This is a genomic window from Bdellovibrio svalbardensis, assembly GCF_029531655.1.
Taxonomy (GTDB): domain Bacteria; phylum Bdellovibrionota; class Bdellovibrionia; order Bdellovibrionales; family Bdellovibrionaceae; genus Bdellovibrio; species Bdellovibrio svalbardensis.
In genome coordinates this window covers 56803-114473 of the sequence record NZ_JANRMI010000004.1, presented here as the reverse complement: position 1 = coordinate 114473, position 57671 = coordinate 56803, and the positions used below count along the sequence as shown (strand labels likewise).

The window sequence follows — 57671 nt, the reverse complement described above, 5'->3', positions numbered from 1 at the left end:
CGCAGCCGAATTTTGAATTGATTGCGCACAAAGGATCAGGCTCATTGGGGACGATTCATTCGGACTCTCCTGCTGGAAAATTCATTTCTACTTATCCAGACTATTTCCGCCAATTTGACTTGGAATTTAAAGACCCTTATCAAGGTAAGGGTGGCTTTGGTGCCTCCACAGCTCAGTTTCTGGGTGTTTATTCTTTGTGGCTTTATAAAGAAGCTCACCACCAGGACATGCATAAGCTTGTGGACCTCAGGCATTTGCTCGAGGCCTACAATAAAGTTGCATGGAATGGGCAGGGGTTTCCTCCCAGTGGGGCAGATCTGGTTGGGCAAGTGAAGGGCTCTTTGACTTTCTTTGAGAAAAAGAAAGGTTTGGTTTCTGTCGCGAGCTGGCCTTTTGCAGATCTTGAGTTCTATTTGATCCATACAGGCAACAAGCTGGCAACTCATGAGCATTTGCGTGCCCTGGGGGATTTTGATTCTTCAGGTTTGGAGAAAAGCTTTGCAATCGCGAAAAGCTCTTTTGAAACACATCAAAGTGAAATGTTTGTCGAAGCTGTGAATCTTTATGCCATGAATCTTCAAGCCCTGGGCTTTACTTGTGAGCCGACGTTGAAGCTTTTGGCGGATATCCGCAAACATTCTGGGATCAAGGCGATCAAAGGCTGCGGGGCTTTAGGAGTGGATGTTTTGTTTGCTGTTGTGGCCAAAGAGCAATCCCAAGAGTTAAAAAATTACTGTCAGAAAAATGGCCTTTCTATTGTGGCCTCTCACCACCAGATCTCTTCAGGTGAACAAGTGAGTGTGAAGGAGAACCTATGAATTCAGTTTTAGTTTCGGCACCCTCGAATATTGCGTTGATCAAATATATGGGGAAGATCGAAGGTTCGGGGAACAAACCCACCAATGGTTCTTTGTCTTATACTTTGGAAAACCTGAAAACATTCGTGCGTTTGACGGCCATCGAAGGGGCTCAGGATCAGTGGAAGGCCTTGGTGCGTGAGGACCTGGAGCCATTGAATCTGTCTGAAAAAGGTCAGCAAAGATTCTTGAAGCACTTGCAGACCCTTAAAGACAAATGGGGTATTCAGAAATCTTTCCTCGTGGAATCAGCCAACAATTTTCCATCAGACTGCGGTCTGGCGAGTTCCGCTTCGAGTTTCGCGGCATTGACTTTGGCTGCAGCGGAAATGTTTCAGGCCATGAATCCTCAACCTTGGGGAACCGACAAAAAAACTCTTTCAGAACTTTCTCGTCAAGGATCAGGCTCTTCTTGCCGGTCTTTGTTTAGTCCCTGGGTATTGTGGCAGCACGAATACGCGGAACCCATGGGTCTTGAGATGAAAGATATGCATCACATTGTGGTCGTCGTGGAAGATTCTAAAAAAGAAGTTTCCAGTTCAGAAGCCCATAAGCTTGTGACCACCAGTCCAAAATTTGTTGGTCGTCCAGAACGTGCAGAGATCCGCTTGAAGGATCTGGTGCATGCTTTGCGCTTCAATGACTGGCATATGGCTCGTCAAATTGTTTGGGACGAGTTCATTGATATGCATCGTTTGTTTGAAACCAGCACGCCGGCATTTTCTTATATGACCGATGGATCGAAGGCCGTCTTGGAAGATTGCCAAAAGTTCTGGAATCGTTGGCAGGATGGTCCCTTGGTGACCATGGATGCGGGTGCAAATGTGCATATGCTCTTTAGAAACGATCAGAAGAAATCTTTCGCTGAGTACCGCGAACATTTCGCAAAGTCTTTCAAGGTATTGGCTTTTGAAGGTGTGAAAAGCGATGTCCACTGATTTTTCTTGTGATTTTTTTTGTAGGGCCTATGGCAAATGGATTCTGGCGGGGGAACACGCGGTCTTGCGTGGTGTTCCGGCGCTGGTTTTTCCCATTCGCTCTCGCGCTTTGGAATTGCACTATACTAAAGGGACCCAGGCTCTTGAATTGCATCTTGAAGGCGATCATGGGCCCGATTTGCAGTTACTGGTGTGGGGAGTTCTAGAAAAGGCCTGCGAGATGAAAAAGATCTCGCGACAGGACTTGAAGGGGTATATCTCCATTGAATCTTCGATACCGGTGGGGGCTGGTATGGGAGCTTCGGCGGCTCTTTGTGTGGCGCTGACTCGGTGGCTGGGTTATTTAGGCCATGTTCAAGAGATTGAATTTTATGAATTTGCCCGTTCTTTAGAAAACCTTTTCCATGGTGAAAGCAGCGGTGTTGATATTGCGGTGGCTTTGTCAGGGGAAGGTTTGCGTTTCGTCAGAGATGGCGCCCGCACTTCATTGCAAACCACGTGGCAGCCTTGCTGGTATATTTCATATACGGGTAAAAGAGGTGTGACCGTGGATGCCGTCAATAAAGTGAAGGCCTTGATCGCTGCGGATCCTTCTCGGGGTGCCGCCATCGATCAGCAAATGCATAAGGCGGTCGATATAGCACAAGAAGCTCTTTTCGCGAATGCGACTGAAGGTCTTTCACTGCTTAAAGAAGCTATCAATTTGGCAGGTCAATGTTTTGAGCAGTGGAACTTGAATGAAGGGGCTCCTGCAAAACATATCCAATGGTTGCGCGAGAATGGCGCAGTGGCCGTGAAGCCTACCGGCTCTGGCGGTGGTGGCTATGTGTTGTCTCTTTGGGAAAAAGAGCCTAGTGCGGAAGTTCTGCAAGAACTCATTCCTTGTTAATGGTCATTTAAAAAAAAACAGCATATTTTTAAGATAAATCTGCAGCTTCTCAATGTTGCAGAGGGTGTTTTTTGATTTAAAGCACAGGCTCCTCCATTCTCGAAAAAAAAGCGTAAGGTGATGAAATATGCGAGGATTGTATGGCTATATTTCAAGATCGCCACGAAGCCGGGGAAGCACTCGGAAGAAAATTACTTTCTTATAAAGAAGAAAATCCACTGATATTAGCAATACCTCGAGGTGGAGTCCCTATCGCAGCGGCAGTGGCAAAAATTCTTGGTGCTGACATGGATCTTTTGATGGTGAAGAAGATCGGTGCTCCCAATAATCCCGAACTTGCAATTGGAGCGGTCAGTGAAAGTGGTGAGCCTTGGCTGAATAAAAAGTTAATTCGCCGACTTAATGTGAATACCAAAAAAATTGAAGCGACTTTAGCTGAAAAGACCTCTGAAGTGCGCAATCAGATGAAGAAATTTAGAGGGGATTCACCTATAAAGGAAGTCAAGGGCCGCACTCTGATTGTGGTGGATGACGGCATTGCCACGGGGGCGACTCTGCAGGCGGCTGTGGAACTTTTAAAAACCAGAAAACCTAAGAAAATTATTGTAGCGGCTCCCGTGGCGCCAAAGTCCTCTGTGGAGGAAATTCTGCGCGTCGCCGACGAAGTGATATGCTTGGAAACTCCGGAGCCGTTCCATGCCGTTGGCAATTTTTATCACGACTTCACTCAGGTCGAGGATGAAGATGTTTTGGCCTATCTGCACCCGCAACAGGCAAAACCATTTGAAGCAGAGCAATTGGAAATTCAATTTCATGATGGGGAAAAGGTCTTAAAAGCAGACCTGGCCACGGTCAAAGATATGAAATGTTTGATTGTCTTCTCTCACGGCAGTGGCAGTAGTCGCCTTAGTCCGCGCAATCGCTTTGTTGCGAAGGAATTGAACAAAATCGGATTTGGGACTTTGTTGGCTGATCTGCTGACCCAAGAAGAGGACAAGGATAGAAAAAATGTTTTTGACGTGGATCTTTTGGTTTCCAGAACTCTTAAAGCCACCGAAGCAGGACTGCACAAAATCGGAAACATGGATTTGCCGCTGGGATTCTTTGGCGCCAGTACCGGGGCCGCCGCGGCCTTGGGGGCCGCCGCCAAAACCCATCGCAAAGTTTTTGCAGTCGTCAGTCGCGGGGGGCGTCCAGATTTAGCGGCTAGTTATTTTAGGCAAGTCAAAGTGCCAACACTCTTGATTGTGGGTGGAGAAGATCACCAGGTGATTGCTCTCAATGAAAAAGCTGCCCGAGAACTTCTGGCAGTAAAAACAGTCATTGTTCCCGGAGCCACGCATTTGTTTGAAGAGCCCGGTGCCTTGGAAGAAGTTGTCGAGTATGCGGCAGATTGGTTCTTGGAGCTGTATCCGCATCAAGTTGTCGGTAAAGCACCTCAGGAAAATGTTGTTCATGTGATGGAAGACTTGGCTCATCCCATCAAGGCGGATGGGGACTGGGAAGATTTAATTAGAAAAATTGCGAAGTCCCGAATCGTGATGCTCGGCGAGGCCTCCCATGGCAGTGCCGAATTCTACACAGTTCGCCGCATGATCTCAGAAAGACTGATCCGCGATCACGGCTTTGATTTTATCGCCGTGGAGGGAGATTGGCCTGACTGTCAAAAGTTGCATGATTATATTCGAACGGGCGAGGGAAAGAGTGCTAAAGACATCATGCGACGCTTTGAGCGTTGGCCCACCTGGATGTGGGCGAACGATGAAGCTGCGACGATGATTGAGTGGATGCAAAGCTATCAAGCGGGCTTTTACGGCTTGGATGTCTATTCACTGTTTGAATCCATGGATTATGTGATGGCTTACACTAAACAAGTCGACACTGGTTTGGCGAAAGAAATTAAATCCAACTATTCTTGCTTTGAGCCCTTCCGTAAGAATGAAAAAGCCTACGCGAAGTTTCTTATGGAGTTTGAAGAGGGCTGTAAGGGTGAGGTGATGGAGTCACTGCAAAAAATGCTTCGGCTCCGAGTGGAAAAAATCAATACGGCCCATAGAGATCTGTTTAATGCGCAACAGAATGCCCGGATTGTGAAGAATGCTGAAGACTACTATCGAGCGATGTTGTTTGGGGGGGCTGAGTCCTGGAACGTTCGGGATCGTCACATGATGGAAACTCTCGAGATATTACTGAATCGAAAAAAAGACAGTAAGTGCATTGTATGGGCGCACAACAGCCATATCGGTGACTATCACGCCACTGATATGCTGGAAGAAGGCTATGTCAACCTAGGCGGCTTGGCGCGGGAAAAGTTTGGATTGGATCAAGTGTCCTTGGTGGGATTTGGAACTTATCAAGGGGAGGTTCTGGCAAGCCCGGCTTGGGATGGTCCGGAAACAGTCACGAAGTTACCGGCGGCCAAAGAGGGCTCTTTTGAAAACTATTGTCACAAGGTTTCACAGGACTTGCGAGCTCCCAGATTCTACATGAATTTTGATTCAGAGGCGCGTAAGTCTGTTCTGGGGACACGCCGGTATGGGCACAGAGCGGTGGGCGTCGTTTATGATCCTCGCTTTGAAGCTCATGGCAGAAACTATGTTCCGACAGTGATCGCCCAACGTTATGACTCCTTTGTATTTATCGATAAAACATCAGCATTGCGGGCAATTCCAACTTTGAAAAACTGGGGAGATTTCCCAGAAACTTGGCCAGCAGGAATTTGATCCTGAGTTCAGGAGGCAGCACTGTGTTTAAGGACGGAAGATATAATGTTCTATTGATGTTTTTCGCGTTCCTTCTAGTGTTCCTTTTGCAGAACATTTGGATGCAAGCATCCCGGGTCGAGTCCATTCCCTACAGTGAGTTTGAAACCCTCGTGAAGTCCCATGAGGTCGATAATCTTGTTCTGACTGAAAAGTATATTCGCGGTGATTTTAAGTCAGCGCGGCCCAGTAAGAAGAATCAGTTTATCACGGTCCGAGTGGAGCCCGAGTTGGCAAAATCATTGGAGGGCAGCGGTGTCACTTATTCGCGTGAAATAGAAAGTTCATTCTTCCGGGATATCCTTTCCTGGACATTGCCGGCGTTGATATTCATTGGGCTTTGGATCTTTGTCAGTCGGCGAATCATGGAGCGCGGAGGAGGCGTTGGTGGTTTGATGAGTGTTGGTAAAAGCCGGGCAAAACTTTATGTCGAAACAGAAGTGAAAACCACCTTTGATGATGTAGCAGGTGTCGATGAGGCGAAAGCAGAGCTGCGGGAGGTTGTGGAGTTTCTAAAGAATCCCTTCGATTATGAACGTTTGGGTGCGCGCATGCCCAAGGGGATTCTTCTGATTGGACCTCCGGGAACGGGTAAAACCATGTTGGCAAAAGCCGTGGCGGGGGAAGCGAAGGTGCCGTTTTTCTCGATTAGCGGATCGGAATTTGTCGAATTGTTTGTCGGGGTCGGTGCGGCTCGCGTTCGGGATCTTTTCGAACAAGCCCGTAAGCAAGCACCTTGTATCATCTTTATTGATGAGTTGGATGCGCTGGGAAAAGTGCGTGCCCCAGGAATGCTGTCTGGCGGCCATGATGAGAAAGAACAAACTTTGAATCAACTGCTGGCCGAGTTGGATGGGTTTGATACAAAGTCTGGAGTGGTCCTGTTAGGAGCGACAAATCGCCCTGAAGTCCTGGATCCGGCCTTGCTGCGATCGGGACGTTTTGATCGTCAAGTATTAGTGGATCGACCCGATAAAGCGGGACGTGAAGCCATTCTAAAAGTGCACTTAAAGAAAATTAAAATTCACGAGTCAGTCAATTTGGAACATATCGCAAGTCTCACGCCGGGTTTTACCGGTGCGGATCTTGCGAACCTCGTCAATGAAGCGGCTTTGATAGCAACCCGAAGAAAATCGAATGCGGTTGAAGAAGAAGATTTTGTGATGGCGATGGAAAGAATCGTCGCCGGTCTGGAAAAGAAAAATAAACTTCTTAACCCTAAGGAGCGCAGAATTGTCGCCTTTCATGAAATGGGACACACCTTGGTTGCCTGTGCCTTGCCGGATATGGATAAAGTTCAAAAAGTTTCCATCATTCCCCGAGGGATTGGGTCCTTGGGTTATACCATCCAACGACCTTTGGAAGATCGCTATTTGATGACCCAAAAAGAGTTGCAAAACAAGATGGCCGTGTTGATGGGAGGACGAGTCGCCGAAAGTTTGATTTTTGATGAGATCTCGACCGGAGCGGCTGATGACTTGGTGAAAGTGACAAATATCGCAGAAGCTTTGGTTACAAAATACGGGATGAGCCGAAGTGTCGGTAATGTCATCTTTGAACAACAAGGAGCGACTTTTCTGGAAGGTTCATTCCCAAATGTGACTCATCGGGATCGCAGTGAGGAGAGTGCTAAGTTGATTGACTCTGAAATTAAACGAGTGATTGAGGAAGCAACTACAAAGACCCGGAAAATTTTGGAGGCGAATCGGGGGATTTTAGAAAAAGGGGCGCAACTTTTGTTGGAGAAGGAGACCTTGTTAGAGGCAGATATTAAAACACTGATTAAAGATCTGGTTGTAGAAGAAGGAGCGTCAGAGCGAATTAGTCGGACTGATGAGAATCGAGTTTTATAAATGAGGAAACGAACTCAAACAGTTTTAGACAGTCTTAACCTGGATCTGTGTCGGCGAAGCGTTCAAGCGTCAGTGGCCTTCGCCCTGGCCTATATAGTTTTGATTTTTTGGCCGATAGTCACCAGTCCACAACTGATCGGGGTTCATCAGCTTTCAGTGGTGATTGCATTGATTGCAGTCAGTGCCCGCTTTGTTTTTGCTCGCAAGATTGTGAAATTGGGGCGATCTGGTTTGGAGAAGTGGGGGCGACTCCATATGCTGTCAATTATAGTGAGCACGACATTTTTGGGGGTGCTGTTCAGTTTAGGTTTTTATGACTCTCAAAATTCAGATGCAAAGATATTTTTCACATCATTCCTGATCAGCGCGATCATGTCTGCGTCCACGACATCAATAGCTTTGAATCCGCGTATTCAAAGCTATTTTTTAATCATGGTTGGGATTGTCCCCGGAACTGTTTTAGCTTTTTCAGAGCACATTGGGGAGCTTCCCTATAGAATATGGACTTTGTTGATATTTATCTTCGTCGTGTATATCTATGGAAATTCAAAACAGTTTTATCTTAATATGGCTTACCGCTATGAAACGGAAGAGGCCTTGAACGTTGAAAAGGCAAATTTAACCATGGCGGTTAAAAAACTCGAGAGCACACAAGAAGAGCTCCTCAATCAAAAGTCGCGGGCCGAGTACGCCGCGAAGTTGGCCTCTTTGGGAGAAATGGCAGGGGGGATCGCTCATGAGATCAATACGCCGCTCAATGTGATTTTATTGTCGACGGAACAGCAATTGGATATTCTAAATGACACATCTTTGGATGTTAAAGAGCTGCAGGCGTCGGTTAAAAAAGTTCAGGAGACGACCAATCGAATCGCGACCATCGTCAGAGGCTTGCGATCTTTTGCTCGTGACGGTGCCAAAGATCCTATAGAGGAAACAAAAGTCCAAACCATTGTGGAAAACACTTTGGCACTTTGTATTGAGAAATTTAAACTCAATAACGTCGATTTGCGGTTGCCGAATCCCTTCCCAGAGATCTCTTTGCATTGTCGTCCCGTGCAGATTTCGCAGGTGTTGCTGAATCTTCTGAATAATTCTTTTGAGGCCATTCGCGAGCTTCCCGAACGGTGGGTCTCTATGGAGGTCAGAATGATCAGTGGGGAAGTGGAAATCCGTATCACCGACAGTGGTCCTGGGATTCCTGATGAAATTCAGGCCGAAATTTTTCGACCTTTTTTTACCACCAAGGAAGTGGGAAAAGGCACGGGATTAGGTTTAAGTATCTCGCGTGGTCTTATCGAGGCGCATAAGGGACAGATGTATATCGACCCCCATCATCCGCACACATCATTCGTGATCAGGCTGCCAGTTTAGCGGGGAGATCGTTTGCTTTGCTTGAGCTTCCTTTACGATTTCGATGAGCTTTGTTTTGCTAATTGGTTTTGAGATAAACCCCATGCAATGAGGATTTTTCTTGAGTTCGGCCTCATCTCCACCGACGTACCCTGAGATAAATAAAACGGGAACGAATTGATTTTCCAGGCGAGAGACATTGCTCAATAGTTCAAAGCCGTCCCAGTCGGGCATGCGAATGTCACTGATAACAAGATCAGGCCGGCCTTCTTTGATCTTATTGAAAGCGTCTTTGCCATTTTCAGCAGTTTCAACAGTGAAGTTTTCACGCTTCAAGAAATAGCAAATCAGATCTCGTAAGTCTTTCTCGTCATCCACGACCAGGATTTTAAAGGACATGAGTGCTCTCCATCTATTTACAGTTTTGCAAACACTGTCACGTGGAGTCAGTTTACATCTCTGTTAGGAAATGTTTCTCAATGCTGTATGCACATCTTGGCGGTAGAGTCTCCATAAAGGCGGAAGGCTGGCAATGGCGATTGCCACCAAGGCCAGAAGACCTGTGACAAGAATGATCCACCAAGGCCAATTTGTTGCTGTGCTTTGGGGAAGTTGTGCGCCAGCAGTCGCAAGAATAAGAGGACTGATGGCCGCCTCAAAAATGGCAGCCACCAGAATTGAAACCAGTCCCATCCAAAGACCTTCAATCAAAAGCAGCTGAGTTAATTCTGCCCGGGCGTATCCTAAAGCGCGCAGTACAGCCAGTTCCAAGGAGCGTGCTTCCATGCGCGTAAAAAAGACCGCAAGGACCGTCAGTGTTGAAAGCAAAAGAAGAGTGCCGACAATCAGAAGTTGCAAGGTCTGACTTTGACCGGTGAGTTCTTGAAGATGTTGTTTTTCTTTATCCACAAATACCAACTGGGAGACAGTTCTTTGATTGATAAGTGTAGCAAGAGCCTCTTCCCCGCCGGGTTGAATATTCAATATAAAGTAACTCAGAATATGTGATCCCCAAATAGTCTGATAACCGGGAGTCTTGAGTACTGCATTTTGCGCAGTCATTAGGTTCGAGAAGATTCCACGATCCCAGGTTTTACCAGTGGCTTGAAGCAGGCCCACGACTTTTAAAGGGAAGGCGGAACTTTCGTAACTAGAACTATGAATCTTTGCGTGAACATAAATACTATCGCCGATTTTCAAAGACTCTGACTTGGCGACGTCCGCACCAAGCAGAATTTCGTTCAGGGCGGTGGGAAAAGTTCCTTCGCTGATTTTTGGTGCTGTCGGGCTTTCCTTGAAAGACAGAAGGCTTTCATCCGTGCCCATCATTTTAAAAGACTTATAGGTTCCGAAGACAAGGAGCGGGGTGATATGCGAGATCGTGAAAGCTTCCTTATAGTTTGCCTTATCTTCGAATTGAATGTCTTTTTTTGCTTTGAGAGTTTCATAAAGATTTTGTGGAAGGTAGGCCGGAACTTCCCCCTCAAAATTGAGTGCACCTAAAAGAATTTCGATGCCGCCGGATTTTGCACCTACCAAAGCATCACCCTGATCTGCGAGAGTATCAAATCTTGAATGCGACAGGATTTCCAGCTTCAGCAGAAGAGTGACTGAAGCAATGGCGAGGGCCAAAGCCAGGATGGTGACCGTGGTGGTGAAAAGATGTCTACGCAAATAGAGGTAGGAGAGTCGAAAAGGATTCATCGCAAAATTTCCTGAACAGAAAGAATTTTATCGAAGAACTTTTCAATCCGATGATCATGACTGACCATGATTAAGCTTTGTGTTCCAGATTTTCCTAGCAGCAGATTCATAACTTGCTCGGCATTGGTGTCGTCCAGACTGGAGGTTGGTTCATCCGCCAGGATCACTTCTGGATTTTGTGCCAGAACTCGCGCCACCGCAACTCGCTGTTGTTCACCCAGGCTTAGTTGTTGGGTGCGACGGTTGAACTTTTCCTGCAGGCCAACTTGCCTTAAGAGCCCTTTAGCGGATTCTTTGCTGGCACCTGAGAGCTCAATGTTTTCTTCGGCAGTAAGGTAGCTTAAAAGGTTTAAATTTTGAAAAACCAGGCCCATTTTATGACGGCGCAAATGACTGATATGGCTTTCAGAGAGTTTGGAGAGAGGTTGGTCATCCCACTGAACTTCGCCTTCTTGAGGACGGTAAAGCCCCGCAAGCAAATGCAGAAAGGTTGTCTTTCCAGTACCACTGGGGCCTTTGAGAAGTACCCGCTGTCCAGGGGAAAGCTTAAATTCTGAGACCTGAAAATAGGGTGTTCGAATCGCTTTGAGGCAAAGTTCCATACTGAAATGCTATGCCTGCCATTTTCAAATGGCAAACCTGATTTTGGCTAGTTTGCACTCCGGCTTCGCCGGAGTAGGAATTAACGAATCTTGAGTTTCAGATAGTGTTCGCGTTGCTTTGCGGGGAACTTTTCAATGGCGTAGCGAAGCATGGTTCGAGGCATTTTTGACGCATGCTGATCTAGGAATTTCATTTCCACTTTAACGTCTCGATTGCCGATCTCTCTGAGCATCCAACCCACAGCCTTATGAATGAGGTCATGTTCGTCATGGAGGAGTAATTTGGCAATTTTGAGCGTATCCTTGAAGTCCTGTTGGCGAAGGAAGTAAAAGGTCGACATGATTGCTATCCTGCGTTCCCAGAGATTCTTGGAATGTACCAGATCATATAAAAGAGAACGATCTTTGTCGTAAAGATAGGGTCCGAAAATGGATGGTGCTACTTGATCTACGAGGTCCCAGTTATTGATTCTTTTAATGTTCTTTAAAAGAAAGTTGAAGATCTTTGCCTTGCTCTTGTCGTCTGCAGATTTGAACTGCTCGGTCAAAATAAACAGACCAATCAGCCGTTCTTCGTGAATGTCGGACTTCAGGTACAGGGCGATCTCTTTAAAGGCCAGGTAAGCGTATTTTTTTGCGAGTTTTCTGGATTGTGGAACTGAAAGTCCGTAAAAAACATCGCCCTCGCCATACTGGTCTTTTCCGGTCTTAAAAAAAACGCTGCATGACAAGTGCGCGTTCGGGGCTTTTTAATTTTAAAATTTCGTCCCGCAGTTCCACAGATTATGCTTGAGAGTTCGAATAAGTAAACAGAGCAATCGAAGCGGCGACGGTGGCATTCAAAGACTCGACCCCTTGAGTGGGAACAGAGAGTCTTTGTAGACCTTTAATTCCACTGAAGCCAGGTCCTTCTTCGCCAATCACCAGTTGTAGATTCTTCGGCCATTTGAAGCGGCCGACATTTTCGCCCTTCATATCCAGGGCCCAGATGTTTTCGTTGCCAGCGATATATTCAGAAATTTTTCCGACTTTATAAAGTGGCAGCTTTAGAAGAGCTCCCGCGGAGGCCTTAATCGCCTTCGGATGATAAGGAGAACAGCTTTCCTCGGTAAGAAGAAGTTTGCTAACTCCAAATGCCAGGGCCGAACGCGCCAAGGCGCCAAGATTGCTGGGGTCCCCCAGCGGACAAACCAACTCGAGTCCTTGGATGGTGTGAGTCTGTGGAAGCGTTTCAATGGCTTTGGGTTCTAGAACCAAAAGATTGTAGTGCGTGCCAATAACATCCAACTCGTTGAACATGGCTTTAGGAAGTTTGTAGACAGGGATGCGCCCAAATTTCGCGGCAGCAGAGACCGGCGTGACCGAGCGCAGGTCCTCGTGAACGATCTCAGCTTTTACTTTAAAATTGGGATTGGCTAAGAATTCTTCAATGAGTTTTTCTCCCATAAGAATAAACTCATTGTGTTTCTTGATGCCACGAGAAGATGAAAGATCACTCCAGCGTTTAAAATGCTCATTACTTTTTGAAGTGATCTCGATCACGGCCGCGTTCCTCTAGTGTCTTTTGTAGAGTTTAAGATCGTAGTATCTGTCACCTGGGGCAGAAATACGAAGCTTGGTTCCTTCAGAATCTCTGAAGATCATAATCTGCTTGCTGGCATGGCCATCAAACAGAATTTCTCCGGCAAGAGAGTTTTTATGGAAAGCCAGCCAACCGTCAACTTTGTGAGTGCGAACCGCGTTGGATTGAATATGAATCGCCGCGAGGCCGCGTCCGTTCGCATTCATTTCAATTTGAATGAACCAGATAGTGTTGTGGCTGTAAGCAACCCATTCACCCGGAAGGTCTTCCATTTCCAGAGGCATTGTTGAAATGCTTACCGGCCATGGCGGTGAAATAGGATCAACGGGGCCACGTGCCCAAGCGGATGTTGCAATGAAGAGGCCTAATACGACAGTCAGGGCTGCTTGCACTCCGGCTTTGCCGGAGTAGGGACGTTGCTTCATACTTTGTGTTCCTCACGGGTTTTAACTTGAATCTGGGTTTGCGCGTTCAGGTAGTAACCCTTACGGTCGCGCAAAATGTATTTTGGACTTTCTGAATTTGGTTCCATCAAAAGGCGAAGACGCTTGATAGAAACGTAAATCAAATTGTCGTGGATATCGGGATCATAAGCTTGCTTCCAAATGATCTCGATCAAATCTTCTTTGCTATAGCGCATGCCTGGATTTTTTAGGAACAGGATCGCGAGCTCGAGCAAGATATGTTGATTGCGGAAATCGATATAGCCTTTGTCGCGCTCTCTGAGCAGGCTTTGTGACTCATCGAGAACGAAGTCGAAGGCGCTGACTGGTTTGCCAGAATAGTAGCTGCAGAATTCAGAAATCTGGCGGTAAAGACGAGGGTGTCTTTGGGCGCTCACTCCACGTAAAGCCAATTCAGAATACATCTGGAACAGGTCGTTGCGGTTTTGCTGTTTTTGCAGTCGGGCAATCTGGGCCAAGATCGTCGGCAGGGCCAATTGGTGGCCATGGTGCTGGGCTTTCTCGTAGGCTTGCCAGATCAATTCTTGCGCGCGTTCAAACTGATTGCGTTCCCCATTGATGAAAGAGCGATAGATCAAAGAAGTGATGCTTAGATCGTAAAGAGAAAGCTCTTGAATCATGATATCAAGTTTGTCGAGATACTCGACAGACTTGGCTAGGTTCTTATTTGCTTCGCGGGCATAGAAGAAGGAAGCCAAGGCTAATGATCGGGCAAGGCACTCGAGATTTTGCGTGCTGGCGCCCGTCGAGATGGAGTTCGCGATGGCCGTTTCGGCCTCTGGAGAATTCTTGATTAACAGATAGTGAGCCAGCAAGTATTGAGCAGAGGCTTTAGTGGGGCCTTCGCTGTCTTTTTCAAATTGCTGGAGGGGAGTCAAAAGAGCTTCGAACTCGAGCAAGCTGTCGAGTTCGTTATTTGCCAGCAAAAGGATGCGGGCGGCCTCAAGCCAATCGGAGAAGTTTTTTTGTGAAAGACTGTCCTGAGCTGCTGTTTTGGCAGAAACAGACGCCTCCATAAAGTGCCCTTTTTGGTACTCAAGCTGGGCTATTTTAATGAGGTGGTTTGTCGTCTGCTTCATCGAGGGGGCAGTGATAGCCCCGCCCCAGAGTTGAGTCAATATCTTAAAATCTCTTACTAAATTTTATACCAAAAAAATCTCGCACTACTTGTAGTGAGCCCAGCGGCGCTTTTCCTCGCCGGAAAGCTCTTCCAGCAACAGATCCTCGCCTTCGTCCTCAGTCGGCAATTCCATGTGTTTGATCTTTTCATAGATCACCAAACGGCGGTCATGGGGAGTTTCAGGTAAAGAATAGGCAATATTTTCGACGAGTTTGTAGTACTCAGACCAGTTTTTCTTGGCCATTTCGATCTCAGGATCTACACCAGGGCCCTTCATAAAATAAACGCGGCCGCCAAGTTGTAAGCAGCTGATAACATTGCCCAGAGTGTTACCGATATCTTCGACAGCGCGAGTAATCACGCCATTCACTGGATAGACGAAGTTTTTATTGATGTTGCGACCCACGATGTCCAGATTTTTGAGGTTCATCTCTGAACGCACATGTTTTAGGAACTCGACTCGGCGTTGGACGCCCTCTCCCAAAAGAATTTTTTCCTCTGGGAACATGATTTTCAAAGGGATGCCAGGGAAGCCAGGTCCCGTACCGACGTCAATCAGCGGGAATTGCAGCTTGGTGTACTTCAAAATGATGATGCTATCGATGAAATGCTTGATCGCGATATCTTTGAGCTTCAAGAGGCGTGTGAAGTTTTCCTTCTCTTGATTGAGCATCAAGAGGCGATAGAAATGCGCAAGTTTTAAGCGTTGTTCATGGCTGACCATATCAAAGCTGTGATTGCGGAAGATATCGTAAAGGCGATCGTTGGCTTCATGGACCTCGTAGATCGTTTCAGGCTTCTTATGGCGCCCCTGATTGGAACTGACAGCTGTAGGAGCTGCTTTTCCGTCTTTTTTGCCGCTTTTTTCCAAAGATTTTTTACGTTCTTCTTGGCGGGCTTTATAGGGACTGTAGTTGTTTTGATTCTTATGAGCCATGGACGGGGGAAGATAGGGTTAAAGGCCCCAAAGCTCAAGCCTTTTTTGCACTGTGTGAAAAAGCTCAAGTCCTTGAAAAGGCAGTATTTTCAAGCCAATATGGTCCCCTATGTCGACGCAAAAACTAGAATCCATCAAAGACGCTGCCTTAGCCGCTTTCAAAGAAGCTCTAAGCTCTAATAAAAGCACCAAGGACCTTTACGACCTCAAGGTCCAGTACCTTGGTAAAAACGGTTCTCTGACCGAGATCATGAAGGAAATGGCTTCTTTGCCAAAAGAGGAAAAGCCTCTTTTTGGTAAAAAAGTGAATGAAGTGAAGCAGCTTCTAGAGACAGCTTACGCTGAAATCGAAGAGGCTCTGAAAAAATCCGAAATCTCTGCCAAGATGTCGGCGGAAGAGTTGGATATGACTTTGCCGGGATTCACTCGCAACAAAGGTTCACAGCATCCTGTGAATATGGTTGTGGAGGAAATTTTCGGAGTGATGTCACGTCTTGGTTACAGCGTGCGAACGGGTCCACTCATAGAGAAAGATTATTATAACTTTGAAGCCTTGAATATCCCTGCAGATCATCCTGCGCGCGATATGCAGGATACATTCTTCGTCGACAAGACTCACGTGCTTAGAACGCATACTTCGCCAATCCAAATTCACTCATTGGAAACTGAAGAGCTTCCTTTGCGTGTGATAGGAACAGGCCCGGTATTCCGTTGTGACTCGGATATTTCGCATTTGCCGAATTTCCACCAAATTGAAGCTTTGTGTGTCGATGAAAAAGTTTCGATGGCGGATCTAAAAGGGACGATTAGTTTCTTTGTACGCGAATACTTCGGACCGGGCTTGAAAACTCGTTTCCGTCCAAGTTTCTTCCCTTTCACAGAGCCTTCTGCAGAAGTGGATTGCTCTTGCCCAATTTGTAAAGGCAAAGGCTGCAGTCTGTGCAAACACTCGGGTTGGATTGAAATCGGCGGTTGCGGTCTGGTGAATCCGAAAGTGTTCCAGTCAGCCAAAATTGACACTCAAAAATATCAAGGTTTTGCTTTCGGTTTTGGTGTCGAGCGTATGGCTATCATCAAATACGGTATCGAAGACATTCGTTTGTTCCCTGAAAATGACGTTCGTTTCTTAAGGCAGTTTGTAAAATGAAGATCAGTTTAAAATGGCTCCAAGATTATGTGGATGTGAATGAGTTCTTCTCTAAACCGGAAGTTCTGGGCGAGGCTTTGACTCGTGCGGGATTGGAAGTGGAAGAGATCACCAATCTTGCAAAAGATTTCAATCATGTGGTGATCGGTCATATTCTAGAAAAAGACAAACACCCAAATGCCGACAAACTTTCTTTGTGTCGTGTTTCTACGGGCGATGTTGTTCATCAAATCGTTTGCGGAGCACAAAATCACAAAGCGGGCGACCGTGTGATCGTGGCTTTGCCAGGTGCAGTTTTGCCAGGCAATTTTGCAATTAAAAAATCAGCCGTTCGCGGCGTGGACTCAGCCGGCATGCTTTGCTCTTTGAAAGAGCTGGGCTTGGCGAAAGAATCTGATGGTATTGAGATCTTGCCTGCGGATGCGCCCATTGGAAAACCTTACGCTGAGTACGGTGGGTATGACGATATCACTTTCGAATTGAAAGTGACTCCGAACCGAGCGGATTGCTTAAGTCATTTTGGTTTGGCTCGCGAAGTGGCTTGTTTGCTTGGTAAAGATTTGAAAGCTCCTGCAGCGGAGCCGAAAGTTTCTTCTCAGTCTTCAAAATCAGCAATTGCTCTTGATGTAAAAGCTTTTGACCTTTGCCCTCGTTACACGGGTCGATTTATTAAGGGTGTTAAAGTCGGACCAAGTCCAGCCTGGTTGAAGAATCGCATTGAAAGTGTTGGCTTGAATTCGATCAATAACATCGTCGACGTCACAAACTACGTGATGATGGAGTTGGGCCAGCCTCTGCATGCTTTTGATGCTAGCTTCATTGCTGGCAAGAAGATTGTGGTCGATCGAGCGACAGCGGGTGAAGCCTTCATCACTTTGGATGGCACAGAAATCAAACTTACTGGCGAAGAGCTTACAATCCGTGATGCCAATCATCCGGTCTGTTTGGCGGGTGTTGTTGGTGGTAAAAACTCTGGCGTCAGTGATGCGACTGTCGATTTATTCTTGGAAAGTGCTTACTTCGTTCCGGCAAGTGCGCGTAAAACTTCACGCGCTCATGGTATCACGACGGATTCTGCTTACAGATTTTCTCGCGGTGTGGATCCAGATGGGGCTTTGCGTGGTTTGAACCGTGCGACGGCTTTGATCTTGGAAGTGGCTGGTGGTGAAGCATATGGCGATCATCATGATTTCTATCCAAATCCTGTTAAGAAATCTCCGGTGACGATCTCGGTGCAAACTGTTTCAGATCGTTTGGGCTATGAGGCCTTGGAAGACAAGTTTGTAGACTTCATGAAACGTTTGGGTTGTGAGATTGCAAAATCTGGAAGTTCATACAGCGTTCTTCCTCCAACATTCCGTTTCGACTTGGAACAAGATATGGACTTGGTCGAAGAGTATGCGCGTCTTAACGGTTACGAGCATATCCCTGAAACTTTGCCGGTTTTCATTAAGCCTCCGTCAAATCACGACAAAGGTTTCATGTTGAACAGATCCACAAGTGAACTGGTGCGTGCGGAAGGTTACCAACAAGCGGTGAACTTCGCCTTTGTTGGTTCTAAAGCCGAAAAAGCTTTCTTGGGGGCCTCCGCAGCTTTGAAATCTGCAGGTTTCGCGATCAGCGAGAAAGAGATTCGCATTATGAATCCACTCAATGAAGAGATGGACGTGATGAGATCTTCTTTGAGTTTCGGCCTTTTCAGAAACTTAAACACCAATTTCCACTACGGTAATATGCAAGGCCGCTTGTTTGAAATCGGCAGCACCTTCTTCGTAAAAGAAGACGGCAGTTATGGTGAAAGCAGTCATATGGGCTTTGCTCTTTGGGGCAAGTCAGACAACCTTTGGAATAAGTCTTTGGACTATCCAATCGTGTTTGAACTTAAAGCTACAGTTGAAGCTTTGATGAAATCCTTGAATATTTCTTCTTATACGTGGGTGACTCCTCCCAAAACAGAAGTCCCTGCATTTATGCATCAAGGGCAATATGCTCAACTGATGGTTGAAGGGAAGAAAGTGGGCTTCATTGGAACTCTTCATCCAGTTCTTTTGGATGAAAATAAAATCAGAGTTCCAGCAGCGATCGGCGAATTCGATCTTGATCAGTTGTATAAGGGTCAACCTCGTCCATATCGTATCTCAAGCATTTCGAAGTTCCCGGTGGTTGAGCGCGATTTCGCCTTCCAAATGGATAAATCTTTGAAAGTCGGCGATGTTTTGAAAGATATTCGAAAAGCCGCCGCTGGTTTGCTTGTGAATGTGGAAGTTTTCGATCTTTATGAAGGCGACAAAATGGAAGCGGGTAAGAAATCCGTTGCGATCCGTTTGTGGCTTCAAGATAAGAATGCCACACTGCAAGAAAATCAAATTAATGAGGTTTCTACGAAGGTACTTGAAAGCTTGAAGAAGAATTTTGATCTTTCTGTGAGATAAATTCTTGATTGTTTTCAAATGCTTGCTAGGCTTAAGGTAAGTAAGCACGCAAATGTTGGGTTTTAAGACGCTGTTTTAGACTGAATATCAGCTGCTTATTGCAAAAAGAAAAGGTGAAGGATCACAATGGCTGGCCAAAACTTAGGTAAATCAACTGTGACGAAGGCCGATATCGTCGAGAACGTATATCAAAAAATCGGATTCTCGAAGAAAGAAGCTTCAGAGCTGGTTGAACTTTGTTTCGATACCTTGAAGACTGTTTTGCAAAACGGTGAAAAGGTTAAGATTTCTGGTTTTGGTAACTTCGTCGTTCGCGGAAAAAACGAACGTATCGGACGTAACCCACAAACTGGTGAACAAATTAAGATCTCTGCACGTCGTGTTCTCACTTTCAGACCGTCTCAAGTATTGAAGGCGATGTTGAATGGTGAAGAGTACGCCCATCTCAAGGATGATGACGATGACGACGACGATGACTACGGTGATGATGAATAATTCAATGGATTCAGCGATGGATTCATTGGGTGAAGTACAAACGGCAGATCTCAACGCTTCCCAAGAAGTGGTCGAAGAGCAAATGAGTTTTGATAATTCAGAACTCAGCTTGGGTGATCAACATCTTGAGTTTATTGAGGAGACAGCCGAAGAAGCTACTGTTGTTGCAGTCTCTTCTGTTTCCATCCCAGCCATGCTGTGTGATGAAAAACTATTGGAAGAGATCCAAGCGATTCCCAACAAAATGGGATTCAAAATCGGCGACGTCGCTGAAATCCTAGGTATCAAGCAATACGTTTTGCGCTACTGGGAAACAGAGTTCGACGTTCTTCGTCCGAAAAAAGCCTCTAACAACCAACGCATGTACACTCGTAAAGATGTCGAAAATGCCTTGTTGATCAGAAAGCTTTTGCATCGCGATCGTTTCTCAATCGAAGGCGCAAGAAACGCCATGAAAGAACTAAAAGCTCATGTCCGCAAAGAAAAGGACATGACTCAAGTTTACTCAAAAATAAACAACCTCAACGATGCTGTTGAAGACCTCATTCTCGACATCCGAAGAGTTCGCAACCTCTTCATCTAATTTCCTAAAGTTCCACTTTAAATAAAAAAAGGCTGCTCAAAAGGCAGCCTTTTTTTATTCTGAAAGGTACGCCGTACCTTTTTGCGACGCACAGGGTGAAGCAAAAGGTGCCAGGCACCTTTTGCTTTTGACAGGGAACTTTGATTCGACGATAAAGCCAGCCGAGCTAGGGGTGCTGCCATCGGGCGGCTGAGAAAAACCCTTTGAACCTGAAAGAGATAATTCTCGCGCAGGGAAGCAAGTAAAGAATCAAGGCCCAGAAAGACTGGCGCGCGAAACTTTTCATGCTTCCCTAAAAAGGAAAGCCATGGAAAGAAAAACAGTCACCGTTAAGTCAATCAAATCAGCTAAATCAGTAGTTTCAAATCTTACACTAACGATTGCATTGTTCAGTCTGCCTTTATACGCGCAGACGGAAACTCCATCTGATTTGAATGTGCAAACGATTCAGATGAATAAGGTCGAGATTCAAGAACAGTCTCAGGAGGCCGCGAGTGACCTGACTGGCTTTGCAGAGCTTCCGGCAAAGAAGCTTCCGATCTCGACGACGAAGGTTTCTGAAAAGAAAATTCAAGAGAACAACATTCAACGTTTAGCTGATGTCACCAAGTTGGAAGCCTCGACGACGGATAGCTATAATGCCACCGGGTACTGGGACATGCTCAATATTCGCGGATACACATTGGACAATCGCAACAACTATCGCCGAGAAGGTCTGCCGATAAGTGCAGAGTCCTACATTCCTTTGGACAACAAGTCGAATATTGAAATCTTGAAAGGGCTGAGTGGAGTGCAGGCGGGTGCCAGCGCTCCCGGTGGGCTTGTGAATTACGTGGTCAAAAGACCTACTGGGAAAAATATCCAAGATATTCATACCGAATTCACCGACAGTGGTGATGCTTTGGTTGCTGCTGATGTTGCTGCGCAAATGAAAGATGCAGATCAGTTCGGTTATCGTTTGAATCTGGCGCAAGAAAAGTTAGATCCTCATCTTAAGAATGCGGAGGGCTCACGCTCGCTGGTGAGTTTAGCCGGTGACTGGCGCTTGCCAAAAGAATCCTTGGTTGAAGCAGAGGTCGAATGGTCGCGTCGCTCGCAACCGAGTCAATCGGGGTTCAGTCTTTTGGGAACAAAGTTGCCGGACCCCGTTGATCCCAATTTAAATTTAAACAATCAAGCCTGGTCTCAACCGGTGGTGTTCTCTGGCTTGACGAGCACACTGCGCTTTACGCAAGTTATCAGTGCACCGTGGAGTTGGTCCATCATCGCTGGAGTTCAGTCTTTGAGCACGGATGATCGATTGGCCTATGCTTACGGTTGTACCAAGGATAATGCCTACGATCGTTTCTGCTCTGACGGAACCTTCGATATGTACGATTATCGCAGTGAAAATGAAAGTCGTGTGACTCAGGCCGTGAAATTGAATCTGCAAGGCCAAGTGAATACCGCAGCCGTTCGCCATGACTTAAATATCGGCGTTCTAGGAAGTGCCATGAAGGAAAGATATCAGAGGCAGGCATACAACTATGCCGGTGTTGGTAATGTTCAAGGCACAGGAGTGGGAACGGCGAATCCTGCGCAAAATGATGAGGCAACCAATCGTGATGCGGGAAGTGCGGAACTTTTTATCACTGATTCTATGCAATTTGAGCGCTGGAGAGCATGGTTGGGTGTGCGCTACACTTATATTGATCGCAGCAGTGTGCGCACAGATGGATCACGTCCGACGAGTTATACGCAAACCTTCCCAATTCCGTGGGCGGCATTGTCTTATGATTTTGAAAAGTGCATGGCTTATATCAGCGCAGGAGAGGGCTTGGAATCTTTCGTGACACCAAACAAGAGCGGTTACACCAACCGCGGACAATATCTTGATGATGTCAGAAGCAAGCAAATCGAAATCGGCCTGCGTGGTGGTGAGCTGATTTCATGGAGTGTTGCGGCCTTTAGAATTCAACGTCCCGTCGTCGAAGATCAAAAGCCCAACTATCAAGTCGATGGTGAAGATGAACATCGCGGTATTGAAGTGCAAAGTGCGATGGCGCTGGGGCGTTGGGAAGTGGGCACTTCGTTGATGGGCCTTCAGGCAACTCGTCAGGGGAGCAGTTTAAATTCAGCTGTGAATGGACATATGCCAGTGAATGTTCCGACCAATGCTTTGCGTTTGAATGTAAATTATCAAGTTCCAGGTGTTTCTGGATTGAACATCAATTCACGTATGGTTCACGAAGGGGAGCGTGCGGTGGTCTCTGATAACAGCATCATGATTCCAGCTTGGACTCGTTTCGATGCGGGACTTTCCTATTCACAGGCAGGGTTGATTGGAAAGAAAACCACCATTCGTTTCTCTGTGGAAAATCTTGCGGACCAACGTTATTGGAGAGAATCACCCACCCAATACGGACATATTTACCTCTACCCGGGGGAAGCACGCAGTCTCGTTTTGAGTTTGGATGCGCTGTTGTAGTTAGAAAAGAACTCTCAGTGATCCAAGAATTCCTGCGGCATGGGGGCGCTCGACAAAGTTGATGTATTCGGCGAGATTTTGTCAGAAGGAATTTCAGCGCTCGTTTCAAAGGTCTCGGTTTCTAACACCCAAGCTTGCAACAAGCGATAGGTGACTGCAAGAAACACGGGGCCAATGAAAAGTCCGACAACACCAAAACTTAAAAGACCTCCAATAACCCCCGCTAAAATCAGTAGCAATGGCAGGTCAGCTCCTCTTTTGATCAGCAAAGGTCTTAGGAAATTATCAAGTAGGCCCACGGCGAGCGTCCATACAAGTAAGGCTGTGCCTGCAGAAGATTTATCGTGGGTGTACATCCAAGCGACCCCAATCAGCATAGGAATGGTGGGGCCGAGTTGGGCGATACAAAATATAAACATCAAAGCAACAAGGACTCCGGTAAAGGGAATGCCCGCGAGCCACACTCCAAGTCCACCCAAGATGGATTGAACCAACGCTGTGACGACGATTCCCAGTGCGACGGCTTTGATCGATTGTCCGGCTAAAATGACTGAAGACTCTCCGCGATCTCCGGCGATACGACGGCAGAAAAGAATCAAAGAACGGGCAACTTTTTCTCCGGTAGCATAAAAAATCCCCACCAAGGCAATCGTCAGTATAAGGTGGACGAATAACAGGCCTGTGCTTTGGGCTGCGCCTACAATCCAAGAGGCAGCACTTCTAGCGTAAGGTTGAAGATACTTTGCCAAACTTCCCGAACCCTCGGCCGCAATGGTATTCCATTTTTCTGAAATTCTAGAACCCAAAACTGGTGCTTTAAGTAGCCATTCGGGAGCTGGCGGCAGCGTAAAGCTTTCAAGATTTCTGGCCCAAGTGATCGCTTCATCGGCACGGGAAAGAAGCGCGTAGACTGCTAGGGTTAAGGGAAGAAGTACAATCAATGCCATCGCGGCAACCATGCAAGTCACGGCCAGTTTGCGGCTGTTGCCAACATGGCGCTGCACTGAAAGTAATAGGGGCCAGGTCGCAACAACAATCATCGCGGCCCAAACAATCGCGGCAATAAAGGGGCTTAATACCCAGATGCAGCCCGCAGCCAAGATGGCGATTAAGAAAGTTGCGATCAGAGTTCTAGTAAGACCCGTTGGCGCTGATTCCATGTCTCTCAGATTCAATTTGAATGTAGCTTAAAGCAACGGGTATGAGGCTTTCTGGAGGAGATACACATTTACATTTGTTAACCAACAGTGAGAAAAAGCAAAAAAATTCCAAAAAAAATTCAAAGCCCCTTGGCATTTCCTCCTAATCACGTTAGGTCATGCCCATTAAACAAAAGGATGAAACCATGAAATCAGTTGTGTTCACGTTAGTGATGCTTTTCTCTGCAATTTCTTTCGCTGATGAAAGAGTTTTTGATTGTACGGCGACGGCTTTGTCTCGCAATTCAGAACGTCCTGAAGATACAAATATCGACAAAAATCCAAACATCATTTTCAGACAAGGTTTGAAGCAATGGTCATTGCAAGTTGGGGATCTTCTTTTGAATACCCGCGATGCAAAAGGTCCTGCTTTGGCAATGGAAGCTGGTGCTGCAACAGCAACTCTCGTTCGTTACGATTTCTGGGTTGAAGCTTCTTATGAGTACGAATTCGTAGTGAGCGTGAAAGACCACTCTGCGAAACTTTTCTGGTGGGGTCTTGGCGAAAGAGTTCACGTTGGCAACTTCCAATGTGAAGTTATCGAACAGTAATCGGTCGTGTTTTAGGACTAAAGATTTAAAAATAAAAAAAAAAGCCCAGCCTCTTCACCGAGACTGGGCTTTTTTTGTATCAAAATTTAGTGACGAATAACTTCTGGAGAAGCTTCTTTTGCAAGTTCGTTGAGGCAATCAACGAAGAACTTGCAGATGATGAACAAATGAATTTGTTCATTGGCATCCAAAGCAGGCTCCAAGTCCGGAGACATGAAAAGTTCTTCCAACATGTAGTTCAAGATCTCAGGCTGGCCATCGCCGCTTTCTTTTTCTTGAAGCTCGACGATCATATCGTCGCTCATATTCAAATACTTTTCGAACTCAGCTTCGCTTTGTTCAAAGCGAGTGACAACTTCATCTTCAGTCATCGGGCGGATGGCTTTGTATTTGTCCTCAAAAGCCTTGTTGAGGATTAAAGCCATCATGAAGCCAAGATCTTGAGCGCCTTCGCTCATATCTTCAATAAACTCCATAAAGAATCCGCCAAGATCTGGTTGAACCTCAAAAAGATGTTCAGAGGCCTTTTCTAATTCAGTTTCCTCCGCGATCCCGCAAATTTTATCGATAGAGTCTTGCACGATTTGAAAAGGGATTTTTTCCATGATCTTCCTCAACTTTGTGTTTAGTATTGGCAGAGAATACAAGGGAGTCCAGTTTGATGCAATTTATTAAGATCTTAACAGTCTGTTTTATTTCAGTTGTGATGGCCGGCGTCTTCAATGCTCCCGCTCTGGCGCAAGAACCCAATCTCGATTTTTACACTCAAAGAGTGCAGCCGATTTTTAACAATCGCTGTCTCTCTTGCCATAGCTGTTTTAATGCTCCCTGCCAGTTGAACCTGCAAAACTTTGATGGTTTTGCCCGCGGCGCCTCGAATCTCAATGTTTATAATGGATCTCGTCTAAAAGCTGTGGAGCCTACGCGCATGTGGGTCGATGCGAAGTCTACGGAGGCTTGGCGCAAAAAAGGTTTCTTTGACGTCCACACATCGAATCAGCCGAATCTGGATCTCTTTTTCAGCATGGTCAATTTACGTTCTTCTAAGCCACGCGCTTCGATCTCTAAGGGAGTTGCGGAATCTCAAGTCTGCGCGGCCAATATGTTGGAGTTCAAAGTATTAGAACTAACAGCCCCTGAGCTTGGAATGCCCTATGGATTGCCACCCATCGCTTCTGAAGATCTGGCCATCTTGGAAAACTGGGTTAAGAATGGGGCGCAGGGCCCCACTGCCGAAACTAAAAAACAGTTTCATGCGATCTCGTCAGAAAGCTTGAAGCAGGTTCGTGAGTGGGAAGGGTTCTTCAACCGCGATGATTTACGCCAAAAGTTGGTAAGTCGTTATCTTTACGAACATCTTTTTTTAGCTCATATCTATTTTCCGAATAGCCCCCGCGAGTTCTTTAGATTGGTACGATCTAGCACCGCCTGCGATAAAGGCGTCGAAGAAATTGCAACTCGCAGACCCAATGATGACCCGGGAGTTCGAAATGTCTTCTACTGCCTGCAGAAGTTCCCGGGCACGATCGTTATGAAGACCCATCTTCCTTATGAGTGGAACCCTGAGAAGATGAAGCGCTATCAAGAGCTGTTTTTCTCTGGCAATTGGACAGTGAGTTCACTTCCCAACTACAAAAACAGCGTTGCCGAAAATCCGTTTATAGCCTTTAAGGATATTCCGGTGAAAGCTCGCTATCAGTTTCTTTTGGATGATGCCCAGTACGAAGTGGCAACCTTCATCAAAGGCCCGGTTTGTAACGGCAGTCAGGCTGTAAACTCTATTCAAGAGCAGTTCTACACCTTCTTCTTAAGTCCTGATGCTGACAATATGGTGTTGTCTCCAGATTACGAAAAGAAGGCCAATAATCTTTTGATCCTTCCTGGAATGTGGGGGAGTGATATTGAGCTCTTGGATACGCCTCTGTTCTTGAAAAAGTTGGTCGACTATCGAGAGGCTTATCGCAAGCTTCGCGTTGAGGAATTAAAGAAAGTCCGTCCAGAGGGCTACTCTTTGAAAGACATCTGGGATGGTGACGGAAATAATCCGAATGCGGTTTTGACAGTATTTCGTCATGATCAAAATGCAGTGGTCATGAAGGGCGCCGTTGGCGATCTTTCGAAGACGGCCTTTGTTTTGGATTATCCGTTGTTGGAGCGTTTGGTTTACAACTTGGTCGTAAACTTCGATGTCTTCGGAAATGTCAGTCATCAGTTGCTGACTCGCGACTATATGGACTTGATCCGTATGGAAGCTGAGGAGTTGTTCCTGATGTTCCTTCCGCCAGAGCAGCGCATTACTTATCGCAGGGCCTGGTATCAAGGGTTGTTCGCGTCTGCGAAAATGAACTATATCTTCCCAACAGTTGGATTCAGTGAGCCCACAGGAATTCGCTACACAGATCCCAATAAGACAAAAAAACAATTCGTGGAAAAGATATTGTTCTACCGAATGAATGAGAAGGTGCGCGGTTCTCTGGATGCTTTGAATTGGAAGAATTTAGAGCTTCCCGAAAGTCTACTGGGTGAATTTAAAGCCACGGGTTATGATGCTGAATTCCGCCGTATTGCTTCGGTCCCGGCTAGTAGCAAGCCATTTGCGCAGTTCTTCCCGGATGTCGCCTATGTGATGGTGAAAGGGAAAACCGGAACGAAAGTGTATTCTTTGATTCACAATAAAGAGCACGAAAATATTTCGTGGATCACTGGAGAATCTTTGCGTATGGCTCCCCAGGAGGACACTTTGACTTTCCGAGAGGGGTATTGGGCTTCTTATCCGAATATGATCTTCACTGTGAATGGAAAAGATCTTAAGAAGTTTGTCGATAAGATTTCGGGAATCAAGTCCGACAAAGAATATCAAGCTCTTGTTGATGGTTACGGCGTGCGCAGACAAAATCCAAAATTCTGGGTGCACTACGATGAGCTGAATAAGGTCTATCGCGACACCAACCCGGTGAATTTTGGTTATCTCGATCTTACTCGCTATGATCTTTAAAAAATAAAGCCTTTTTCTTCACTCCACTGCACGGTGAAAACCGAGCAGTTGGGGACGGGAAGAGGCTCGGTAAGGGTGGGTCTTAATTTGTGCAAGAAACGTCTCATCATCAGGCCGTGTGTACAAAGCCCTGCTGTAGTGAAAGACTCTTCTCGACAGAATTTTTCCAAGGCTGAAGTAAATCTCGCTAGAGCCTGAAATCCTGTTTCTCCGTCCTTGAAGGCGAAGTCAAAGTGGGCCGGATTCACAGATTGCCAACGCTTCCATTTTTCCTCGCCGTGCTGACTTAGAACTTGCTCGTAAGTCAGTCCCTCGATCTCGCCTAATTTCACTTCGCGAAAATCAGGTGAAATCAGATAAGGTGCCGCCAGTTTTTGGTTGGCAATTTGCGCCGTTTCTTGGGCGCGGCTTAAATCACTGGTCAAAATCACCTCCACTGGATTCTTAACAAAAAAATCCTGAAGACTTTGCGCTTGTTTGCGTCCCTCGTCATTGAGAGGAATGTCAGTGTGCCCCTGAAGACGTTGAATATTGTTCCAGTCAGTTTGTCCGTGGCGGAAGAGATGAATGATTTTTGGCATGATGAGCCTATTGAAGCACTTGCTTCTGTAGAGAGGAAGGTCAAATATCTAGAAATGAGCAAAATTCTTGAAGCACTTCGACAATCCTTTGAGTCACTCCTCAGTCTGCGCATGTTCTTGTTGGTCATTATACCGCCCATGTTTGCGGTGGGGGTGATTTTTTTCATATTCTTCGCAAGCTGGGAAGGCTGGAGTCTTGGACTTACAAATTTCCTCCACACCTTTGGTCCGATGAATTGGTTGGAGAATCTGATTGGTTTTCATGAGATCGCGGGCTTCGTTGCAATGATCGCCTTGGTGTTGCTGTTTATTCCAATGGCCTATCTGACGGCGGTGATTTTCACCTCGATTTTTGTTTTACCGATTGCTCTCAAGTGGGTCGCGGAGGCCGACTTCAAACATCTGGAAAAAAAGCGCGGGGGCTCCATTGTTGGAAGTCTTTGGAACACTCTATTCGCGACAGGAGTGTTCGTGGTCGCTTTTTTTGTGACTTTGCCTTTGTGGTTTTTGCCGGGCTTCCAATTGCTGGTGCCGTTGATTTTGACTTCTTGGTTGAATAAGAAAGTGTTCCTTTATGATGTTCTTCAGGACTATGCCAGCCAGGAAGAACGCCGTCAGATCGAAAAGGAAGAGTCTCACAGACTTTACGGGATGGGCATGTTGCTGGGATTGTGCTCTTATATCCCCCTGGCGATCTTTATCGTGCCGGTCTTTTCTGCTCTCAGTTACACCTATTACGGTTTAAATGAACTGAGTCGCCGCCGAGGCTTGGTGCAGGGTAAATCTTAGTCTTTTTCAAATAGCTGGGGTGGATTTTCCATTCTAGATAGGGTATGACCTCTTTGTGAGCAAATGTAACCACGAGCGCAAAAATATTGATATCGACTCCCTCAATGAGCGAGTTCGTAAAGCGGGGATGAAACTCACCCAGCAGCGCATGCAAATGCTGAAGATCCTTCTTCATCATCCGGAGCCTATTTCAGCGGATGAAATTTTCAAAAAAATTGATTCCAAAGCTGACGGTATGGATCTGGTTACGATCTATCGCATTCTTAAAAAATTCGAAGAAGCAGAATTGGTTTCCCGCCTTGAATTCGGGGATGGGGTTGCGCGCTTCGAACTGACGCTAGAGTCAGGTCATCACCATCATCACGTTATCTGTCGTCAATGTCAGCGTGTTGAACCTTTGCATATTTGCGACCTTGCTGCGCACATCAAAATGGTCGAAGGAATGGGCTACAAACAAGTGTCCCATCGCCTCGATTTCTTCGGTCTCTGTTCTAAATGTCAGTAAATTACTGCGCCGAGTGAAGCAAAAGGTGCCTGGCACCTTTTGCGGAGAACGTGACAGCTTTTGCTTATTCTGGATTTTGCTGAAGGCGGGGGACACGGATCACGAAAGTGGTGTTTTTTGTTCGCGGCTCCAAAAAGAGTTCTCCATTGTGACTCTTCACGATGCCCGATGAAATACTCAGGCCCAAACCTGTACCCTTGCCAACTTCCTTGGTTGTGAAGAAGGGTAGCATGATTTTCTCTGCTTCTTCCTCGGAAATTCCAATTCCAGAGTCGATCACTTTGATGTCGATATATTCATCTTGAGCTTCCACTTTGACTTGAATCCATTTTTCTTCCAGCTCTTGAATCGCATCAAAAGAATTATTGAGAAGATTCAATAGAACTTGCTCGATTTGCACCAAACGGCATTCGATCTCAAGTTCTTCGTCAACTTCTTCCACGACGATATCGACGCCATGATTGTAAAATCGAGTGCGACAAAACTCTAAAGTTTCAGAGATGATCTCTTTAACGCTGACGATATCAAAAGGGTCATTGGAACCTTCGCGAGAGAAAGATCTCAACGACTTGACGATCTTTGCAATTTTATCTGCGGTGCGACTGATACTTTCGGCAGCTTGTTTGATCTTTTCAGTGTCAGGACGGCCGCTCTCCACCATCTGTGTCAGCTGGAAGGCGCGCGCTTGGATGACCGTTAAAGGATTGTTGATCTCATGGGCGATACCGCCAGACATTTCCCCCAGTGCCGCCATCTTGGTATTGGCAATTAACTTGGCACGGGCCTCTTCAATTTGTCGTTCCGTTTGAATCTCTTCTGTGGAGTCCCAACAGACGCCGTAGATTCTTGAATCTTGCCCGGGGCTTAAGAATCTTCCATAGCAGCGGACGTGATGAATCTCGCCATTGTCCCAAGTGACACGGTAGGTGAGATAGACGTCTTGCTTGAGTCGGACGGCTTCGTCGAAGCGCTGTTGGACAATCTCGGCATCTTCTTTATGAATTCGCTTTCTAAACTCTGCGAGGGCATTGGCTTCCATATTGGATTCACCGCTATGAATTTGGTACATGCGCGCATCCCAGCGAGCCGACTCTTGCAGAACATCCCATTCCCAAGTGCCCATGTTTGCCGCACCTAATGACATATTGAGTTTCTCAATGGTTTTCTTCAAGGTCTCTTCATAGGCTTTGCGATCATCAATATCAGTTGCGACCCCAAGAAGTGAAAGGACCTTGCCCTCGGTATCACGAGTGAAAACAGTGACGCGGTCGCTGAGCCAATGATATTCGCCTTTTTGATCCTTAAATCTGTATTCAAGCTCAATCACTTCGCCGTCTTTGAGGCTTAGAACTTTGGCAAGACTCTCTGCCAAGTAGGGGATGTCGTCCGGGTGCATGGTTTGCGCCCAGTAATCAGGGCCCATGGCGCGAACTTCTTCGACCGAATAACCATACATTGCCTGCACGCGTTCGTTGAACCACACCATGCTCTGCTCGACGACGTCGAAGATGTAGATGCTATTGGGAATAGCACGATTGATTTTTTCAAGCAGATTGGTTTGATCTTTAAAGGTCGTGTTGGTCATCGAGATTTAGTTTACTCGAAATCTGCTCTAACGCGAAATGGCTAAATCATAATAAAACCTTAACATTACACCGTTGCGTGGTGATGCTAGTCTTTAGTCTGTAGAGGTGTGCTTGAGTTTAGCTGGAGTAACATTGTTGATTAAAACCATCATGGCGTCAGTCCTATTGACGCAAGCACAGGCTCAAGTGCCTGTGATCCGCATTGATGGCTCCAGCACAGTCTTCCCAATCACTGAAGCCATGGCAGAGGACTTTCAGACTATGGTGCGCGGAAAAGTTCGTGTGACCGTTGGAGTTTCCGGCACAGGCGGTGGATTTAAGAAATTCTGCCGTGGGGAAACCGACATTCAGGATGCCTCTCGTCCTATTCAGCAAAAAGAGCTGGAAGCCTGCCGCGCCAAAGGCGTTAAATTTATCGAAATCCCCATTGCTTTTGACGCAGCTGCTATCGTCGTCAGCACCAAGAACACTTGGATTCAACAGATCTCAATTCCGGAACTCAAGAAGATCTGGTCACCTGATGCCCAAGGGAAGATCAAAAAATGGAGTGACGTCAATCCGGCATGGCCCCAAGAACGTTTGAATCTTTATGGCCCCGGATCAGACTCAGGCACTTTTGATTATTTTACTGAAGCCGTTGTTGGGAAAGCGCACTCCTCTCGAGGCGACTATACCGCCAGCCAAGATCACAATGTGACTGTGGCCGGTGTGACTCAGGACAAGTGGGCCTTGGCATATATTCCGCTTTCTTATTACGAAGAAAACAAAAGTAAACTGAAAGTCTTAGGTTTGATTGGCGGAGAAAAATCTCCGAAAAAGTCTGAACCTGTTTTGCCAAGCCGTGAGACTGTGGAAACGGGCGTGTATTTTCCTTTGTCACGACCGATCTTTATTTACGTGAATGAAGCTTCTTTGAATAAACAGTGGGTGGCGCAGTTCGTGAAATATTATTTGAAGGAAGCGCCGCGAATTGTTCCTGAAGTGAAGTATGTTCCCTTGCCAGCAAAAGCCTATGAAATGGGGCTTTCTCGCGTGCAGGGTAAAAAGCTGGGGACCGTGTTTGGCGGTCATTCTGAAATTGGTCTGAAGTTGGATGAGCTTTTGAACCGCGAGGGTTCGCTATAATGTTTCAGTTCAACTATTCTTACACGTGGGTGTCGTGAGTAAAAAAAATCAACTTCGTAAACTTTCCGAATTCACTTCGGCGGACCATCCGGTTCGTCGTATGCGCCGTTTGAAAGAACGTGTGATCGAATTCATTCTTTTTCTTGCCGCAGCCTCTTCTGTTTTGGTGACTGTTGGAATCGTCGGAATCTTGGTGATGGAGAGTATTCCGTTCTTCGAGACCGTGACCTTGAAAGAGTTCCTCACTGACACCGAATGGACTCCGCTATTTGAAAACGCCCATTATGGGATCTTGCCTTTAATCAACGGAACTTTCTTGACGACAATGATCGCTTTGATCGTGGCCATTCCATTGGGGACGATTGCGGCAGCTTTCTTGAGCGAATACGTTCGTCCCGGAGTGCGCGAAGTTTTAAAGCCGATTCTGGAAATGCTCGCAGCAGTTCCTACAGTTGTTTACGGTTACTTTGCTTTGCTCTTTGTCACGCCTCTGTTGCAAAAGGTGATTCCTTCTTTGGGAGGATTTAACGTTTTAAGTGCGGGCTTGGTGATGGGTGTGATGATCATTCCTTACGTGAGCAGTTTAAGCGAAGATGCCATGCGATCTGTGCCAGGGCATTTGCGCGAGGCTTCGTTCGCAGTGGGGGCTTCACGCATGCAAACGGCTTTCCGCGTGGTGATCCCGGCGGCATTTTCAGGAATTACTTCCGCTTATGTGTTGGGGATTTCTCGTGCCTTTGGTGAAACGATGGTTGTGGCCATTGCCGCAGGGATGCAGCCGAATTTGACTTTGAATCCCACAGAGCCAGCTGCGACGATCACCGCGTTCATCGTGCAGGTCAGTCTTGGTGACTTGCCTCACGGTTCGATCGGTTTTAGGTCAATCTATGTCGCGGGCTTAAGCCTTTTGATTCTCACTTTGTGTTTTAATATTATCGGCCTGTGGCTACGCAAAAAGTTTCAGGAGAAGGAATAGATGGAAACTCGGGAAGAGCTTCTAGCGAATATCAAAGGACGCCAAAGATGGGATTTTATCTTTGCGATGATGGGGCTGATGTCTTTGATGTTTGCTTTGTTGACCTTGCTGGCTTTGATCGTGGATCTGGCGATGACCGGTGTGCCTCGCATTGATTGGGCCTTCTTCACTAATTTCCCGTCGCGCTTCCCTCAAAAAGCGGGGATCTTGTCAGCGTGGGTGGGGTCCTTCTGTATTATGATGACGACAGCTTTCTGTGCGATCCCCTTGGGAATTGCTGCTGGCGTTTATCTGGAAGAGTACGCGAAGAAAAACTGGGTGTCGCAACTGATTGAGCTTAATATTATTAATCTCGCAGGGATTCCGTCCATCACTTACGGTTTGATGGCATTGGGTCTTTTTGTTTATCAATTTAAACTGGGGCAAAGTATCCTCACTGCCGGTTTGACCTTGGGGCTTTTGGTCTTGCCGATTATTATCGTAACCACGCGCGAAGCCATTCGTTCGATTCCAAATATTATCAGAGAAGCCAGCTATGCGATGGGTGCGAGCAAATGGCAGACTATCCGCTATCATATTTTGCCATACTCCACAGGCGGAATTCTGACGGGAGTGATCATCTCATTGTCCCGTGCTATCGGAGAGACCGCTCCTTTGATCACAATCGGGGCTTTGACTTTCATTGCCTTTTTGCCCACGCCGCCGATTACGGGGCATGTTCCTTTTGTTAGTTTTCAGTGGCTCATGGATCCATTCACCGTAATGCCGATTCAGATGTTCAATTGGCTATCACGTCCTCAGGCTGAGTTCCATGTGAACGCGGCAGCGACGGGTGTGGTGCTTTTGTGTATGACTTTGATTATGAATGGCGGAGCGATTTACTTGCGCTCTCGTTTCCGTAAAAAGATGAAGTGGTAGTATGGAATTGACAGTTCGTGCAGAAGTGAAAAATTTGAAATTCTCTTACGGAGAAAAACGCGTATTGAATGGCGTGACGTTGCCTATTCACGAAAACCGCGTGACTGCCTTAATTGGCCCTTCAGGTTGCGGCAAAACAACTTTGCTTCGTTGTTTTAATCGCATGCATGATCTTTATGCCAATGCTAATTATGACGGGGAGATCCTGCTTCATCCAGGTGGCATCAATATTCTGGGTAAAGAAATTGATCCGATGGAAGTGCGCATGCGTATCGGAATGGTTTTCCAAAAACCAAACCCCTTCCCAAAAAGTATCTATGAAAACGTTGCCTACGGATTGAAAGTTCGCGGCGTAAAAAAGAAAAGTTTCATCGAAGAACGTGTCGAAAAATCTTTGCAACAAGCCGGACTTTGGGAAGAAGTGAAGGATCGTTTAAGCTCTCCAGCAACAGCTCTGTCTGGTGGTCAACAGCAACGTCTGTGTATTGCTCGCGCTCTAGCAACTGAGCCTGAGATCCTTTTGCTCGATGAACCAACCTCAGCCTTGGATCCGATCTCCACACGTCACATCGAAGAACTCATCCAGGAACTTCGCAAAGACGTCACCATCGCCATTGTCACACACAGTCTGCATCAAGCAGCCCGCGTGTCTGACTACACCGCCTTCATGTACCTAGGCGACCTTGTCGAATTCGGCGCCAGCGACCAAGTCTTCACCAACCCTCGCGACCCCAAAACCGAAAACTACATCACCGGCCGCTTCGGCTAAAAGGTACGCCGTACCTTTTTGAGGCTCGTCGCATTAGTTGGTATTAAGCTTTTTCAATGCGCACCACTCGTGCGCAGCCTTGGCAGATTTCAGTGATAGGCCAGTTGAGTTCTGCTTTCCGAACTACAACTTCGGTGTGACAATGGGGGCAGGTGGTTGAGCCACTTAAAACCTGACCTTCAGATTTATATCCTCTGTGAGCGAAGAAAAATCCTAAAGCAAAAAATAGCGGAACCAAGACAAAGTGAAAGACGGGGATTAGAATCGATAAGATCGCAAGACCCCAGAACAAAGCCAACTTACGAAGAGCCACTTGCATTTTTTGTGTTTGATTGAAAGTTTCAATATAAACGAAGCCATCACTGCGTCGTTCATCGCTGACATTTGCTTGGATAAGAATCTTTTCGCCGTCCATGGGGATAGTGTCCTCCTCGGGTTAACATATGTCAAACCGAGGGGAGCTTAAGGAGATGCAACATATCATAGACAGAGAGGAAAACGCCTCAAAGCTGTTCTGCGAGGACATTTAAAATACGTTCACAAGATTTGCCATCGCCGAATGGGTTTTTAGCATGCGACATCTTGTTATAAATTTCAGGAGTATCCAGAACCTCTTCAGCTGTTTTTAAAAAAGCCAAATGCTCCAAAGGAATTAACTTGGATGTTCCCGCGAGAATAGCCTCCGGGCGTTCTGTTTTCTCGCGAGCCACAAGAATTGGCTTTCCTAGTGAAGGAGCTTCTTCCTGAATCCCACCAGAATCTGTGATGATCAAATGAGCTTGGTTCATTAAATACACGAACGGTACATAGTCGATGGGTTCGCAAAGCCAAATTTTGCTTTGTCCAGGCTGTACGGATTGTCCTTTGTCGATCCAGCAAGCAGCATCTCCAAAAATCTTTTCGGCAGAGGCACGTACTTGGGGGTTCATATGGAGAGGGATGAGTAGCTCGACGTCCTCACGTTTAGAAAGAGCAACAAGGCCTTTCATAACTTCTTCCATCGGTTTTCCGAAGGATTCCCGGCGATGCACAGTCACAAGAATGAGTTTCTTTTTAGGATTTAAAAAAGAATACTTCTGTGTAAATTGCTCTCCCAGAGTCGATGCTGTAAGTCGTTTATTCACCTCAAAAAGAGCATCAATTCCAGTATTGCCGGTCACAAAGATGCTTTCTGGACTATAGTGTTCATGCAAAAGATTTTGTTTCGAAGTCTCGGTGGGGGCAAAGTGAAACTTTGCAACCAAGCCCGTTGCCTTGCGATTAAATTCTTCGGGATAAGGGGAGTAGATATCTCCTGAACGAAGGCCCGCTTCCACATGGATTACGGGAATACGATGGTAGAACGCTACAAGGCTGGCTATAAAACAACTTGAAGTGTCTCCCTGTACAACGATTCCATCTACTTTGTGATTTAACAAGTAGTCGTTCAATCCCTTCATTACACCCATGGAAATATCAACTAAGCTCTGTCCAGGTTTCATCAAGTCTAAGTCGAAGTCCGGCGTGATATCAAAGAAGTTTAGAAGTGGTTTAAGCATTTCACGATGTTGGCCGGTTGAACCTACAACAACATGAAATCGTTTATCTTCTTTTGCACGAAGAATGAACGGAGCTAGCTTGATGGCTTCAGGGCGCGTCCCAAATACGACAAGAATTGTTTTCATCAATTTAAGATATTAAGCAGATTACTCTTTGGCAACTTTAATATGTTTACAGGAGTTTAACTCCTCATCATCCAGCCCCTCCTTTAACGTCTCCTCTCCGAACAAAGGGGAGGGGCTAATGCAGAAAAACCACTTATTCAAGCAGGTCGCATTTCTTGCGCTGATATTGTCTGCAGCTTCCTCTTGTTTTGCGGCAAGTGAAGTGGGTACGACAAGTTCAGATTTTTTAAGTTCTTCGAAGAAAAGTTACGAAGAACTCTATTCTGAAAGCAGCTACTACGAACAGTACAATCTTGTCACCGACACGAGAGTTCGCTACTACCAGCCCTTGCACTTAAGCGAGACTTTGGGACTTGATGCCTACGCAGGTGCGAATCTTCAATATCAATCTTCTGGAGCAAAACAGAAGTACTTTGATAATGCCGTGACTCCCTATGTTGGCATTCAAGGCAATTTGTTTAAACGCATTTTCTTACAACTGCAGGCCGGCGTCAGAACTGTCATCAATGATAAGCGTGAAAGTAACACGACTCAGTGGGATCCCCGAGTCATTTTGAGTGCCGGTGATTTCTGGCACTGGCCAACGCAACAAGTATTCACCGAAGCCTATGGTGAAGTAGCCTATGTTCCAAGGTTAGATGCTACGCCGGTTTCGACGGGCTGGATAAAGCAAGGTTATCGCTTTAAGCCCACAGCCAGCGTGAATCTTGATCCTTACGCCGAATTTTACTCACGCGAAAGTCGAAGTCCTGATTTGGGTCCGTCTATGACGGAGGCCCGCTTCGGTCTTCGCAGTCAGTGGCTTCGCGGAAGTTGGAATGTGGCCGCTCTTGTCTATCACCCTGTGAATCGCAAAGTCACACAAGGTGATGTTGAAGGTCTTCTTGTTGTCGGGGGAGTTTTCTAATGGAAATGAGTTTGGGATTTGAAGAGCTATTCGTTGGATTTACTTATCTGGTGGTGGTCGCAACTTCGATTTTTACACTGGATGATCTGTTCATTGATGCCGTGGCCTTTGTGCGAAACTTAAAACCTCGAGTCATCAATCTGTCAGTGTTGGGCAGGATGAAGCGCAATTCCCAAAAGCAAATTGCCATTATGATCGCCAACTGGAAAGAGGCGGAAATTCTGGGGCCTATGATCCGCGGAAATATCCGAGGTCTAGACTATGAACGCTATACATTTTTTTTAGGAGTTTATCCAAACGACACGGCCACCTGGGAGGAAGTAAGTAGACTTGAAAAGCTCTATCCCAATAAAGTGGTCGTCGTCGTAAACTCTTTGCCGGGCCCGACCTCTAAAGGGCAAATGCTGAATGAAATTGCCAGGCAGGTGCTGGCCTCTGAGGAAGCTAGCAAGAAACGTTACGATCTTTTCTTGATGCAGGATTCTGAAGACGTCTTGCACCCGCATTCGCTGACCTTGATGAACTTTTACAGTCAAGAGGCGCACTTTATTCAAATTCCTGTATTTTCATTTGATGTGCCGAAGTTGTCTTTAGTTGGTGGTGTCTATATTGATGAGTTCAGTGAGTCTCACACCAAAGATCTTTTAGTTCGCCAGGATCTGGGGGCTGCGATCCCATCCGCGGGAGTTGGAACTTGCATGTCGCGCGATTTGGTCGTTGGCATGATGCTTCAGCAAGAGGGGCGCTTCCTGAAGGAAGACACTTTAACTGAAGACTATCACTTAGGAATCATGGCGAAGCCCATGGGTTTTAAGAGTCAGTTTGTATGTACTCAAATTGAAAGCGCAGATGGCACCAAAGAATTTGTCGCGACTCGAGAATATTTCCCATCGAAATTCATGGCCAGTGTTCGTCAGAAATCCCGTTGGACTTTAGGTATCGCCTATCAAGGATCTCAAAACATTCAATGGAGTGGATCTTGGGTGGATCGCTACTTCTTGCTGCGCGATCGCAAGGGTCCTGCTTGCAGTATTTTGGTGCTGCTTGCGACGATAGTTTTTGTGGGCTTCTTGGGGATCTATTTGTCGTCTCACAGCGTGTCAGCGGCCTTCAAGAATCCTATCTTGCAAGCTCTAGTCTTACTAAACACAGCGGGAATGCTCATCCGTCTTCTGCAAAGAATGCGTGCGGTTTATCGAGTGAACGGTCTTGCACAATCAGTCATGGTGTTGCCACGCTGGTTTGTCGCAAACGCGGTGAATGTGATGGCTTCTTATCGCGCTCACATGACTTTCAAAGAGAGTATTCGAACGGGAACAAGACCTGTCTGGGTAAAGACTGATCATCAAATCCCAGCTCATTTTGGTGCGTTGGAAGTAGTTCCAGCAACAGCAATCCCTGCGGTGGAGGCGCAATCCCAATGAAACTTATAAACTTAATTTTCATAGCAGGCAGTGTGACCTCTTTAAGTTGGGGGGCAGTTCATGTTATTTCTCGAGAGCTCGCTGCGCAGCAAAGTGAAAAGTGCATTCAGATTTTTCATGACTCCAAAAAAGAAGCCCGGGGCGTTCTTAAATACTTGCAGGGTTTTCCAGACTACACTCAATATGTGAAATCTATCGACCAGTACGAACGCGGTGATATTGAGAAGTGTCAGGCAACGATTTATATCGGTTCGAAGGAAGAAAGCCTGGTTCCGCGTGCGTTTACTGATGACTATGTGAAGACCTCCAAGAACGTTGCCTGGTTGGGATATAATATTTGGCAATTAGGAGACCAGTTTGAACGAGTCTTCGGTCTGCGCTATATAGGCTTTGCTTTGCCGCATCCTTCTTTAGGGAGTGAGATCATCTACAAAGGACAAAGCTACAAAAAGCGGTCGATGGCCCGGAAACAAGTCGAGCTGTTGGCAGTGAATTCTTTGAAATTTGAGATTTTAGCGGAAATTCGCAGTGATCAGTCCCGCGAAGTCATTCCCTATGTCGTGCGTGCAAAGAATCGCTTCTACTACGCTGATGTCCCGGCAGAGTACTTGACTCACACCGAGCACGCATCGATCTTTGCCGATATTCTGGCAGAGATGGTAGGGGTGCCAGCTCAAAATAAGGCCCGCAGCATTTCGAGCAATGCGCTCTAAGCTTAGATAGGCCTATGTCTAGCAAATCTGGATAGCTTGACCCACTGGGATGGCACTCCTAAACTCAGGAGATGCCATCAATCGATACAGACAAATATTTTATTCGCGAAAGTCTTTACAACCTTGTCGAGCTTTCATTGCTTGCACGCATGTACGAGGAATTTTGCATTCCAACGGCAAGTGCAGGAACTTTGAACAAAGCTTCAATCTCGCAAACGCTATTGAAAATGAAAGCCACTGAAGGCAGTGGTCAGCTTCGTGTAGCGATTCATGGTACGGATCCAGTGGGCTTCTATTGGCTCTATGAGGGAAAAGTTCTTGCTCATTGGGTGAACCCTGCGCATCGCGGTCAGGGTGTTGAAGAAAGTCTTCTAAACAAGCACTAAAGATAATTTCGAAATCATGAACATTTTAACCCTTACGGCGTCGGAAATCCGCACTTCGTAAGGGTTTTTTCGTTAAGTAAGTTGAATGCGTAAATAAAATGCCCCCAGTTTTTGAATAGTTAAGCCTTATTTGTGTTTGTGCATATGTTGTATGTACAAAGACGGGAGGACATGATAGTCTCGGAATCAGTACTACGTGAGGTAGCTATGAGAAAAGAGTATGATTTTTCTGCCGCCAAAAAGAATCCTTATGCCAAGAAGCTTAAGACCCGCATGACTATTCGTCTTGATGATGATGTTATGAGCTATTTTCAAATGCTAGCGGACGAGACTGAGATTCCCTATCAAACATTAATTAACTTGTACCTTAAAGATTGCGTGAAGCGAAAAATGAAGCCAGATATGGCTTGGAAGAAAAAATGAATCAAGAATTCTGGAGCGGCAAAAGAGTGTTCATCACGGGTCATACGAGCTTTCGCGGCAGTTGGCTCGCGCTGACTCTGCAAAAAGCAGGAGCCCAGGTTTTTGGTTATGCCTTGCCGCCAACAACAAGTCCCAATTTTTTTGATGTAGGTAACGTCAGTCAAAGCATGACCTCGACGTTTTCAGATATTCGCGACGCACAATCCTTAAAGTCCGCTTTGGAGTTCGCACAAGCAGAAGTCGTTTTTCACTTAGCCGGCGGTGGAGGTCTTAAAGACTCCTGGAGCCGCATTCCTGATGTGTACTCCACGCAAGTTATGGGAACGATCCACCTCCTTGAAGCGCTGAAGGAAACGGCCTCTGTGCGCGCTGTTGTAATTCTATCTTCTGACAAAGTTTATCGAAAAGAAGTCGGGGCAAGTTCGTTCAAAGAAACAGATCCGCTCGGTGGCAACGAACCTGCGGCAACTTCAAAGGCCTGCACCGAACTCATTGTTGAATCTTATCTTCAAGGCGTCTTTGCTCCAGAAAAATACAACAAGCACAAGATCGCAATAGCGACAGCTCGCATGGGCGCTGTGATTGGTGGCGGGGACTTCGCTCCAGATAGCTTGATCTATCAACTGGCGCAGTCTTGCCAAGCTGGGGTAGACCTTCCATTGCGAAACCCTGATTCATTGAGATCTTGGATGCATATTGATGATGCAGTAAGCGGTTTGATGTTGTTGGGGCAGTCTTTAATCGAGAAAGGCCCCAAAGCTGTAGGACCATGGAATGTTGGATCCGGAGTTGAAAGCATGGCGACTGTAAAGGTTATTAAGCAGGCATTCGTAAATGCATTCCAGGGAAAGCCTATGGTCAATATTGCAGAATCCCCAGGGAGATCCGTTCACGGGGGGCTGGATAATAGTAAAATTGAAGGCAATATAGGTTGGAGAATGCATTACTCCTCAGAGCAAGCAGCAGTGGCGGCGGCACATTGGTACCAAGAATATTACTCTATGTAAGCTCACGGTTTGTTTGTATCTGAGCTATTAGATGCGGATAAAGTGTTGATAAAGATAGAGTAGCCCAAATGGTGTTCTCTTTTTAAAAATTCATACGGTGGATAGTTTTTCTCCTTAATTTCGAAAAACGTCATGGCGGCTGCATTTAGCACAATGTAGTCGCGGTTAAACTTCGCTGCCATTGAAAAAAATGAAGGGGCATCTTGCTTCATGCGGCCTTCCAAAACAAAAAACTCATAGACCTGAATTCCTTGAATTTGCTCAAAACGTTCAATTTGGTTAAAGATAAAATCTAAGGGGGCAACGATTTTTGTGTTTTCAGGAAGAATCGAAGCTAGTTGTTCAAAAGAAGCTATTTCGTCGCGATTTGGCAGAATATAGGTCTTGATGTTGAGATAGGTTGCAGTCCCTAAGCAAATCAAAATGAATGGAACTTTCCAAAGCGGAATTCTTTTTGGCCAAGAAATTAAGATCGCTAAAAAGAAAAAAGGTTGAGCGTAAATAAGATATTTTGAGGTTTTCCCATGGGAAATCAGAGCTAAAAGCAGGCAGAGAGTCAGAACATATATGACCAGTTCGGAATCCTTTTTGAAAAGCAATTTTGCATTCGGTAATACCAATACCGTAAGCAGCAAGGTGTAAGCGATTTCCATTGGACTGTGCAGGTACCGCCTTTGTTCGTCTATTAATTTCCATAGATAGTGAAGAGGACCGCTGAATTCACGGTTGATACTGGGGTCATTTTTAAATTGTAACCAGAAAGTGTGTAACTCCGCTAAGGAGTGTATATCATGAAGGTAAAACAGAGACAGCAAACCAGCACTCGCCGCAAATATCAGTGTGCCACGGAAATCTTTACGCCATATCAGTAAAACAATTCCGGAGCCGATCATAAGAATTCCGTTAAGATGGCTTGCCGTTGCTAAACCTGCAAGAATCCCAGCAAGCAGTGCAAAACGGGCGCCCTCTTCTTTGGCGATTTTGAGACAGTAAAAAGACAATAATCCAAATGACGTCACAGCTAAATCGGGACGAAAGGTAAAACCCAACTCAAAAACCCAGCAGGAGGTAAAAAGGAGCAGAAGTCCAAGATGCCAAAGATAGCCTTCCAGTTTGTAGAAGTTAAATATCTTTCTAAATGTAAATATAATAAGGCCGAGATAGGCCAGGCTGAGTGACTTTAAATAATAGATATTGAAACCAAAAAGTTTACTAATTAAAGCGCCTTGCCAGATATAGAGTTTATGCCAAACAAAGAGCTTCTCTTCATGCCCCATAAATCCATGAAAAAGTTCCGATCGAACATGTCCATCATGAATCAGCCAGTACACTTGCTCGCCAAGCCACGCGTCATCAATGTGGATCCAACGATGCCATAAGGATAAAAGGAAAAAGACGACAGCTAGGGCAGTCCCAAAGATGAAAAAGTTTTGTTGATTTTTTTGGTTGAGGCTAAAATTGTACTTAATTTTATCCATCCTCGCTGAAAAACCTGTATTAGTTGTTTTTCACTTAAGGATGGAATTGTATCAAAAAACGCTTAATGACTATGAAACATGCCAACAAACATCAGTCAGTTTTTTGCTATCGAAAAAAAGCGTTCCAGTTCTCTGTTGGATCTATTTAAACAAATACTCCTGCGATTCTTTAACGAAGCTCAAGCTGTTAAGGTACATTTGCTCGGCGGTATCAGGACACGGCAGGGCATGGGCAAAAGTTTTGTCCTCTTTCCAGCGATAACATTTCTTTTCGCCGTACTTGCGGATGTTAGAAACCACCGACCAAGGACCCTCAAACCACGCAGATTCCCCCAAGTGGAAGATGCTGGCACCTTCGCTGTACTTTTCAGGGTGCAGCAAAGAGCGGCCCAAGAAAGTGGGAGCCTTTGTGCCAGTGAGGTCTGCCAAAGTTGTCGCGACGTCATTTTGATGGAACACACCTGAAACCAATTCTTCTTTGAAAGGCTTGGCAGGGGAGTTTCCACTGACGGAATGATACTTCATCAAGAAAGGCAGATAATAGTGTTCAAAGAAACTATTGGCATAAGTTGTGTGATCCGCAATCAACACCAACACCCAATCCTTCTTCCATTTGCGCTTGGTGAGTGACTGATAGAAATCCGCCAACTCTGAATCCGCGTAATGAAAGTGTTTAAACTCTGCAAGTTTTTTGAGCTCGGTATTCACACCCTTCGGAAGAACATTGTCATGAGTCGAATTGGTATTGATACCGATCAACATAGGCTCTTGCATTTGATCCATTTTGCTTTGAGCAAACTTATAAAGATCATGGTCGAAGACGCCCCAAGTGTTTCTGTCTAAGTTTTCCCAGTCTGGAATTTCTTTCTTCCCATAAGAGTTTTGAAATCCTGTTTTCAAAGTCAGCAAGCCCACGCCACTGGTGTTTTGATCAGATCCTTGGAAGAACGCTGAGCTATAACCTTTTTTGCCTAAAAGTTGCGGCAAGCAAGTGAAGTCTTTGTTCTCAATCTCGCTGAACATAATACTTTTGCCCAAAGGATTAGGCAGTCCACATAGAGATGCAAATAGGCCTTCAGAGGTGCGATGTCCCCCGGCTAGCATCAGTTCAGGACGTAAAGACGTCTGCTGAAGTTGATTGAAGAAGGGGAGCAAGGGTTTGCCATCCTCACTCATGTCCGTCAGAATCCCTGACCAGCCTTCCAGGAAGACGATAACGATGTTCCCATCGAAGTTTCCGCTCGGGTTGTTGATTCCACGAAGTGATTTCCATTTCTCAAAAATTTGCGCAGTCGGAACTTCGCTAGGAACTGTGATGTTTTCTTTGCTGGATTTCTTTCCAGAGAAGATCGCCCAGACAATCCCATACGAACCATTCAAAGCCAAAGAAGCTCCCGTTGATCCACCACCTGCTTTATATGCCCATGAAGGATCTTGAGGAATCCCATCGAAGCCGCGGCAGAACACAAGGCTGATCGCTGTAACAAATAGGAATGCAGGAACTCGCAGGAAGATATTTTTAACCGGGGCATAGCCCGCCTTCACGAAACTGCGCGCAAGTGCTGTTCCAATAAATACCAAAAGCACCGGAAGCCAGTACTTCATCAGCAAGCCACCCAAAGAAGACTCAATGGTGACCAGATTATACACTTCATACGAGATATGGCGCCCTGACTCCTTCATGTACAAAGCGTCTGCCACTACAAACAGCACATACAAAAAGAACAACAAACCATTGAAGGTTTTGAATTTGCCTTTGCTGTAGTTAAAAAGGACCAAACTTCCATAAAGCAGAAAGTACAAGAAGGCCGCCATGGCTAAGTCAAAATGCCAGCCGTACCAGAATGGCTGAAGGGTCTCGAAAATGCTTGAAGGGGAAGAAAGACTCCAAAGGCCGATGTAAAGTGCCACACAGAAGCGCAAAGCCATACCGACCAGGGAAAGCTTCAGCAGATAGGAGAAAGAAGATTTTAAGAATGTCATAAGCAGCAGCTTCCTATCCAATTAAAAGGCGTAAAAAGTGGTCGAAAAAAATTGTCGAGAGTTGTTTGTAAATGGGATGAGAGAAAAAATAAAGATGGCTCTTATTCGACGCATAATATTAGTATTATATGCCACCAATCAGGTCGCTGCCTGAAAAACGAGCATTTGATTGGCCAAGGTCTTGGATAGCTAGTCTGAAGACTAAAGAAATATCCAGTTCGCCTCTGTCCAGTTCACCTCTTTGGAAGAGTAAACTATAAGTTGTTACTTTTTGCGCTGGCGTTGCGTTGCATTCTATCGAGAGGCACAGCACTAGACAGCCTTGCTGGAATCATTTAGGTATCTGTAATGTTATTTAATTCGTACTCCTTTATTTTCCTGTTTTTGCCTATCACCTTGTTGGGCTACTACCTGATCTCAAAAAAGCAATTACAGCTTTGGTTCCTGCTTTTAGCGAGTTTATTTTTCTATTGCTATTGGAGCACCACCTACGTCTTCTTGCTGCTTTTCACAGTGATCCTCGACTTCTATATTGCGCGCAGTATTTACCGAGCCCAAACTCAACGTGCGCGCAAAATACTTCTGCTGACTTCGATGATTTGCAATCTCAGCATTTTGGGATTTTTTAAGTACTTCAATTTCTTTGCGGAATCCATCAATGGTCTTTTCACCATGGCTGGGCAGGGCGCTCCGTTACCCTATACTCATCTGATTCTGCCGATCGGGATTTCGTTTTATACCTTCCAGTCGATGTCTTATGTGATCGACGTCTATCGTAAGGCTTCGGATGCTCATGCGAATCTTCTTGAATTCGCCGGTTACGTGACTTTGTTCCCGCATCAGATTTCGGGCCCGTTGGTTCGGCATAACAACATCGTTCCGCAGTTGGAAGACGCTAAGACTTATGTTTTTCATTCAGACAACTTCTGGCGTGGGATGTATTTCTTTATCTTCGGTCTTTCTAAAAAGATGCTGATCGCAGATCGTATTGCCTTGGTTGTCGACCCTTTGGTGAACAGTATGAGTATGACCTCAAACCTCGAAGCCTTGCTTGCAATGTTGGGTTATACGGTTCAGTTGTATTTCGATTTTAGCGGATATTCTGACATGGCAGTGGGGCTTGGATTGATGATGAACATCGATTTCCCGCAGAACTTCAATTCGCCGTATAAGTCTCGTTCGATCACCGAGTTCTGGCAGCGTTGGCATATTTCGTTGTCTTCTTGGTTGCGTGATTATCTATACATTTCCTTGGGGGGGAATCGCCAAGGGTCGGTGAAGACTTATCGCAATTTGTTTTTGACGATGGCGATTGGTGGGTTGTGGCATGGGGCTAATTGGACTTATCTTGTTTGGGGATGTTTCCATGGTGTCCTGTTGTTGATTGAGCGCTTCTTTAAAAATTTAGGCGTGAGCTTAAAACGTGTGCCAGCTTTGAGTTGGGCGATGACCTTCATATTGATCAATATTGGTTGGGTGTTTTTTAGAGCTCCCAGTGTCAGCACCGCTCTGATGTGGATTCGTAAGGCCTTGTTCATGACCAGCCAACACAGCTTCGATTTGACGTTTATTATGGCTAGAAACAAAGACCGTTTCTTTGTGGCTTTGGCTGTAGGGTTGCTGGCTGCTCTGTTAATGAAAAATACGTGGCAGTTTTCATTCAAGCCAAGCAAACGACGAGCACTGCTTTTAGGCTTTTTGCTTGCGTTGTGTTTGACCTATATGGGCGAAGAGTCGCCGTTTCTTTATTTCCAATTCTAAAGGGCTGCGACAATGCTAAAAGTAAAAAACAAAACCACACAGTATATATTTCTGATCTTTGCATCCCTGACCTTTTTCTTGGGGCTGGTTGCCTTGTTTAATTTTACGGTAGATCCGATGTGTTACTACCGCTGTGATAAAGTGGATTTGAATAGAAAAACGCAGAACGTTTACTATCGATCCGCACAAACAGCGGTGGCGAATCCAGATGCGGAAGTGATTGTAGTGGGTTCATCCCGAGGCGAGCGCGTGCCTCCGCATTGGGTGGAGAGTGTCACGGGCCTAAAGACTATCAACCTTTCTCAGGGTGGATCTGACGTCTTTCTGAAAGTGGCTTTGTTGAATATTGCTTTAGAGCAGAATCCCAAAATTAAAAAAGTCATTTGGATGGCAGATTACTTTGAACTCACCACCAGAACGACAGATATCAAAACTCGTTTGACGCCAATCTTACGAAAGTATTCTGGAATGGATAGAAGCGGAGTCGGGCACGGGATTCTTCTGGAGCAGCTCCAAGGCTTGATCGATCATCGCACGCTAGAGGCTGGTATTGAAATGTCTGGCAAATCATACTCTGAAACCTTCAACAAGGAAGGTTCGGGTGATAGTATTGACTATCGTCACTGCCAAGAGCCAGGATTTGTTGGGCCGACGCCTCCAGAGATGATGCAGAAGAAAATCAGTGAGTCTTATGCAATCTTTGGGAACTTTTGGGCAGATGAGCAAAATCCAATTTATTGGAACATTTTTGAAAATGAAATTCGTGATCTTAGTGCGAAAGGGATTGATGTGATTATCAATCTGGCGCCCTTTCATCCTCAACTTGTTGCTAGGGCAAAAAACGAGAATCCTATGACCGAACAAAATCAAAACAAGTGGGTGGAGCGTACAAAGGCTCTTGCTGACGGTCGGGTTAAGGTGCTGAACTATGTTGGTGGGATTCCGAATGATGATGGAAGTCCACGATACTGGGAAGATGGTGCTCATCCGACGTGTTTTGGTGTTATTGAGATGTTAAAAGATGGATTTTAGTATTTTAGAATAACGGCATTGCTATATAGGCCAGAACTTCCTAGTAAGTAATGTTTCAACGGACAAGACCAAGTAAGCGATTCCTATTACGAGGGTTGTGGCAATCAGGACTGAAAGAGTCTCGCTAGTCGAGTACCCAATGCCTTTCATGATTATTACGCCAATATACTGGTGAACAAGATAGAGAGGATATGTAAGAAGTCCCAACTTAAGAGTAATTTGATTTTCCTTGACCTGAATAGGGCCACGTAAAATCAAGAAGAATATGGCCAGAAAGGCTGCTATCGTAAGATTGTAGATCCAAGCTGAGTAATAGGCTTGGTGTAAGTTCTCATTTAAGATCGAAATCTGATGATTGCCTTCGAGAATGGTCAAAATATAGGCGATCAAAAAAGTAGCATAAGAAATTTTTGAAAGTCGATTTTGCCACCAGAGATAGAAGATCGATCCCATGGCAAAATAAGGTGCATAACTTCCCAATAGGAAGTTTAGGTTCTTGTCTTGGTCACCAGGCAAGATAGTAAAGAAAGTTACGGCCAAGATCCAAATGAAATAAATCAGTTCAATTTTTTTGATTCCTTTAAAAATCAGAACCAAAAATATAAAAAGGTAGAACTTAATCTCAACAAAAATGGACCAATAGGCGCCATCAATCGGGTATTCCCTAAGAATGTCCGAAAGTAAGGTCATGTTTATAAAATATTGAGACCAGGTCGGGTGGTAAATTGGAGCACCGAAAAGCAAAGTTAAAGTAAAAGTTAATGTGCAAGAGATCCACAAGGCAGGGCAAATACGTTTAGCTCTGGATGCTATGAATGTCTTAGCCGATCTTTTTTCCGCAGACATTAGGATGACAAAGCCGCTAATGATGAAAAAAAGTTGAACACCAAGGAATCCGTAGCGCGTGAATATATCCAAACTAGGAAAAGTTCCCGGAGGGATATGATGGATTAGAGGCTCTCTGAATGTGAAATGATATAGCAAAACGAAGACTGCCGCTATGACTCTAAGAATATCTAGTTCGGGAAGACGCGACTTTACAGATTTTATATCCACCATAGCTATTCGAACTCTTCAAGTAGCTTATAAAGCTTTGGCAAAATATTTTGAATTGAGAAGTCATTCGCTCTTTGAAGTGACTTTTCTTTAAAAGCTACCACTTCAGCGGGATTTGCCAGAAATTCTTCAATAAGATCTGCCAATGCAATCGAATCTTGCATTGGATATATTTTTCCATAAGCTCCATTTCCAAGAATTTCGGCAGGACCCACAGGGCATCGGCTGGCAATTACTGCCTTTCCCAAGCTCATTGCTTCGACAATAACCAAGCCGAATCCTTCTCGGTGGGCGGAGTGTACAAAGAATAGCGAATTTTTAATCCATGGATATGGGTTTTTTCGTGCACCTAAAAGATGAATAGTGTCATTTAGATTGAAAGTGTCTATTAAAGATTGCAGTTCATTTTTTAAATTACCATCGCCAATAATGTAATGAGTATATTTAATTCCTCTATCCTTGAGTATCTTTGCGGCTCTGATGACGGTTTGAAAATCTTTACCTGGTACTAGTCGTGCGACTGAGACTACATAATTATTCTTCATCAGTTCTTGATCTGTCGCTGAAATATTTATGTCGTTGGCACCAGTTCTAATTCTGTCGAAATTAAAGGGATTAGGAATGATATAAAGTTTCCTTTTCAATGAAGGAAAAAGAGACTCCATTTGTTCCCTCATTTCTTCGCAAAGGACCACTATCCTTTTGTAGTGACGAATTCTCAGCAAATACTTTGTGCGCTCCATGAACCCCATATGAGACTTATCGCCATGCATCCAAAGAATGACGTTTTCATTTTTAAATTTGGATGTAACCTTGTCTAGGACGGGCGAGAAGTCGATAATGATTTTAGGGGCATCGATTTTTGCTAATATGTCTTTCAACCGAGCGACCAGAAGTTTCCGAAACGAAGAGGTCACGTGAATTTTTTGACTCACTTCCTCGGCACCGAAAAGATGAATAACTTGAATGCCAGTGGGAATTGAACTTAAAAGAAAGTTCTTGTCACCCAAGTCATCGCGAATGACCAGAGTAGCATCGTACTTTGACAAGTCAATGCCCTGAAGATATTCGACAAGAACGACCTCAGCTCCGCCATATGATAGATGCTCTGTTAGAAAAACTAAATGCTGTGTTTTCATCTGCAAGATCATCGTAAGGCTAATTGGTGGGCCAGGTCAACCGAACGTCAGGTTTAGTTCAGAAGGGCTCTTTTGTGAGCAACTGAGAGCCGCTATTAGTCTCTCGATGGAGATGAAAGAAGGTAGTTTAGAAGTATTCACTACCAAAGCAACTATTTTACCTTAAAAGAGTGCTGTATTTCCAAAGTATACCCGGTGCACATACCAACAAACAGCAGTAAGTAGGCTCTGGATTCATGAAGCATCATCGGACATTCCGTTAGGCCGCTTGCAAGATAGGCGATAAGTACCAAAAGCCCCCCAAGTGCGACCTTTCGATCGGTTAGATCCCTCGATGATTTGTATGATTTGAAAAACAGAGCTATTCCGAGAGTAAATGCGGAACAATAAGCGATGAAGCCAACTAATCCACTGCCAGCCAAAATTTGTAGAAACTGGTTGTGTGCATGTGAAACGAAGGTTTCACCACTTAACCCAAGCTTTGTATAGTATTCAGGAACTAGACGAACATTCTCATAAAAACCAACCCCGAAAAATGGGTGGTCTTTAAAAATGTTCCAATTTACATTCCAAATTTGTAGGCGAAGAGCGGAGGAGTTGCCCTTCTCAATTTGGAATGAGTACATCAGTCTTTCTTTAAAGCTAAAAATATTAAATAAGAAAAAGATCAAGAATAAAAAGGGAAGTGTCAAGAGGCTCAGCTTGAATTTACTATTTTTGATTAAAACAAAGAGGGCGAAAAGAGTTGCGGCCACGCCAATCCAAGCACTGCGAGTAAATGTTCCATAGGTAACTAAAGAAAAAATGAGTATTGTAAAAATATTTTTCTTATTGAAAGTTCTTTCAGAAGTGATGTTGACGACCTCCCAGGCTAGGATGAATGCCAACGGTAGGATGATTGCCAGTGAGAAGTGATTTGGATTATGATAGAAACCACGTAAACGCTCAATGCCACCGTATAAATTGTCTCCCATTGGGTGGTAGTACTGCCAGACAATAGATAAGATGAGAAGTACAGTTAGTGCGAAGAATCCGTTAGCGATTACTTTGTTGTTGAAAGAAATGTATCTACCAAGTGTGACAAATGAATAAAAGGACAAGATCCAGCGTAAGCTTAAAATATCATCCCATTGGTCTTTTTGCATTGGTGAATTTTGTGAGTAGCCAATAAGGTTTGCGACGATCCAAACTAAAATACAAACATTAGCCAGCCCTAGTTTTTCAATGAAAAGGCCCGCGCTTATTTTTTTTGTTTTTTGAAATCTGATGTAAATCGCAAGTACAAAACTTAACACGAAGATAATATCTGACAGGTTCCATTTGATTAAATTTAAATAGAGGCCACTAAAAAATAAAATGGAAGCTAGCATCCCGATTTTTGCTTTGTATATGCCTGAAGTACTATTTGCGGGTCGAGAGTTCATGAGATGCGGACCTTTCGCTGCAGCAGCTTGATTTTATCGAACAAGCTGGTTCTTATGAGAAGAGCAGCAGTATCTTCTGGATGCAATGACAGAGAGTTTTAAAAAAGATGAAAGGAGCACGAGGATAATGACTAAGTCCATAGAGCGCAAATTTCTTAAATAGAGGGCGACGCCCAAGAAAAAAAGAGATGCTGCGTAGAGAGTCACTGAGACTTTGACATGAGAGAGTCCCATGTCAATAAGTAAATGATGAATGTGGTTTCTATCGGCAGAGAAAGGATTGCGCTTCTTAAATAGGCGATAAATGAAAACACGCGTCATATCAAGCAGTGGAATCAAAACAGCCGCGATGGCAACTCCAGGCGCTGCCTTGATATAAAGTGCTGAGTTTTCAACTCCGGGCATGCGATTTCCCTCAATAAATTTAATTGCCAGGATAGATATGATAAACCCAATGATCATGGAGCCGGTATCGCCCATGAAGATCTTCGCGTGATTGAAGTTAAAGAAAAGGAAGCCAAGTAGTGCGCCAGCTAATGAGAAAGCCAGGGTTGAAAGCGAAAATGAATTTGTAAGCGCGAACCAAACTCCAAAAAAGATACTTGATATCAGGCCGAGACCGCCGGCAAGCCCATTGGCGCCATCAATGAGGTTAAATGCATTTATAAGCGAAACGATGATAATAATGGTTAGAACAATTCCAGTTGGCTCTGAGATCGCCCCAATTTCAAACATTCCCCAAAGGTTTGTTAGGCGCAGATTTCCCAAAACTGTTAATAAAGCCGCACATCCAATTTGTACGGAGAGCTTCTTCCAAGGGGCTAAAAGAAGGATATCATCTTTAACGCCAGCAAAAAACAGCAAAACCAAGGCCGGAATCATGAAGTGAATTTCATCAGTTCTTAAGAAATCTGAGAAAGACGAGAAAGCAAAAGTGGTTCCTGCAAAAATAGCAATTCCACCAAGTGTTGGTGTTTTTTTGCTATGAATTTTTCTCTCGGAATCTGGCTCATCCATAAGATGCTTGAGATCAGCAACGCGGATGATAATTGGAATTGAAAATACCGCGATAGCAAGCGAGGTTAAAAATGGTAAGACTGTATAGAAAATCATAATAATTTATAAGTTTGTTAACATCAGCTAGCAATTTATTTCGGGTTCTTCAGTTTGTTCTGACGTTGGGCATCAGGAGGTTTTAACTCAGTTCTTTAAATATATTCATCATTCTCAGGGCGAGTTGATTTCGATCGTAATTCTGAGCCAATTTGCTAGCCCCATTTGCAAGTTGTTCGTAAATTTCTGGCTGCTTGATCTGGGCCAGTGTTGAAATAAATTGTTGCCTGTTTTCTGGCTCATAAAACAAACCACTTTGATATTTTTCTATGAGATTTCGAGCTTCTCCATCAACACCTAGGAGAATAGGTTTTCTCATCGCGGCATTTTCAAAGATCTTAGATGGCAAAACTCCTTTGAATGTTTCTGATTTTCGCAGAGAAACGAGGGCGACATCAATCAAAGAGATATAGTGCGGGATCTGATCTTTTGGGACGGCATCCAAAAATGTAACATTTTTAAGCTTTAAATCCTGTGCTTGTTGTTTCAGGGAAGCTTTCATTGCTCCGTCGCCGATAAAGAGAAAGTGAATACTGGAATCTTTGAGCTCTGATATGGAATTCAGAATAAAATCTAAATTATGAGCCATTCCGTGAGTACCGATATATCCGACAATCCATTTACCGTTAAGTTCGAGGCTGTTCAGAAGATTCTGGGGTTTGGGTTGAGGTTGAAAATGACTTAAATCGACGCCATTGGTTATGATTTCGATCTTTTGAGAGGTAATTCCTCTGCGAGTGAGATTTTCTTTGAAGGAATCAGTTACCGCAACGATTTTATCGGCATCACGGTATAAAAAGAGTTCTATTTTTTCTAAGAGACCGATGATTCTATCAGAACCGACGGCGCCTACGCTTTTGATCGACTCGGGCCAAATATCACGGAGTTCAAAAATCCAAGGTTTTCTTTTTAACTTAGAGAGTAGATAGCCGCTCCATGTTGTGAAAAATTGTGGAGATGTAGCAACAATAAGGTCTGTTTTTATGAAAAGGCCCGCAATAAATGATAACAAAGCAAAGCTGAGGTAGTCTAAAACCCGCTTGAGGAACCCCTCGTTGGCGGTCATATAAGACCAGACGCGGACAACGCGAACCCCATCAATGTACTCGGATTGATATAATCTATTTGTATATCCTGGGAATACTTTTCCTGAGGGGAAATTGGGGAAGCAGGTGATAACAGTGACTTCAATCCCATTTTTAGCCCAAAAACGACAGTGTTCAAATGTTCTAGTGGCAGGTGCGTTTACCTCTGGCGGGAAATTGTCGGTCAGAAAGAGCAGCTTAATACGGTAGTCCTTGCGCTAAAATTTTCAAAATAATATTAAAGCGAAGTCAATCGCTCAAGGCAAGGTTTCGATCTGGTTACGTTGCATCAAAGTGCTGTCAAAACAAAGCCTTGCAGATATTCTTCACTTGGCTAAATGCAAATTTTGGCGTTATCGTCTGTTTCTTAAAAACAGAATATTCTTATGAAGGGTCCCAGTGAAAAAGAAGATTTGTATTGTTGGCTTGGGGTATATCGGATTGCCCACTGCTGCGTTACTTGCGAACCGTGGCTATAATGTTTTTGGGGTTGATATAGTTCAAGAGGTTGTCGATATAATTAATCAAGGGCGTATTCATATCGTTGAGCCCGAATTGGACACGTTTGTGCGCGCGGCAGTTAATAGTGGAAATCTTAAAGCCGCCACACTGCCAACAGAGGCAGATATCTTTATTTTAGCGGTTCCGACACCCTTTCATCCTTCGTTAGCAGAGAACGAGGCGCCTAAGCCAAATTTAGACTATGTCTTTGCGTCGGCTAGATCAATTGTTCCTTATTTGAAGCCAGGATGCCTGGTTGTTCTTGAGTCAACGTCTCCAGTAGGCACAACTGATATGATTTCTAAAATGTATGCTGAAATGGGCGTTGATATATCGCAAATTCATTTAGCGCATTGCCCGGAGCGTGTTTTGCCCGGGCATATCATGAAAGAGCTCGTCGAGAATGATCGCATCGTTGGTGGGGTCCGTCCTGAATCTACTCATCTCGTGGCAGAGTTCTACCGTACTTTTGTTACGGGCGAGGTCTTAGAGACCAACGCTCGCACTGCAGAGATGGCCAAATTAACTGAAAATAGCTACCGCGATGTTAACATTGCATTTGCCAATGAGCTTTCTGTTCTTTGCGATAAGTTTGAAATCAATGTGTGGGAGTTGATTGGCTTAGCGAATCGTCATCCTCGCGTAAATATTCTGAATCCAGGTTGCGGGGTGGGCGGGCATTGTATCGCAGTCGACCCTTGGTTCATTGTTGATGCAGGGGCTGGTGCAGCGAAGTTGATCGAGACCGCGCGTCGTCAGAACGATTTCAAAAGTGAATGGGTTATTGAAAAGGTAAAAAATGCGGCGATGAGTTTTGAGATGAAAAATGGACGCAAGCCGAAAATTGCGTGCATGGGGCTAGCATTCAAACCAGATATTGATGATCTTCGCGAGTCTCCGGCCCTGTATATTACCACGACTCTGCTTAGAGAAGGCTTGCAAGTGTTTGGAGTTGAACCAAATATCGGAAAACATATTAGAATTGAATTGATGGACTATCAAACGGCTGCAAACAGTTGCGATCTTTTGGTATTCTTGGTTGGGCATAAAGAATTTAAGACGCTGGAAGTTCAGCGTTCTCAAGTTCTGGATTTCTGCGGTATTTTTCGTGAGGGATTGAAGTAATGAATCTTAAAGGTAAAAGAGTTCTAGTGACAGGGGCGGATGGCTTTATTGGGTCGCACCTGACTGAAATGTTAGTTGCTGCAGGTGCAAAGGTCAGGGCGCTAAGCCTCTACAACTCATTTAACTATTGGGGATGGCTTGAAGATATCGGCTGTCTTAAAGATATCGAAGTTATTTCTGGTGATGTTCGTGATCCACATTTTTGCAAAAAAGTGACTAAAGATATCGATGTTGTTTTCCACTTGGCTGCATTGATTGCTATTCCATATTCTTACCTGGCTCCTGATAGCTATGTTGATACGAATATCAAAGGAACTTTGAACATTTGCCAAGCGGCTCTTGATAATGGGTGTTCGAAGGTTATTCATACATCGACCAGTGAAGTCTATGGGACAGCTCAGTATGTTCCGATCAACGAGGAACATCCGCTCAGTCCACAAAGTCCTTATAGTGCTTCTAAAATTGGTGCGGATGCGATGGCAATGAGCTTTTATAACTCGTTCAATTTGCCATTAGTGATTGCTCGTCCTTTTAATACCTATGGACCACGTCAGTCTGCACGTGCGGTAATTCCGACAATTATTACTCAGATCGCCGCAGGAAAAAAACAAATTAAATTAGGGGATGTGGCTCCAACTAGGGACTTTAACTATGTTGAAGACACGTGCAGTGGCTTCATTGCACTCGCAGAGAGTGATGAGGCGGCAGGAAAGACTATTAATATCGGATCGAACTTTGAAATCAGCGTTTTCGATACGATCAAAATGATCAAAGAGATTATGAAAAGTGACGTTGAGTTGTTGGTCGATGAAAGTAGATTCCGACCGGAAAAATCTGAAGTGTTTCGACTTTGGTGCGACAACAGCAAGATCGAAGCCTTAACGGGCTTCAAACCGAAATACACAATAAAGTCAGGTTTGGAAAGAACAATCGAGTGGTTCAAAGATCCGCGCAATCTCTCTAAATATAAAGTAGATATCTATAATGTTTGATGATGTACGAGCATTCATTCGCAATCTTTATCCTGAAAAAGACTTCATCGCTCTTCATGAGCCGTACTTCGCCGGTAATGAAAAAAAATATGTCTTAGATTGTATCGATTCGACCTATGTTTCCAGTGTTGGTAAATATGTAGATCGCTTCGAGCAGATGATGGCGGATTTTACGGGAGCAAAATATGCCATCGCGACTATGAACGGTACGGCTGCTTTACATGTTGCGCTGATGCTTGTTGGTGTTGGTCGCGAAGATGAGGTTATTACTCAGCCGTTAACCTTCGTTGCAACTTGTAATGCGATTGCCTATGTGGGGGCGAAGCCTGTTTTTGTCGACGTTGATCGCGATACTTTAGGGATGAGTGCACAAAGTTTAAAGGATTTTTTGCATCAGCATGCAGTTTTGAGGGATGGAGCATGTTGGAATAGAATTAGTGGTAAAAAGATCTCTGCTGTTTTGCCGATGCATACTTTTGGTCACCCTTGTCGTATTGATGAAATCGCGGCGCTCTGTGAAGAATATAAAATTCCGTTGGTAGAGGATTCTGCCGAAAGCCTGGGCAGCTACTATAAGGGAGTACACACGGGACGTTTCGGAAAGGTAGGTGTGATGAGCTTTAATGGTAATAAGACCATCACAACTGGTGGAGGCGGTATTGTTATTACCGATGATCCGGTTCTGGCGAAGCGGGCAAAGCACATGACGACAACTTCGAAGCGCCCTCATCCCTACGAGTATGTTCATGATGAGGTTGGCTATAACTATCGCCTTCCCAACATCAATGCGGCCTTAGGATGTGCTCAGTTAGAGTCTTTGCCGTTAATTTTGCAGAATAAACGTGAGTTAGCTAAAAAGTATCAAGTGTTTTTCTTAAAACATGAGATTAAATTTGTGAGTGAACCATCAAATGCACAATCTAATTTCTGGTTGAATGCTATTTTGCTAGCTGACGAAACGCAGAGAAATTCATTTTTAGAGGAAACGAATTCTCACAAGGTTATGACACGTCCAGTTTGGAAGTTGATGAATAGACTCGAAATGTATAAAGACTGCTTCTGCATGCCTCTGGTGAATTCTGAATGGATTGAAGAGCGTCTCGTGAACATTCCTTCTAGTTGTTTTTTTCAGAGTTCTTAGTGATGAATTTCTTTGCTGATCTCTATTTTCAAAAGAAATACTCCGAACTCTATTTGAACAAGGGGGAGAGTGTATTCGAGTTCAAGTATCAAGAAGCTAGCTTTGTTTTTAAGAATATCTCTATAAAGCGACCCATTTACTCTATTGGAACCAGGAAACTGGCAGAGCTTTACTTTGATCTTGAAACTGCTTACGGTTTCGGTGGTTTTTGCACAAATAATTCAGACCGTGATTTTTTAGGTCGTGCGATGCAGGCATATCAAGCAAGGTGCAAGAGCGAGAATATTATCGCAGAATTTCTACGCTTTCATCCCTTCAATGAATTCCCGCAGAATTTTGCAGATAATTTGGATTTTGCCAGGTTTGACCGCTCGACTGTTTTTATTGATTTGCAAAATAGTAAAGAAGATCGTTGGACTCGCTACGGGCAAACGACTAGAAATATTTTACGAAAGTGTGCTGGATCCTTAGAGGTGCAAGAGTCCAATGATATTGAGAGGTTTATTGAACTGTACTATCGAACGATGGATAAGAATGCGGCAGCAGGCTTCTATTATTTTGGGAGAAGTTATTTTGAGAGTTTGCTTGCTCTAGATGAGGTTAAACTTTTCGCTATTAAACATGAGGGTGCCATAGTTTCTATGGCTTTCATTATTTTTGGCGAAGAAATTGCTTACTATCATCTTTCGGCAAATCACGAAGAGTTTTACTCTTTAAACGCCAATTACTATATGCTGGATGAAGTTTCGGAGATTGTGCGCAAGGAGGGGAAGAAAGTTTTTTTTCTAGGCGGTGGTAGAACTCCGGAAGTTAATGATAGTCTATTTAAATTTAAGTCCAAGTTTTCTGACTGCCTGCAACCATTTTGGATTGGTGGGAAGATTTATAATCATGAAGTCTTTGCAGAATATATGCAGGTTTTCAATGAGCAGTTTCCAGAAAAAGTTAATCTTAAAATGTTCTTAAAATATCGCGGAGCGGTTTGATGAAAAATAAAGTGTTTATTATTGCAGAGGCGGGCGTAAATCATAATGGAAGTTTTGATTTAGCGATTAGGCTTTGTGATATTGCTAAAGAAGCTGGGGCAGACGCGGTGAAGTTTCAAACTTTTAAAACTGAAAAGCTTCTTACAAAAAAAGCT

Annotated in this window: 53 protein-coding genes and 1 riboswitch (2 of these 54 only partly in view); of the genes, 32 read left to right on the top strand and 21 right to left on the bottom strand. The window is 45.0% G+C overall.

Translation table 11 applies throughout. The features are described from left to right. The 6 genes from NWE73_RS13565 to NWE73_RS13540 all read left to right on the top strand — a co-directional run. Positions 1 to 818 carry the 3' portion of a hypothetical protein gene (locus NWE73_RS13565; protein ID WP_277578879.1) on the top strand. It extends 88 nt beyond the left edge of the window, so 818 of the gene's 906 nt are visible here — the last part of the coding sequence; its start codon lies beyond the left edge, outside the window; its stop codon occupies positions 816 to 818. Continuing rightward, positions 815 to 1795, top strand: a complete 981-nt coding sequence (gene mvaD, locus NWE73_RS13560) for a diphosphomevalonate decarboxylase (protein WP_277578878.1) — start codon at positions 815 to 817, stop codon at positions 1793 to 1795. Before NWE73_RS13565 ends, mvaD begins: the two co-directional genes overlap by 4 nt. Then, positions 1785 to 2684, top strand: a complete 900-nt coding sequence (locus NWE73_RS13555) for a mevalonate kinase family protein (protein WP_277578877.1) — start codon at positions 1785 to 1787, stop codon at positions 2682 to 2684. The genes mvaD and NWE73_RS13555 overlap by 11 nt, the downstream gene beginning before the upstream one ends. 140 nt (positions 2685 to 2824) lie before the next feature. Then, positions 2825 to 5407: an erythromycin esterase family protein gene (locus NWE73_RS13550; protein WP_277578876.1), complete on the top strand. Its 2583-nt coding sequence runs from the start codon at positions 2825 to 2827 to the stop codon at positions 5405 to 5407. 23 nt (positions 5408 to 5430) lie between these two features. Then, entirely contained in the window at positions 5431 to 7299 is a 1869-nt protein-coding gene (gene ftsH / locus NWE73_RS13545) for an ATP-dependent zinc metalloprotease FtsH (RefSeq protein WP_277578875.1), read from the top strand. Then, on the top strand, positions 7300 to 8670 hold the full coding sequence (locus tag NWE73_RS13540) for a sensor histidine kinase (RefSeq protein WP_277578874.1): 1371 nt from the start codon (positions 7300 to 7302) through the stop codon (positions 8668 to 8670). Here the strand turns inward: NWE73_RS13540 and NWE73_RS13535 are convergent. The 8 genes from NWE73_RS13535 to rsmG form a co-directional block, all read right to left on the bottom strand. Then, on the bottom strand, positions 8644 to 9048 hold the full coding sequence (locus NWE73_RS13535) for a response regulator (RefSeq protein ID WP_277578873.1): 405 nt from the start codon (positions 9046 to 9048) through the stop codon (positions 8644 to 8646). The two genes, NWE73_RS13540 and NWE73_RS13535, sit on opposite strands and share 27 nt — an antisense overlap. Positions 9049 to 9111: 63 nt before the next feature. Continuing rightward, positions 9112 to 10353, bottom strand: a complete 1242-nt coding sequence (locus NWE73_RS13530) for an ABC transporter permease (RefSeq protein WP_277578872.1) — start codon at positions 10351 to 10353, stop codon at positions 9112 to 9114. Continuing rightward, entirely contained in the window at positions 10350 to 10955 is a 606-nt protein-coding gene (locus NWE73_RS13525) for an ABC transporter ATP-binding protein (protein ID WP_277578871.1), read from the bottom strand. Before NWE73_RS13525 ends, NWE73_RS13530 begins: the two co-directional genes overlap by 4 nt. A gap of 80 nt (positions 10956 to 11035) precedes the next feature. After that, positions 11036 to 11686, bottom strand: coding sequence for a DNA alkylation repair protein (locus NWE73_RS13520; protein WP_277578870.1), 651 nt, complete (start codon positions 11684 to 11686; stop codon positions 11036 to 11038). 52 nt (positions 11687 to 11738) lie between these two features. Continuing rightward, entirely contained in the window at positions 11739 to 12497 is a 759-nt protein-coding gene (locus tag NWE73_RS13515) for a TrmH family RNA methyltransferase (RefSeq protein ID WP_277578869.1), read from the bottom strand. A gap of 12 nt (positions 12498 to 12509) precedes the next feature. After that, positions 12510 to 12962 carry a hypothetical protein gene (locus tag NWE73_RS13510; RefSeq protein WP_277578868.1) on the bottom strand — a complete coding sequence of 151 codons (453 nt, stop codon included), beginning with the start codon at positions 12960 to 12962 and terminating at the stop codon, positions 12510 to 12512. After that, positions 12959 to 14080, bottom strand: coding sequence for a winged helix-turn-helix domain-containing protein (locus NWE73_RS13505; protein WP_277578867.1), 1122 nt, complete (start codon positions 14078 to 14080; stop codon positions 12959 to 12961). Before NWE73_RS13505 ends, NWE73_RS13510 begins: the two co-directional genes overlap by 4 nt. 84 nt (positions 14081 to 14164) lie before the next feature. Then, the gene (gene rsmG / locus NWE73_RS13500; RefSeq protein WP_277578866.1) at positions 14165 to 15058 is read right to left on the bottom strand and encodes a 16S rRNA (guanine(527)-N(7))-methyltransferase RsmG; all 894 of its coding nucleotides are present in this window, start codon (positions 15056 to 15058) and stop codon (positions 14165 to 14167) included. Between the two features lie 109 nt (positions 15059 to 15167). On the opposite strand from rsmG, the gene pheS reads away from it, so the two are divergent. The 5 genes from pheS (at position 15168) to NWE73_RS13475 (ending at position 22182) form a co-directional block, all read left to right on the top strand. Further along, a complete protein-coding gene (pheS, locus tag NWE73_RS13495; RefSeq protein WP_277578865.1) occupies positions 15168 to 16205 on the top strand; it encodes a phenylalanine--tRNA ligase subunit alpha in 1038 nt (345 codons plus the stop codon). Then, complete coding sequence (pheT, locus tag NWE73_RS13490; protein ID WP_277578864.1) at positions 16202 to 18637, top strand: phenylalanine--tRNA ligase subunit beta; 2436 nt, start codon at positions 16202 to 16204, stop codon at positions 18635 to 18637. Before pheS ends, pheT begins: the two co-directional genes overlap by 4 nt. Positions 18638 to 18793: 156 nt before the next feature. Then, positions 18794 to 19132, top strand: coding sequence for an integration host factor subunit alpha (locus NWE73_RS13485; RefSeq protein WP_142698220.1), 339 nt, complete (start codon positions 18794 to 18796; stop codon positions 19130 to 19132). Next, the gene (locus tag NWE73_RS13480) at positions 19098 to 19715 is read left to right on the top strand and encodes a MerR family transcriptional regulator (RefSeq protein ID WP_277578863.1); all 618 of its coding nucleotides are present in this window, start codon (positions 19098 to 19100) and stop codon (positions 19713 to 19715) included. The genes NWE73_RS13485 and NWE73_RS13480 overlap by 35 nt, the downstream gene beginning before the upstream one ends. A gap of 158 nt (positions 19716 to 19873) precedes the next feature. Then, positions 19874 to 19968: riboswitch (TPP riboswitch) on the top strand. A gap of 54 nt (positions 19969 to 20022) precedes the next feature. Next, positions 20023 to 22182 (top strand): TonB-dependent siderophore receptor, encoded by a 2160-nt coding sequence (locus tag NWE73_RS13475; protein WP_277578862.1) that lies wholly within the window; start codon positions 20023 to 20025, stop codon positions 22180 to 22182. Positions 22183 to 22196: 14 nt separating this feature from the next. Here the strand turns inward: NWE73_RS13475 and ydiK are convergent, their stop codons facing one another. Continuing rightward, a complete protein-coding gene (gene ydiK / locus NWE73_RS13470; RefSeq protein ID WP_277578861.1) occupies positions 22197 to 23342 on the bottom strand; it encodes an AI-2E family transporter YdiK in 1146 nt (381 codons plus the stop codon). A gap of 185 nt (positions 23343 to 23527) precedes the next feature. Here ydiK and NWE73_RS13465 point away from each other — a divergent pair, with 185 nt between their 5' ends. Beyond that, the gene (locus tag NWE73_RS13465; protein WP_277578860.1) at positions 23528 to 23932 is read left to right on the top strand and encodes a hypothetical protein; all 405 of its coding nucleotides are present in this window, start codon (positions 23528 to 23530) and stop codon (positions 23930 to 23932) included. A gap of 86 nt (positions 23933 to 24018) precedes the next feature. Here the strand turns inward: NWE73_RS13465 and NWE73_RS13460 are convergent, their stop codons facing one another. Then, complete coding sequence (locus tag NWE73_RS13460; RefSeq protein ID WP_277578859.1) at positions 24019 to 24537, bottom strand: hypothetical protein; 519 nt, start codon at positions 24535 to 24537, stop codon at positions 24019 to 24021. Between the two features lie 56 nt (positions 24538 to 24593). Here NWE73_RS13460 and NWE73_RS13455 point away from each other — a divergent pair, with 56 nt between their 5' ends. Further along, positions 24594 to 26927, top strand: coding sequence for a fatty acid cis/trans isomerase (locus NWE73_RS13455; protein ID WP_277578858.1), 2334 nt, complete (start codon positions 24594 to 24596; stop codon positions 26925 to 26927). Here the strand turns inward: NWE73_RS13455 and NWE73_RS13450 are convergent. Then, positions 26924 to 27508: a histidine phosphatase family protein gene (locus NWE73_RS13450; RefSeq protein ID WP_277578857.1), complete on the bottom strand. Its 585-nt coding sequence runs from the start codon at positions 27506 to 27508 to the stop codon at positions 26924 to 26926. The genes NWE73_RS13455 and NWE73_RS13450 overlap by 4 nt on opposite strands. Between NWE73_RS13450 and NWE73_RS13445 the strand changes: the two genes are divergently transcribed. Continuing rightward, positions 27491 to 28297, top strand: coding sequence for an EI24 domain-containing protein (locus tag NWE73_RS13445; RefSeq protein WP_277578856.1), 807 nt, complete (start codon positions 27491 to 27493; stop codon positions 28295 to 28297). The genes NWE73_RS13450 and NWE73_RS13445 overlap by 18 nt on opposite strands. 55 nt (positions 28298 to 28352) lie before the next feature. Beyond that, entirely contained in the window at positions 28353 to 28802 is a 450-nt protein-coding gene (locus NWE73_RS13440; protein WP_277578855.1) for a Fur family transcriptional regulator, read from the top strand. A 64-nt stretch (positions 28803 to 28866) separates the two neighbouring features. Here the strand turns inward: NWE73_RS13440 and NWE73_RS13435 are convergent, their stop codons facing one another. Next, positions 28867 to 30387, bottom strand: coding sequence for a PAS domain-containing sensor histidine kinase (locus NWE73_RS13435; protein ID WP_277578854.1), 1521 nt, complete (start codon positions 30385 to 30387; stop codon positions 28867 to 28869). A gap of 151 nt (positions 30388 to 30538) precedes the next feature. On the opposite strand from NWE73_RS13435, the gene NWE73_RS13430 reads away from it, so the two are divergent. The 4 genes from NWE73_RS13430 to pstB all read left to right on the top strand — a co-directional run bounded on the left by NWE73_RS13430 (position 30539) and on the right by pstB (position 34176). After that, positions 30539 to 31513, top strand: a complete 975-nt coding sequence (locus tag NWE73_RS13430; RefSeq protein WP_407652961.1) for a PstS family phosphate ABC transporter substrate-binding protein — start codon at positions 30539 to 30541, stop codon at positions 31511 to 31513. A gap of 100 nt (positions 31514 to 31613) precedes the next feature. Continuing rightward, a complete protein-coding gene (gene pstC / locus NWE73_RS13425; RefSeq protein WP_407652960.1) occupies positions 31614 to 32489 on the top strand; it encodes a phosphate ABC transporter permease subunit PstC in 876 nt (291 codons plus the stop codon). Beyond that, positions 32490 to 33407 carry a phosphate ABC transporter permease PstA gene (pstA, locus tag NWE73_RS13420; protein ID WP_277578851.1) on the top strand — a complete coding sequence of 306 codons (918 nt, stop codon included), beginning with the start codon at positions 32490 to 32492 and terminating at the stop codon, positions 33405 to 33407. 1 nt (position 33408) lies between these two features. Continuing rightward, positions 33409 to 34176, top strand: a complete 768-nt coding sequence (pstB, locus tag NWE73_RS13415; RefSeq protein WP_277578850.1) for a phosphate ABC transporter ATP-binding protein PstB — start codon at positions 33409 to 33411, stop codon at positions 34174 to 34176. A gap of 43 nt (positions 34177 to 34219) precedes the next feature. Here pstB and NWE73_RS13410 read toward each other — a convergent pair whose 3' ends face one another. Both NWE73_RS13410 and wecB read right to left on the bottom strand, forming a co-directional pair. Further along, positions 34220 to 34591 carry a hypothetical protein gene (locus NWE73_RS13410; RefSeq protein ID WP_277578849.1) on the bottom strand — a complete coding sequence of 124 codons (372 nt, stop codon included), beginning with the start codon at positions 34589 to 34591 and terminating at the stop codon, positions 34220 to 34222. An 88-nt stretch (positions 34592 to 34679) separates the two neighbouring features. Then, the gene (gene wecB / locus NWE73_RS13405) at positions 34680 to 35840 is read right to left on the bottom strand and encodes a non-hydrolyzing UDP-N-acetylglucosamine 2-epimerase (protein WP_277578848.1); all 1161 of its coding nucleotides are present in this window, start codon (positions 35838 to 35840) and stop codon (positions 34680 to 34682) included. 118 nt (positions 35841 to 35958) lie between these two features. On the opposite strand from wecB, the gene NWE73_RS13400 reads away from it, so the two are divergent. The 6 genes from NWE73_RS13400 to rfbG all read left to right on the top strand — a co-directional run bounded on the left by NWE73_RS13400 (position 35959) and on the right by rfbG (position 40700). Next, positions 35959 to 36747: a hypothetical protein gene (locus NWE73_RS13400; RefSeq protein ID WP_277578847.1), complete on the top strand. Its 789-nt coding sequence runs from the start codon at positions 35959 to 35961 to the stop codon at positions 36745 to 36747. Then, on the top strand, positions 36747 to 38171 hold the full coding sequence (locus NWE73_RS13395; RefSeq protein WP_277578846.1) for a glycosyltransferase: 1425 nt from the start codon (positions 36747 to 36749) through the stop codon (positions 38169 to 38171). Before NWE73_RS13400 ends, NWE73_RS13395 begins: the two co-directional genes overlap by 1 nt. After that, positions 38168 to 38884, top strand: a complete 717-nt coding sequence (locus tag NWE73_RS13390) for a hypothetical protein (RefSeq protein WP_277578845.1) — start codon at positions 38168 to 38170, stop codon at positions 38882 to 38884. Before NWE73_RS13395 ends, NWE73_RS13390 begins: the two co-directional genes overlap by 4 nt. Positions 38885 to 38955: 71 nt before the next feature. After that, on the top strand, positions 38956 to 39270 hold the full coding sequence (locus NWE73_RS13385; RefSeq protein WP_277578844.1) for a GNAT family protein: 315 nt from the start codon (positions 38956 to 38958) through the stop codon (positions 39268 to 39270). Positions 39271 to 39477: 207 nt separating this feature from the next. After that, complete coding sequence (locus NWE73_RS13380) at positions 39478 to 39693, top strand: BrnA antitoxin family protein (RefSeq protein ID WP_277578843.1); 216 nt, start codon at positions 39478 to 39480, stop codon at positions 39691 to 39693. Beyond that, positions 39690 to 40700, top strand: coding sequence for a CDP-glucose 4,6-dehydratase (gene rfbG, locus NWE73_RS13375; protein WP_277578842.1), 1011 nt, complete (start codon positions 39690 to 39692; stop codon positions 40698 to 40700). Before NWE73_RS13380 ends, rfbG begins: the two co-directional genes overlap by 4 nt. Positions 40701 to 40702: 2 nt before the next feature. Here rfbG and NWE73_RS13370 read toward each other — a convergent pair whose 3' ends face one another. Both NWE73_RS13370 and NWE73_RS13365 read right to left on the bottom strand, forming a co-directional pair. Further along, the gene (locus NWE73_RS13370; protein WP_277578841.1) at positions 40703 to 42178 is read right to left on the bottom strand and encodes an ArnT family glycosyltransferase; all 1476 of its coding nucleotides are present in this window, start codon (positions 42176 to 42178) and stop codon (positions 40703 to 40705) included. 141 nt (positions 42179 to 42319) lie between these two features. Next, the gene (locus NWE73_RS13365; protein WP_277578840.1) at positions 42320 to 44161 is read right to left on the bottom strand and encodes an LTA synthase family protein; all 1842 of its coding nucleotides are present in this window, start codon (positions 44159 to 44161) and stop codon (positions 42320 to 42322) included. A 348-nt stretch (positions 44162 to 44509) separates the two neighbouring features. Here NWE73_RS13365 and NWE73_RS13360 point away from each other — a divergent pair, with 348 nt between their 5' ends. Together NWE73_RS13360 and NWE73_RS13355 are read left to right on the top strand one after the other, a co-directional pair. Next, positions 44510 to 45922 carry an MBOAT family O-acyltransferase gene (locus NWE73_RS13360; protein WP_277578839.1) on the top strand — a complete coding sequence of 471 codons (1413 nt, stop codon included), beginning with the start codon at positions 44510 to 44512 and terminating at the stop codon, positions 45920 to 45922. 12 nt (positions 45923 to 45934) lie between these two features. Continuing rightward, positions 45935 to 46954 (top strand): hypothetical protein, encoded by a 1020-nt coding sequence (locus NWE73_RS13355; protein ID WP_277578838.1) that lies wholly within the window; start codon positions 45935 to 45937, stop codon positions 46952 to 46954. A gap of 21 nt (positions 46955 to 46975) precedes the next feature. Here NWE73_RS13355 and NWE73_RS13350 read toward each other — a convergent pair whose 3' ends face one another. From NWE73_RS13350 to NWE73_RS13330, 5 genes are all read right to left on the bottom strand, one after another. Next, positions 46976 to 48013, bottom strand: a complete 1038-nt coding sequence (locus NWE73_RS13350; RefSeq protein ID WP_277578837.1) for an acyltransferase family protein — start codon at positions 48011 to 48013, stop codon at positions 46976 to 46978. A 2-nt stretch (positions 48014 to 48015) separates the two neighbouring features. After that, positions 48016 to 49149: a glycosyltransferase gene (locus tag NWE73_RS13345; protein ID WP_277578836.1), complete on the bottom strand. Its 1134-nt coding sequence runs from the start codon at positions 49147 to 49149 to the stop codon at positions 48016 to 48018. A 152-nt stretch (positions 49150 to 49301) separates the two neighbouring features. Continuing rightward, the gene (locus NWE73_RS13340; RefSeq protein WP_277578835.1) at positions 49302 to 50444 is read right to left on the bottom strand and encodes an O-antigen ligase family protein; all 1143 of its coding nucleotides are present in this window, start codon (positions 50442 to 50444) and stop codon (positions 49302 to 49304) included. A gap of 162 nt (positions 50445 to 50606) precedes the next feature. Beyond that, positions 50607 to 51686: an MraY family glycosyltransferase gene (locus tag NWE73_RS13335; RefSeq protein WP_277578834.1), complete on the bottom strand. Its 1080-nt coding sequence runs from the start codon at positions 51684 to 51686 to the stop codon at positions 50607 to 50609. A gap of 82 nt (positions 51687 to 51768) precedes the next feature. Next, entirely contained in the window at positions 51769 to 52959 is a 1191-nt protein-coding gene (locus tag NWE73_RS13330) for a glycosyltransferase family 4 protein (RefSeq protein WP_277579301.1), read from the bottom strand. 211 nt (positions 52960 to 53170) lie between these two features. Between NWE73_RS13330 and wecC the strand changes: the two genes are divergently transcribed. The 5 genes in view from wecC to neuB are tightly spaced (at most 2 nt apart) and all read left to right on the top strand, a layout consistent with a single transcriptional unit that may run on beyond the window. Then, on the top strand, positions 53171 to 54397 hold the full coding sequence (gene wecC / locus NWE73_RS13325; RefSeq protein ID WP_277578833.1) for a UDP-N-acetyl-D-mannosamine dehydrogenase: 1227 nt from the start codon (positions 53171 to 53173) through the stop codon (positions 54395 to 54397). Next, a complete protein-coding gene (locus NWE73_RS13320; protein ID WP_277578832.1) occupies positions 54397 to 55389 on the top strand; it encodes an NAD-dependent 4,6-dehydratase LegB in 993 nt (330 codons plus the stop codon). The genes wecC and NWE73_RS13320 overlap by 1 nt, the downstream gene beginning before the upstream one ends. After that, positions 55382 to 56530 (top strand): LegC family aminotransferase, encoded by a 1149-nt coding sequence (locus tag NWE73_RS13315; RefSeq protein WP_277578831.1) that lies wholly within the window; start codon positions 55382 to 55384, stop codon positions 56528 to 56530. The genes NWE73_RS13320 and NWE73_RS13315 overlap by 8 nt, the downstream gene beginning before the upstream one ends. Positions 56531 to 56532: 2 nt before the next feature. Next, the gene (locus tag NWE73_RS13310; RefSeq protein ID WP_277579300.1) at positions 56533 to 57516 is read left to right on the top strand and encodes a GNAT family N-acetyltransferase; all 984 of its coding nucleotides are present in this window, start codon (positions 56533 to 56535) and stop codon (positions 57514 to 57516) included. Beyond that, positions 57516 to 57671, top strand: the 5' portion of a protein-coding gene (gene neuB / locus NWE73_RS13305) for an N-acetylneuraminate synthase (protein ID WP_277579299.1). It continues 858 nt past the right edge of the window; only the first 156 of its 1014 coding nucleotides appear in the window; the start codon lies at positions 57516 to 57518; its stop codon lies off the right edge, out of view. The genes NWE73_RS13310 and neuB overlap by 1 nt, the downstream gene beginning before the upstream one ends.

Bases quoted from the DNA above. Each gene is read 5' to 3' on its own strand.
- ydiK (WP_277578861.1), bottom strand. From the start codon at position 23,342: ATGGAATCAGCGCCAACGGGTCTTACTAGAACTCTGATCGCAACTTTC.
- NWE73_RS13445 (WP_277578856.1), top strand. From the start codon at position 27,491: ATGAATGATTTTTGGCATGATGAGCCTATTGAAGCACTTGCTTCTGTA.
- NWE73_RS13315 (WP_277578831.1), top strand. From the start codon at position 55,382: ATGTTTGATGATGTACGAGCATTCATTCGCAATCTTTATCCTGAAAAA.
- NWE73_RS13535 (WP_277578873.1), bottom strand. From the start codon at position 9,048: ATGTCCTTTAAAATCCTGGTCGTGGATGACGAGAAAGACTTACGAGAT.
- NWE73_RS13550 (WP_277578876.1), top strand. From the start codon at position 2,825: ATGGCTATATTTCAAGATCGCCACGAAGCCGGGGAAGCACTCGGAAGA.
- NWE73_RS13395 (WP_277578846.1), top strand. From the start codon at position 36,747: ATGGAAATGAGTTTGGGATTTGAAGAGCTATTCGTTGGATTTACTTAT.
- pheT (WP_277578864.1), top strand. From the start codon at position 16,202: ATGAAGATCAGTTTAAAATGGCTCCAAGATTATGTGGATGTGAATGAG.
- NWE73_RS13510 (WP_277578868.1), bottom strand. From the start codon at position 12,962: ATGAAGCAACGTCCCTACTCCGGCAAAGCCGGAGTGCAAGCAGCCCTG.
- NWE73_RS13435 (WP_277578854.1), bottom strand. From the start codon at position 30,387: ATGACCAACACGACCTTTAAAGATCAAACCAATCTGCTTGAAAAAATC.
- NWE73_RS13530 (WP_277578872.1), bottom strand. From the start codon at position 10,353: ATGAATCCTTTTCGACTCTCCTACCTCTATTTGCGTAGACATCTTTTC.
- pstC (WP_407652960.1), top strand. From the start codon at position 31,614: ATGCGCCGTTTGAAAGAACGTGTGATCGAATTCATTCTTTTTCTTGCC.
- NWE73_RS13480 (WP_277578863.1), top strand. From the start codon at position 19,098: ATGACGACGACGATGACTACGGTGATGATGAATAATTCAATGGATTCA.
- NWE73_RS13360 (WP_277578839.1), top strand. From the start codon at position 44,510: ATGTTATTTAATTCGTACTCCTTTATTTTCCTGTTTTTGCCTATCACC.
- NWE73_RS13455 (WP_277578858.1), top strand. From the start codon at position 24,594: ATGCAATTTATTAAGATCTTAACAGTCTGTTTTATTTCAGTTGTGATG.
- pheS (WP_277578865.1), top strand. From the start codon at position 15,168: ATGTCGACGCAAAAACTAGAATCCATCAAAGACGCTGCCTTAGCCGCT.
- NWE73_RS13410 (WP_277578849.1), bottom strand. From the start codon at position 34,591: ATGGACGGCGAAAAGATTCTTATCCAAGCAAATGTCAGCGATGAACGA.
- NWE73_RS13310 (WP_277579300.1), top strand. From the start codon at position 56,533: ATGAATTTCTTTGCTGATCTCTATTTTCAAAAGAAATACTCCGAACTC.
- pstA (WP_277578851.1), top strand. From the start codon at position 32,490: ATGGAAACTCGGGAAGAGCTTCTAGCGAATATCAAAGGACGCCAAAGA.
- NWE73_RS13400 (WP_277578847.1), top strand. From the start codon at position 35,959: ATGCAGAAAAACCACTTATTCAAGCAGGTCGCATTTCTTGCGCTGATA.
- NWE73_RS13525 (WP_277578871.1), bottom strand. From the start codon at position 10,955: ATGGAACTTTGCCTCAAAGCGATTCGAACACCCTATTTTCAGGTCTCA.
- NWE73_RS13475 (WP_277578862.1), top strand. From the start codon at position 20,023: ATGGAAAGAAAAACAGTCACCGTTAAGTCAATCAAATCAGCTAAATCA.
- NWE73_RS13460 (WP_277578859.1), bottom strand. From the start codon at position 24,537: ATGGAAAAAATCCCTTTTCAAATCGTGCAAGACTCTATCGATAAAATT.
- NWE73_RS13465 (WP_277578860.1), top strand. From the start codon at position 23,528: ATGAAATCAGTTGTGTTCACGTTAGTGATGCTTTTCTCTGCAATTTCT.
- NWE73_RS13335 (WP_277578834.1), bottom strand. From the start codon at position 51,686: ATGATTTTCTATACAGTCTTACCATTTTTAACCTCGCTTGCTATCGCG.
- NWE73_RS13390 (WP_277578845.1), top strand. From the start codon at position 38,168: ATGAAACTTATAAACTTAATTTTCATAGCAGGCAGTGTGACCTCTTTA.
- NWE73_RS13385 (WP_277578844.1), top strand. From the start codon at position 38,956: ATGCCATCAATCGATACAGACAAATATTTTATTCGCGAAAGTCTTTAC.
- rsmG (WP_277578866.1), bottom strand. From the start codon at position 15,058: ATGGCTCATAAGAATCAAAACAACTACAGTCCCTATAAAGCCCGCCAA.
- NWE73_RS13430 (WP_407652961.1), top strand. From the start codon at position 30,539: ATGGCGTCAGTCCTATTGACGCAAGCACAGGCTCAAGTGCCTGTGATC.
- mvaD (WP_277578878.1), top strand. From the start codon at position 815: ATGAATTCAGTTTTAGTTTCGGCACCCTCGAATATTGCGTTGATCAAA.
- rfbG (WP_277578842.1), top strand. From the start codon at position 39,690: ATGAATCAAGAATTCTGGAGCGGCAAAAGAGTGTTCATCACGGGTCAT.
- NWE73_RS13345 (WP_277578836.1), bottom strand. From the start codon at position 49,149: ATGAAAACACAGCATTTAGTTTTTCTAACAGAGCATCTATCATATGGC.
- NWE73_RS13370 (WP_277578841.1), bottom strand. From the start codon at position 42,178: ATGGATAAAATTAAGTACAATTTTAGCCTCAACCAAAAAAATCAACAA.
- NWE73_RS13355 (WP_277578838.1), top strand. From the start codon at position 45,935: ATGCTAAAAGTAAAAAACAAAACCACACAGTATATATTTCTGATCTTT.
- NWE73_RS13555 (WP_277578877.1), top strand. From the start codon at position 1,785: ATGTCCACTGATTTTTCTTGTGATTTTTTTTGTAGGGCCTATGGCAAA.
- NWE73_RS13365 (WP_277578840.1), bottom strand. From the start codon at position 44,161: ATGACATTCTTAAAATCTTCTTTCTCCTATCTGCTGAAGCTTTCCCTG.
- NWE73_RS13380 (WP_277578843.1), top strand. From the start codon at position 39,478: ATGAGAAAAGAGTATGATTTTTCTGCCGCCAAAAAGAATCCTTATGCC.
- NWE73_RS13540 (WP_277578874.1), top strand. From the start codon at position 7,300: ATGAGGAAACGAACTCAAACAGTTTTAGACAGTCTTAACCTGGATCTG.
- NWE73_RS13450 (WP_277578857.1), bottom strand. From the start codon at position 27,508: ATGCCAAAAATCATTCATCTCTTCCGCCACGGACAAACTGACTGGAAC.
- pstB (WP_277578850.1), top strand. From the start codon at position 33,409: ATGGAATTGACAGTTCGTGCAGAAGTGAAAAATTTGAAATTCTCTTAC.
- wecB (WP_277578848.1), bottom strand. From the start codon at position 35,840: ATGAAAACAATTCTTGTCGTATTTGGGACGCGCCCTGAAGCCATCAAG.
- NWE73_RS13505 (WP_277578867.1), bottom strand. From the start codon at position 14,080: ATGAAGCAGACGACAAACCACCTCATTAAAATAGCCCAGCTTGAGTAC.
- NWE73_RS13320 (WP_277578832.1), top strand. From the start codon at position 54,397: ATGAATCTTAAAGGTAAAAGAGTTCTAGTGACAGGGGCGGATGGCTTT.
- NWE73_RS13350 (WP_277578837.1), bottom strand. From the start codon at position 48,013: ATGGTGGATATAAAATCTGTAAAGTCGCGTCTTCCCGAACTAGATATT.